Origin of the sequence: Shimia sediminis, assembly GCF_003990645.1 — a bacterium.
Classification (GTDB): domain Bacteria; phylum Pseudomonadota; class Alphaproteobacteria; order Rhodobacterales; family Rhodobacteraceae; genus Shimia; species Shimia sediminis.
Genome location: NZ_RYZK01000013.1, coordinates 1 through 55,678 on the forward strand (window position 1 = coordinate 1; position 55,678 = coordinate 55,678).

General features: G+C 61.4%; 54 protein-coding genes, 2 tRNA genes and 1 pseudogene (1 of these 57 cut by a window edge). 23 read left to right on the forward strand and 34 right to left on the reverse strand.

Annotated elements, in window-relative coordinates; translation table 11 throughout:
- Window positions 1-275: 275 nt before the first annotated feature.
- Complete coding sequence (locus EK369_RS19125; RefSeq protein WP_306461224.1) at window positions 276-3,347, reverse strand: ABC transporter transmembrane domain-containing protein; 3,072 nt, start codon at window positions 3,345-3,347, stop codon at window positions 276-278.
- A gap of 175 nt (window positions 3,348-3,522) precedes the next feature.
- Between EK369_RS19125 and EK369_RS19130 the strand changes: the two genes are divergently transcribed.
- Window positions 3,523-3,909: a DUF3307 domain-containing protein gene (locus EK369_RS19130; RefSeq protein WP_127115880.1), complete on the forward strand. Its 387-nt coding sequence runs from the start codon at window positions 3,523-3,525 to the stop codon at window positions 3,907-3,909.
- Here the strand turns inward: EK369_RS19130 and EK369_RS19135 are convergent.
- From EK369_RS19135 to EK369_RS19150, 4 genes are all read right to left on the reverse strand, one after another.
- On the reverse strand, window positions 3,897-4,715 hold the full coding sequence (locus tag EK369_RS19135; RefSeq protein ID WP_127115881.1) for a MaoC family dehydratase: 819 nt from the start codon (window positions 4,713-4,715) through the stop codon (window positions 3,897-3,899). The genes EK369_RS19130 and EK369_RS19135 overlap by 13 nt on opposite strands.
- Window positions 4,708-5,919: a beta-ketoacyl-[acyl-carrier-protein] synthase family protein gene (locus EK369_RS19140; protein ID WP_206198125.1), complete on the reverse strand. Its 1,212-nt coding sequence runs from the start codon at window positions 5,917-5,919 to the stop codon at window positions 4,708-4,710. Before EK369_RS19140 ends, EK369_RS19135 begins: the two co-directional genes overlap by 8 nt.
- Complete coding sequence (locus EK369_RS19145) at window positions 5,916-6,188, reverse strand: phosphopantetheine-binding protein (protein ID WP_127115882.1); 273 nt, start codon at window positions 6,186-6,188, stop codon at window positions 5,916-5,918. The genes EK369_RS19140 and EK369_RS19145 overlap by 4 nt, the downstream gene beginning before the upstream one ends.
- Window positions 6,189-6,317: 129 nt before the next feature.
- Window positions 6,318-6,710 (reverse strand): rhodanese-like domain-containing protein, encoded by a 393-nt coding sequence (locus EK369_RS19150; protein WP_127115883.1) that lies wholly within the window; start codon window positions 6,708-6,710, stop codon window positions 6,318-6,320.
- A 164-nt stretch (window positions 6,711-6,874) separates the two neighbouring features.
- On the opposite strand from EK369_RS19150, the gene EK369_RS19155 reads away from it, so the two are divergent.
- Window positions 6,875-7,294, forward strand: a complete 420-nt coding sequence (locus tag EK369_RS19155) for a type II toxin-antitoxin system Phd/YefM family antitoxin (RefSeq protein WP_127115884.1) — start codon at window positions 6,875-6,877, stop codon at window positions 7,292-7,294.
- Here EK369_RS19155 and EK369_RS19160 read toward each other — a convergent pair.
- From EK369_RS19160 to lepA, 3 genes are all read right to left on the reverse strand, one after another.
- A complete protein-coding gene (locus EK369_RS19160) occupies window positions 7,291-7,809 on the reverse strand; it encodes a YkgJ family cysteine cluster protein (RefSeq protein WP_127115885.1) in 519 nt (172 codons plus the stop codon). The genes EK369_RS19155 and EK369_RS19160 overlap by 4 nt on opposite strands.
- A 928-nt stretch (window positions 7,810-8,737) precedes the next feature.
- Window positions 8,738-9,505: a LicD family protein gene (locus EK369_RS19165; RefSeq protein WP_235871494.1), complete on the reverse strand. Its 768-nt coding sequence runs from the start codon at window positions 9,503-9,505 to the stop codon at window positions 8,738-8,740.
- 406 nt (window positions 9,506-9,911) lie between these two features.
- Window positions 9,912-11,711, reverse strand: a complete 1,800-nt coding sequence (gene lepA, locus EK369_RS19170) for a translation elongation factor 4 (RefSeq protein ID WP_127115887.1) — start codon at window positions 11,709-11,711, stop codon at window positions 9,912-9,914.
- A 36-nt stretch (window positions 11,712-11,747) separates the two neighbouring features.
- On the opposite strand from lepA, the gene EK369_RS19175 reads away from it, so the two are divergent.
- The 4 genes from EK369_RS19175 to EK369_RS19190 all read left to right on the forward strand — a co-directional run bounded on the left by EK369_RS19175 (window position 11,748) and on the right by EK369_RS19190 (window position 15,958).
- Window positions 11,748-13,232, forward strand: a complete 1,485-nt coding sequence (locus tag EK369_RS19175) for a hypothetical protein (protein WP_127115888.1) — start codon at window positions 11,748-11,750, stop codon at window positions 13,230-13,232.
- A 355-nt stretch (window positions 13,233-13,587) separates the two neighbouring features.
- Window positions 13,588-15,246 (forward strand): adenylate/guanylate cyclase domain-containing protein, encoded by a 1,659-nt coding sequence (locus EK369_RS19180; RefSeq protein ID WP_127115889.1) that lies wholly within the window; start codon window positions 13,588-13,590, stop codon window positions 15,244-15,246.
- Window positions 15,243-15,659, forward strand: coding sequence for a DUF2141 domain-containing protein (locus EK369_RS19185; RefSeq protein ID WP_127115890.1), 417 nt, complete (start codon window positions 15,243-15,245; stop codon window positions 15,657-15,659). The genes EK369_RS19180 and EK369_RS19185 overlap by 4 nt, the downstream gene beginning before the upstream one ends.
- 107 nt (window positions 15,660-15,766) lie before the next feature.
- Entirely contained in the window at window positions 15,767-15,958 is a 192-nt protein-coding gene (locus EK369_RS19190; RefSeq protein ID WP_206198126.1) for a hypothetical protein, read from the forward strand.
- 338 nt (window positions 15,959-16,296) lie between these two features.
- On the opposite strand, the gene arsJ is transcribed toward EK369_RS19190, so the two are convergent.
- The 6 genes from arsJ to EK369_RS19220 form a co-directional block, all read right to left on the reverse strand.
- A complete protein-coding gene (gene arsJ, locus EK369_RS19195) occupies window positions 16,297-17,532 on the reverse strand; it encodes an organoarsenical effux MFS transporter ArsJ (protein ID WP_438672168.1) in 1,236 nt (411 codons plus the stop codon).
- Between the two features lie 12 nt (window positions 17,533-17,544).
- Entirely contained in the window at window positions 17,545-18,546 is a 1,002-nt protein-coding gene (locus EK369_RS19200) for a DUF1036 domain-containing protein (RefSeq protein WP_127115893.1), read from the reverse strand.
- A gap of 23 nt (window positions 18,547-18,569) precedes the next feature.
- On the reverse strand, window positions 18,570-19,580 hold the full coding sequence (locus EK369_RS19205) for an ArsJ-associated glyceraldehyde-3-phosphate dehydrogenase (protein ID WP_127115894.1): 1,011 nt from the start codon (window positions 19,578-19,580) through the stop codon (window positions 18,570-18,572).
- Between the two features lie 12 nt (window positions 19,581-19,592).
- Window positions 19,593-20,645 (reverse strand): ACR3 family arsenite efflux transporter, encoded by a 1,053-nt coding sequence (gene arsB / locus EK369_RS19210; RefSeq protein ID WP_127115895.1) that lies wholly within the window; start codon window positions 20,643-20,645, stop codon window positions 19,593-19,595.
- Window positions 20,642-20,983 carry an ArsR/SmtB family transcription factor gene (locus EK369_RS19215; RefSeq protein ID WP_127115896.1) on the reverse strand — a complete coding sequence of 114 codons (342 nt, stop codon included), beginning with the start codon at window positions 20,981-20,983 and terminating at the stop codon, window positions 20,642-20,644. Before EK369_RS19215 ends, arsB begins: the two co-directional genes overlap by 4 nt.
- Window positions 20,984-21,113: 130 nt before the next feature.
- Complete coding sequence (locus EK369_RS19220) at window positions 21,114-22,019, reverse strand: LysR substrate-binding domain-containing protein (RefSeq protein ID WP_127115897.1); 906 nt, start codon at window positions 22,017-22,019, stop codon at window positions 21,114-21,116.
- 91 nt (window positions 22,020-22,110) lie between these two features.
- Here EK369_RS19220 and EK369_RS19225 point away from each other — a divergent pair, with 91 nt between their 5' ends.
- Window positions 22,111-22,998, forward strand: coding sequence for a TauD/TfdA dioxygenase family protein (locus EK369_RS19225; protein ID WP_127115898.1), 888 nt, complete (start codon window positions 22,111-22,113; stop codon window positions 22,996-22,998).
- A 3-nt stretch (window positions 22,999-23,001) separates the two neighbouring features.
- On the opposite strand, the gene EK369_RS19230 is transcribed toward EK369_RS19225, so the two are convergent.
- A complete protein-coding gene (locus EK369_RS19230) occupies window positions 23,002-23,454 on the reverse strand; it encodes a hypothetical protein (protein ID WP_127115899.1) in 453 nt (150 codons plus the stop codon).
- Between the two features lie 148 nt (window positions 23,455-23,602).
- Between EK369_RS19230 and EK369_RS19235 the strand changes: the two genes are divergently transcribed.
- Entirely contained in the window at window positions 23,603-24,286 is a 684-nt protein-coding gene (locus EK369_RS19235; RefSeq protein ID WP_127115900.1) for a cupin domain-containing protein, read from the forward strand.
- On the opposite strand, the gene EK369_RS19240 is transcribed toward EK369_RS19235, so the two are convergent.
- Window positions 24,283-24,750, reverse strand: coding sequence for an Lrp/AsnC family transcriptional regulator (locus tag EK369_RS19240; protein WP_127115901.1), 468 nt, complete (start codon window positions 24,748-24,750; stop codon window positions 24,283-24,285). The genes EK369_RS19235 and EK369_RS19240 overlap by 4 nt on opposite strands.
- Before the next feature lie 110 nt (window positions 24,751-24,860).
- On the opposite strand from EK369_RS19240, the gene EK369_RS19245 reads away from it, so the two are divergent.
- The gene (locus EK369_RS19245) at window positions 24,861-26,258 is read left to right on the forward strand and encodes an aminotransferase class V-fold PLP-dependent enzyme (RefSeq protein WP_127115902.1); all 1,398 of its coding nucleotides are present in this window, start codon (window positions 24,861-24,863) and stop codon (window positions 26,256-26,258) included.
- Between the two features lie 142 nt (window positions 26,259-26,400).
- Entirely contained in the window at window positions 26,401-28,239 is a 1,839-nt protein-coding gene (locus EK369_RS19250) for a hypothetical protein (RefSeq protein WP_127115903.1), read from the forward strand.
- 2 nt (window positions 28,240-28,241) lie between these two features.
- On the opposite strand, the gene EK369_RS19255 is transcribed toward EK369_RS19250, so the two are convergent.
- Window positions 28,242-28,655: a PaaI family thioesterase gene (locus EK369_RS19255; RefSeq protein WP_127115904.1), complete on the reverse strand. Its 414-nt coding sequence runs from the start codon at window positions 28,653-28,655 to the stop codon at window positions 28,242-28,244.
- A 163-nt stretch (window positions 28,656-28,818) separates the two neighbouring features.
- On the opposite strand from EK369_RS19255, the gene EK369_RS19260 reads away from it, so the two are divergent.
- Window positions 28,819-29,064, forward strand: a complete 246-nt coding sequence (locus tag EK369_RS19260; RefSeq protein ID WP_127115905.1) for a hypothetical protein — start codon at window positions 28,819-28,821, stop codon at window positions 29,062-29,064.
- 70 nt (window positions 29,065-29,134) lie between these two features.
- A complete protein-coding gene (locus EK369_RS19265) occupies window positions 29,135-29,548 on the forward strand; it encodes an ACT domain-containing protein (protein WP_127115906.1) in 414 nt (137 codons plus the stop codon).
- On the opposite strand, the gene EK369_RS19270 is transcribed toward EK369_RS19265, so the two are convergent.
- Window positions 29,516-30,757: an MFS transporter gene (locus EK369_RS19270; protein ID WP_164727051.1), complete on the reverse strand. Its 1,242-nt coding sequence runs from the start codon at window positions 30,755-30,757 to the stop codon at window positions 29,516-29,518. The two genes, EK369_RS19265 and EK369_RS19270, sit on opposite strands and share 33 nt — an antisense overlap.
- A gap of 162 nt (window positions 30,758-30,919) precedes the next feature.
- Between EK369_RS19270 and EK369_RS19275 the strand changes: the two genes are divergently transcribed.
- Window positions 30,920-31,426, forward strand: coding sequence for a GNAT family N-acetyltransferase (locus EK369_RS19275; protein ID WP_127115908.1), 507 nt, complete (start codon window positions 30,920-30,922; stop codon window positions 31,424-31,426).
- A 2-nt stretch (window positions 31,427-31,428) separates the two neighbouring features.
- Here EK369_RS19275 and EK369_RS19280 read toward each other — a convergent pair whose 3' ends face one another.
- From EK369_RS19280 to EK369_RS19305, 6 genes are all read right to left on the reverse strand, one after another.
- The gene (locus EK369_RS19280; protein ID WP_127115909.1) at window positions 31,429-32,214 is read right to left on the reverse strand and encodes an SDR family NAD(P)-dependent oxidoreductase; all 786 of its coding nucleotides are present in this window, start codon (window positions 32,212-32,214) and stop codon (window positions 31,429-31,431) included.
- Entirely contained in the window at window positions 32,207-33,232 is a 1,026-nt protein-coding gene (locus EK369_RS19285; RefSeq protein ID WP_127115910.1) for a phosphotransferase family protein, read from the reverse strand. Before EK369_RS19285 ends, EK369_RS19280 begins: the two co-directional genes overlap by 8 nt.
- An 84-nt stretch (window positions 33,233-33,316) precedes the next feature.
- A complete protein-coding gene (locus EK369_RS19290) occupies window positions 33,317-33,988 on the reverse strand; it encodes a histidine phosphatase family protein (RefSeq protein WP_127115911.1) in 672 nt (223 codons plus the stop codon).
- Window positions 33,985-34,974 (reverse strand): NAD(P)H-dependent flavin oxidoreductase, encoded by a 990-nt coding sequence (locus tag EK369_RS19295; protein ID WP_127115912.1) that lies wholly within the window; start codon window positions 34,972-34,974, stop codon window positions 33,985-33,987. Before EK369_RS19295 ends, EK369_RS19290 begins: the two co-directional genes overlap by 4 nt.
- A 161-nt stretch (window positions 34,975-35,135) precedes the next feature.
- On the reverse strand, window positions 35,136-35,864 hold the full coding sequence (locus EK369_RS19300) for a hypothetical protein (protein ID WP_127115913.1): 729 nt from the start codon (window positions 35,862-35,864) through the stop codon (window positions 35,136-35,138).
- Between the two features lie 85 nt (window positions 35,865-35,949).
- Window positions 35,950-37,575 (reverse strand): long-chain-fatty-acid--CoA ligase, encoded by a 1,626-nt coding sequence (locus tag EK369_RS19305; protein WP_127115914.1) that lies wholly within the window; start codon window positions 37,573-37,575, stop codon window positions 35,950-35,952.
- A gap of 198 nt (window positions 37,576-37,773) precedes the next feature.
- Here EK369_RS19305 and EK369_RS19310 point away from each other — a divergent pair.
- Window positions 37,774-38,689 (forward strand): annotated as a pseudogene (locus tag EK369_RS19310) (pirin family protein).
- Between the two features lie 90 nt (window positions 38,690-38,779).
- On the opposite strand, the gene EK369_RS19315 reads toward EK369_RS19310, so the two are convergent.
- Entirely contained in the window at window positions 38,780-39,367 is a 588-nt protein-coding gene (locus tag EK369_RS19315) for a TetR/AcrR family transcriptional regulator (protein WP_127115915.1), read from the reverse strand.
- A 96-nt stretch (window positions 39,368-39,463) separates the two neighbouring features.
- Between EK369_RS19315 and EK369_RS19320 the strand changes: the two genes are divergently transcribed.
- The 8 genes from EK369_RS19320 to EK369_RS19355 all read left to right on the forward strand — a co-directional run bounded on the left by EK369_RS19320 (window position 39,464) and on the right by EK369_RS19355 (window position 45,203).
- A complete protein-coding gene (locus tag EK369_RS19320) occupies window positions 39,464-39,706 on the forward strand; it encodes a hypothetical protein (RefSeq protein ID WP_127115916.1) in 243 nt (80 codons plus the stop codon).
- A gap of 118 nt (window positions 39,707-39,824) precedes the next feature.
- On the forward strand, window positions 39,825-41,111 hold the full coding sequence (locus EK369_RS19325; protein ID WP_127115917.1) for a homoserine dehydrogenase: 1,287 nt from the start codon (window positions 39,825-39,827) through the stop codon (window positions 41,109-41,111).
- A 72-nt stretch (window positions 41,112-41,183) separates the two neighbouring features.
- Window positions 41,184-42,146, forward strand: a complete 963-nt coding sequence (gene glpX / locus EK369_RS19330; RefSeq protein WP_127115918.1) for a class II fructose-bisphosphatase — start codon at window positions 41,184-41,186, stop codon at window positions 42,144-42,146.
- 3 nt (window positions 42,147-42,149) lie between these two features.
- Window positions 42,150-42,713 carry a cysteine hydrolase family protein gene (locus tag EK369_RS19335; RefSeq protein WP_127115919.1) on the forward strand — a complete coding sequence of 188 codons (564 nt, stop codon included), beginning with the start codon at window positions 42,150-42,152 and terminating at the stop codon, window positions 42,711-42,713.
- Window positions 42,710-44,452 carry a single-stranded-DNA-specific exonuclease RecJ gene (gene recJ, locus EK369_RS19340; protein ID WP_127115920.1) on the forward strand — a complete coding sequence of 581 codons (1,743 nt, stop codon included), beginning with the start codon at window positions 42,710-42,712 and terminating at the stop codon, window positions 44,450-44,452. Before EK369_RS19335 ends, recJ begins: the two co-directional genes overlap by 4 nt.
- A 92-nt stretch (window positions 44,453-44,544) precedes the next feature.
- Complete coding sequence (locus EK369_RS19345) at window positions 44,545-44,913, forward strand: hypothetical protein (protein ID WP_127115921.1); 369 nt, start codon at window positions 44,545-44,547, stop codon at window positions 44,911-44,913.
- Window positions 44,914-45,003: 90 nt separating this feature from the next.
- A tRNA-Glu gene (locus tag EK369_RS19350) sits at window positions 45,004-45,078 on the forward strand.
- Between the two features lie 50 nt (window positions 45,079-45,128).
- Window positions 45,129-45,203: transfer RNA gene (locus EK369_RS19355), tRNA-Glu, on the forward strand.
- A gap of 281 nt (window positions 45,204-45,484) precedes the next feature.
- On the opposite strand, the gene EK369_RS19360 is transcribed toward EK369_RS19355, so the two are convergent.
- From EK369_RS19360 to EK369_RS19375, 4 genes are read right to left on the reverse strand one after another with little or no spacing between them, the layout of a single operon-like run.
- A complete protein-coding gene (locus EK369_RS19360; protein WP_127115922.1) occupies window positions 45,485-46,741 on the reverse strand; it encodes a glycerate kinase type-2 family protein in 1,257 nt (418 codons plus the stop codon).
- Complete coding sequence (locus tag EK369_RS19365) at window positions 46,741-47,052, reverse strand: Dabb family protein (RefSeq protein WP_127115923.1); 312 nt, start codon at window positions 47,050-47,052, stop codon at window positions 46,741-46,743. Before EK369_RS19365 ends, EK369_RS19360 begins: the two co-directional genes overlap by 1 nt.
- Window positions 47,053-47,838 (reverse strand): enoyl-CoA hydratase/isomerase family protein, encoded by a 786-nt coding sequence (locus tag EK369_RS19370; protein WP_127115924.1) that lies wholly within the window; start codon window positions 47,836-47,838, stop codon window positions 47,053-47,055. It lies immediately after the preceding gene.
- Window positions 47,838-49,418, reverse strand: coding sequence for an acyl CoA:acetate/3-ketoacid CoA transferase (locus EK369_RS19375; RefSeq protein ID WP_127115925.1), 1,581 nt, complete (start codon window positions 49,416-49,418; stop codon window positions 47,838-47,840). The genes EK369_RS19370 and EK369_RS19375 overlap by 1 nt, the downstream gene beginning before the upstream one ends.
- 145 nt (window positions 49,419-49,563) lie before the next feature.
- Here EK369_RS19375 and EK369_RS19380 point away from each other — a divergent pair, with 145 nt between their 5' ends.
- On the forward strand, window positions 49,564-50,382 hold the full coding sequence (locus EK369_RS19380) for an aldo/keto reductase (RefSeq protein WP_127115926.1): 819 nt from the start codon (window positions 49,564-49,566) through the stop codon (window positions 50,380-50,382).
- Between the two features lie 111 nt (window positions 50,383-50,493).
- On the opposite strand, the gene EK369_RS19385 is transcribed toward EK369_RS19380, so the two are convergent.
- The 5 genes in view from EK369_RS19385 to EK369_RS19405 are tightly spaced (at most 18 nt apart) and all read right to left on the reverse strand, a layout consistent with a single transcriptional unit that may run on beyond the window.
- Entirely contained in the window at window positions 50,494-52,095 is a 1,602-nt protein-coding gene (locus tag EK369_RS19385; RefSeq protein ID WP_127115927.1) for a GMC family oxidoreductase, read from the reverse strand.
- A gap of 11 nt (window positions 52,096-52,106) precedes the next feature.
- Window positions 52,107-53,609 carry an aldehyde dehydrogenase family protein gene (locus EK369_RS19390; protein WP_127115928.1) on the reverse strand — a complete coding sequence of 501 codons (1,503 nt, stop codon included), beginning with the start codon at window positions 53,607-53,609 and terminating at the stop codon, window positions 52,107-52,109.
- A gap of 18 nt (window positions 53,610-53,627) precedes the next feature.
- Window positions 53,628-54,659: a zinc-dependent alcohol dehydrogenase gene (locus EK369_RS19395; protein WP_164727052.1), complete on the reverse strand. Its 1,032-nt coding sequence runs from the start codon at window positions 54,657-54,659 to the stop codon at window positions 53,628-53,630.
- Entirely contained in the window at window positions 54,656-55,597 is a 942-nt protein-coding gene (locus tag EK369_RS19400; RefSeq protein WP_127115929.1) for an ABC transporter permease, read from the reverse strand. Before EK369_RS19400 ends, EK369_RS19395 begins: the two co-directional genes overlap by 4 nt.
- Window positions 55,598-55,607: 10 nt before the next feature.
- Window positions 55,608-55,678: the 3' end of a sugar ABC transporter ATP-binding protein gene (locus EK369_RS19405; protein WP_127115930.1), read on the reverse strand. It continues 1,441 nt past the right edge of the window; the window shows 71 of its 1,512 coding nt (coding positions 1,442-1,512); its start codon lies off the right edge, out of view; its stop codon occupies window positions 55,608-55,610.

Below are 55,678 nucleotides of genomic sequence, written 5' to 3' on the forward strand. Positions count from 1 at the left end.
GTTGTGCGCCTCAGCGCCGCCGGTGAAGGGGGTTCTAAGGTTTACCCAACATAGCCGCAAGTGCTTTTTTTCGAAAAAATCAAAAAATCTTCACAGAGGCGATTTTCCTTAGAAAAACTGCGATTCTTCGCCTGATTTTCGGGCGATACCCCCTGCCCCGATAGGAAAAACCCCGCCCCGAAACGCTGTTTTTGTGGAATCGGGGCCGATTCAGGCCCGTTTTGCCCCGAGTCGGGGCCACGACTCGGGCGATTCAGCGGCAATTGCTCCGCGAGTCAGGCGTCTTCCGAGTCGTTTTGCTTTTGCGCCTGCACACCGACGTAGCCCGCCAGCACCTGCATGATCTTAAAGGCGGTGCCCGCATCGTTTTCGACCACGGCCAGGAACTCTTCTTCGCCCAGCCGCAGCGCACGCAAATCCGAGCGCACATACATGTCGAGCGACCGCGGCACCTTGCGGATCAGGGCCAGTTCGCCAACCAGCGTACCGGGGCCGGACACGGCCAGCACGGTATGGTCCTTGGGGTCATCGGCCGGCAGCGCCATCTCGGCCTCGCCTTCGAGGATAAGATAGGCGCCATCGGTGCCCGCGTCCCCCTGTCGGAAGACATAAGACCCGGCGGGCGCTTCGAACCATTGGGCACCAAAGGCCAGCAGGCGCAGCTGTTTCCGATCCAGTCCCGAGAACAGGTCCGTCGACACAAGCGCGCGCATCTTCTGACGCAGGTCGGCGCTGGCGGCGTTGTCCTGCGTGCCCTCGCCCTCTTCGCCGCTGTCCTTGATGCGGCCATGCTCGATCTCGATCAGCGTGTCGAACTCTTCCGGTTGCTTGAGGTTGTCCTCGAGGAAGATCAGCACCGCGTCGGGCAGAAGCTCGCGCAGGTTTCGAATGATGCGGCGGTTTTCGTCGCTGTTGTCGCTTCCGAGATAGCCATCCAGGATCAGCACGTCGGGGCGTTTCATCGCCGCGCGGCTGATTGAGAGCGGCCCGGCAAAGGCCGACGGCATCCCCACACCGGCCAGCCCCGTGGGCACGGCAAACAGCAACTCGGCCACCTGTTGTTTCAGGTGCTCTTCTTGCAGCACCTGTTCGACCACCTCGTGCACGGCCTCGCCGCGTCCTGAGGCGTTGGATTGCGTGCCGTAGATCGCGTTCTCCAGCACGCTGAGACCGGGAGCATAGGTGTCTTCGCTCAGCGGTTTGTAGTGATCCGAGACCCAGCCTTCGATTTTGGTCCGCTGTTTGTGGCGCATGTCGAGGATCATGTTTTTCAGATCATCGGTAAAGGCCGGCCCGATCTGCTCGGCAGACACTTCGAAGGGCACCGTCAAGAGAGTGACCTTGTCGTCGCGGTCCAGCACATCAAGAGACTGTTCGCGCACTTTGACGGTCAGACCCACGAGGTCCTCGAAAATATCCGGGTTCAGACCAAGACGGCGGAACAGCGGGTGTTCAACACCATCAACGCCAAAGGTCTGGTTCAGCATTTCGACCACTTCGACCGAGAGCCGCAGCATTCCTTCGGTCAGCCCCAACTCGTCAAGCAGTTCAAGAAAGCTGCCCGCCGAGGTGTTGCGCAGATGCGAGGGGCCATGGCGCGAGGTCGCAAAGAACAGGTTGGCCGAAACCGGCAGCGCCGGGTTGTATTGCTCTGGATCAAAGCGGTAATAGCCGCCGCCCAGCCCTTCGGCATCAAGCGCGGCCTTGATCTTGGGGCGCAGTTCCACGATGCGGCGGGCGAGTTCGGGGTGGTTGTCAGGGTCCATGACCTGATCGAGGCCACGGCGGAACATGGCATTGCCCGACCCCAGCGCGTCCATCAGTTCGACCCACCAGTCGCGCAGGTCTTCTTCGCTGGCCACACCGGCAATGGCGGGATCAACCCAATCGGCGAGGAAGGAATCCTGGCTGTTGCCGCTGCGCAGGCTTTCATTTTCGCGCTGCGCCTCGCGAGAGATGCGATTTTCGGGGATCTCGTGGATATGCAGCGGCGCGTGACGCAGTGGCATCAGGAGGTTTTCGCCATAGGTGCCCTCAAAGACATAAGGCGTGACCTCGGCGTAGCCGATGCGCGCGGCGATCACCATCTGGTGCAGTTCATTGAGATCCCGCCCCCCCATCACCACCTTGCCCGCAGCAGGCAGCACCTCGCGGGTCAGAAGTTCGGCCAGGGCGCGGCGTTCCTCGGTATCTGCGGCGGAAATCCCAACGAGGGCATTGTTGGCAATGGTGACGTTGATGTCCTCGAGCACCGAGTCGCCGTTATGGTCGGTGACGGTCACCTGGCGCAGCTCGATGTCGCCATCAAGATGACCGATCGATTCCGGGGTTCCGTTGAACAGGTCTTCTTCCACCATGCCCTGGGGGTCAAACCGTTCCAGGATCAGATGCCAGCGCAGGGACATGTCCTGCATGCGGTTGTAGTAGTTCAGCAGTTCTTTCCAAGGAGAGGACAGGTCCTTGTAGGCGGCCAGCGCGGCCACCAGTGCCCCCAGCGAGACCTGGCCACGGATCACCAGAAGGCCACCGACCGAGTAGAAAAAGAACGGCGTCAGCTGGCCGATGAAGTTGTTGAGGAACTTCATGAAGAACTTTTTCTTATAGATGGTCAGGCGGATATCAAACAGCGTGCCCAACCGGCGGGTGATCTTGGCCAGGCGATAGCGCCAGCCGGCGTTGACGCGCAGCGTGGCCGCCCCGGTGGCGGTCTCACCAATTTCACCGGCCAGTTCGCGCACCTGTTTGATGCGGTCCTTGTTGTGCAGGTTGATCTGGCGCTGCAGCTTGGGGATGATCCAGGCCTGAAAGGGGATCAGCGCACAGGCGGCAAGGCCAAACCAGACGCTTTGTGCAAAGAGAAAGAACAGGATGGTGGCCATCTGCCCCGCCTGCAGCACCGGCAGGCTGATGGCGTCGCCCATGACGCCGCCCATGGGTTCGGCCTCGGAAGTAATCATCGAGACCATTTCCCCCTGCGACGTACGGCGCAGATAGGGCTGTGGAAACCGCATGATGCGCCCGATCAGCGTATAGCGATAGCGGCGCAACATGCGTTCGGACAGGATGCCCTTCATCGTGTTGATGCGCATCTTGGTCAGGCCATGGGCCACCACCGACATCAGAAAGGCGCCGCAGAGCACCATCAGGTAGGTCACCTGATCCAGTTCGATGTCGAACCAGTCGAGGTAAACATAGGCCTGATCCGCCGAGATCGCGTCATTGATAATGCGCTTGGGCAGTTCCAGCGTCAGGTACAGGAGTGGAAACAGGCTGGTGGTAATGAGCAGCAGGATGAGCTGATCCCGTTTGGAATACTTCCAGATGAAGCTGAAAAGTGAGCGTTCTATGGGACCGTTCCTGTTCTTCTTTTTTGCCCCGAAACCGAGGCGTCACCGCGTCTTTGCGATGCTAACAACCAATTGACGTTGGGATCAAGCACCACAAATGGGTGCAATCGCATTTGCCAGACGTGAAATCGAGAGCTAAGGTTTCATATAAGGATTGTTATGAGGCCAGGGGTGTATGGATCTGACAGTTAAGATTTTGGTGCTGGTTGGACTGTTGCAGGTCAAACACCTGCTGGCGGATTTCTATTTCCAGACACTGTGGATGCTGACCGGACGGGACCAGTACCTGCACCTGGGCCGGACGGCACATGCCGGGTTGCATTCGATCCTGTCGGTGATTGTCTTTGCCCTGTTCGGCACGCCAGCGACCTGGCTGTTGATCCTGTTTGTTCTCGAATTCGTCATCCACTTTCACGTCGACTTTTGGAAGGCGCGGGAAAACGTGGTCAAGGAACTGACCCCCACGGACGCCAAGTTCTGGCGGGCCATGGGGTTGGATCAGTGCATTCACCACCTGACCAACCTGTTCATGGTCTGGCTTTGGGTGGCCTACGTCGCCTGATCGGGCGGCGCCATCTCAAGATCGGCAATCGCGGCGATGATCCTGTCGGCGCGCAGGACAAAGACCCGCACGGTCTTGGCACGCCCGCCATCATCCATGGCGCGGGTCAGGACCCCATACTCCAGCACCTCTCCGATGGCGACCGGGGCCATGAAGCGCAGTTTCATCTGACGCAGCACGACCGTCGGCAGGGTTGCGGTCAAAACCGGCTCGATCACCCCGGCGACAAACATGCCCGGCACCACCGCCCCCGGCAGCCCGACGGCCCGGGCCGCGGCATCGCTGACGTGGATCGGATTGGGATCGCGCGCCAGGCTGAGGTAGGCCGCAACCGCCGCGCGGTCAAAGGGCTGTGACTGTCGCCATATGACGTCGCCCTTGTCCATATGCGGCGGAAACTGGCTGCCTTTGAAGCGGGCCATTTCCTCTGGCGTCACCGAGCGCAGGCGGGTCTGCATCTGGCCACGCGGGGTCTGATCCCCGTCGATCAGGGCAAAGTCGAAAACGCGCGCCATCCCCTTTTCGTTCAAGGCGGCCTGAATGGTCAGAGGGGTTTCGGGGGAAAGACCCGTAACCCGTTGAAAATTTTGGCTTTCATGCACCATTCCCATGCCATGGGACGGTGTCATGAGGGCGGCGTATTCGGCAAGAGCGGGATGTCCCAGCAACAGCGCGGGCGCAATCGCGGGGGGCAGTTGCCCGAGGGACCCCGTGTCAGCCATCCCCACAAGGCAGGTCGCCAAGGCGGCGGTTTCCGCGGCGGGCAACCCGGTCGGGATGGACACCGTGCCGGGAAGGTCAGCCATCAAAGCGGGCAAAGATCAGCGAGGCATTGATCCCGCCAAAGGCCAGCGAGTTCGACATCACCGCCCCGGTGTCAATCGGGCGCGCGGTGTTGGCAACGGGGTCCAGGTTCACCTTGGGGTCGACCTCGTTGAAATTGATCGTGGGCGGTGCCATCTGGTGGCGCAGGGCTTTGATCGTCACCACCGCCTCGATCGCGCCAGCAGCCCCAAGGGCATGGCCGTGGATGGGCTTGGTCGACGAAACTTCGACGCCGTCCAGAGTATCGCCAAACACAGCGCGCAGGGCGCCAACCTCGGTCACGTCGTTGGCGACGGTGCCGGTGCCGTGGGCGTTGACATAGCCAACCGCCGATGGGTCAAGCCCGGCGTCTTGCAGTGCCAGGGTCATACAGGCCGAGGCGCGCTGCGGGTCGGGGCGCAACAGATCGCCGGCATCCGAGTTGGTGCCATAGCCAACCACCTCGCACAGGATTTCGGCGCCGCGGGCCCGGGCACTTTCCAGCGTCTCCATCACAAGGATCCCGGCCCCCTCGCCCAGGGTCATGCCGTTGCGATCCTTGGAAAAGGGGCGGTTCTTGTCCGCGGTCATCACCCGCAGCAGCTCCCAGACGCGGAAAACCCCGCCCACCAGACAGGCCTCGGAGCCGCCCGCGAGACAGCGCTGCATCGCGCCGGATTTCAGCATTTGATAAGCCAAACCAATGGCTTGGCTGCCTGACGAACAGGCGGTCGAGGGCGTATAGATCGGCCCCGTGGCGCCGAATTCCATCGACACCCAAGAGGCCGAAGCGTTCATCATGATCTTGGGCACGGCCATGGGATCAAGGCGCATCTTGCGGTCAACGGCAAAGGTGAAATAGTTGTCGTCCAGGGTCTTGGCACCGCCAAAACCAGACCCCACAACCACCCCGCAGGCATCGCCAAAATCACCCTCACCCAAACCGGCCTGGGCCACCGCCTGTTCTGCCGCGGTGACCGCGTAGACCGCAACCGGGTCACGCATGCGGTGCTTCAGCGCTTCGGAAAGGTCGCTAAGTGTTTGATCTGAAAGGGATGCGGCGGTTCCGACGCGTTGGTTTTCGATAGCCGGAAAATCCACCGGGCGCACGCCCGAGTCGCCGTTGACAGCGCCGGACCACAGCGCCGGGACGCCCAGCCCACAGGCCGAGACGGCGCCCATGCCTGTCACGACGACACGATTCACGCTTGGGCTTCTTTCTGGTGCTCTTCGATTTTGGTCTGCGCCAGCGTCAGCAAATCCTGCACGGTTTCGACATCCGTCAGCTCGTTATCGACCGAGATATAGACCCCGTACTCTTCCTCTAAGGCCATGAGAATCATAACAAAATCCGCCGATTGGATGTCCAGATCCTCGAGCCTGCTTTCGGGCTTGATCTCGGAGAGATCGACCATGCCCTCGCGCGCCACAAGCTCAAGCAGTTCCTGGGATAGATCGGTTTTTTCGCTCGCCATACTGTCCTCGTCAAAAGATGCAACGTGCCGCTGCGCGGTTTGTTTTCCCAAGTCTAAAAGGCATCGCCGAAAGATGCCAGTGCCAACCTCTGCAAAGCAGAGTAACCCCGTGGGATCGTTGGCTTTATCCTACATGCCGGGATCAACAGGCTCGGACGATGGGCCGCCAGCCTCTTTCCAGTCCTTGAACCCGCCAAGGTTATAGACCTCGGCATATCCCATATCTTTCAACAGCTTACCGGCCAGCGCCGCGCGCCCTCCGCTGGCGCAATGCAGGATCACCGGGCGATCGAACTGCAATTCGGCGTCGTGAAACGGGGTTGCCGGATCGGCACGGAATTCCAGCATGCCACGCGGCACATGGTGGCTGCCGTTGGCGCGCCCGTGCAGTTCCAGTTCGGGGGCATCACGGATGTCGAGCAGCAACGCGCCCTCGGCCATCTTGGCCATGGCATCTTTGGTCGAGATTTTTGGGACGACGGCTTGGGCAGCTTCCAAAAGCTGGGCGGCGGTGACGGGCATCGGGGTCTCCTGTTGCGTTGGTTTTGACGCAGGTTAGGCGGCGTATGTCCGGATGAAAAGAGGCTTTGGCAAATGAGGGGCCGCACGGTGCAAAAGGGGCGATTTAACCATGTTGTACAACATTTTTTCCACCGTTTAACCAAGTTGTACAACATGGAGATTTCATGAAACTGACGATTCACCAGGCCAGATCCTGCCTCGGCAGGTTGTGCACCCAGGTCCAGGACCCGCGCGAGATTGTTGTCCTGACACGCTATCAACATCCGGTCGCCGCGCTGGTCTCGGTCGCCGAGTTGCGGCGGCTTTTGAACCTGCAGGAGACCGAGGAGTTGGGGCCGCGCCATCCCTTGAGCGGGCGGCGCGGCGGATCGCAGCTGCCGGGCTTTGTGCCGGGGGTGGATGGCACCCCGGTGACCCCGGCCGAAGCGGCGCAGCAGATGCAGGAGATCCAGATGACCCGCAAGGCCGAGCGCGAGGTGCTGGCCGCGGGCGGGTTGGCGCCGGTGGAAGGCGGAGAGTTGCAGGTCCGCCAGAGATGGTTGCGGCCAGTCGGATGGCTGGCCCGGATGTGGCGCGACCGCTAGGTGCCGCCCCTGAATTTGGAGAGCAGATGCTTGCGCACCAGACGGTCATACCGGTCGCGCTGAATGAGCGCGCGCGAGGCGGCAAATTCGTTGACTTGGTCAGCGGCGTCCTTGCGCATGGCCTTCAGACGCCGGAACACCTGTCCGATACGGGGGGCAGCGTCCTCTTGTGCCGGCTGACCCATGGCCTGTGCCGCCAGAGTCAGGGCGCTTGTCTGCGCGGTCTTGATCTCGGCAATGATCTGCACCGCCGTGTCCTCGGCGATCTCATCCGCCTCGACCCGTTTGGAAAGCTTGCAGTGGAACGTGCGACAGGTTCTGGGGCGGAGATCATAGACGGTGCATCCCCCATCCGCCGCAAGACAGGAACACGGTTGGCGCATGCGCAGATTGCCGTCGCGCAGGAAGATATCGACGTCATCGGGCAACAGCGCCTGTTCGGCTTCGCTCACCGGGACGCGGGAGAACAATGAACCGTTGCAGCAGAGGTTACAGGTCACGCACAAGTTGGACATGCCAGGCACCCTAGCGCGAGAGGCCGGGTTTGACAGGGAAAATGCGGGAGGCCGGCCCGGTTTTTGGTCACAGATGTTGTGGTGAATACACAACAGGCCACAGAATCCGGCGTGCGGGCCAATATTTAGTTGATATGATCATGACCCGCCGCTAGCACCGAGATCACAGGTGCATAGACGCGGTATGCAAGACTGACGTACGGGGCTGATCTGCGGGTAGGCAGGTCGGCCCCGACTCATTTCTTTGGCAGGCTCGGTCTGGCAGGCTGGGTCTGGCAGGCAGGTGGCGGGCGCAAAAGAAAGAGGCCCGCAAAACGGGCCGTGAGTGGTTCACCATCAGGATATGGAAGAAGACGTCAGGTGCGCAGACGCGGTCTTTGCAATGTGACACCTGAGGCGAGCCCCGGGCCACGATCCTGACGTCTTCCATGAACAGCTGCCTCAGATGACACAACCGTCCGGTTTGCCGCGACCCTTGCGGGCCGTTGCTGCGGGATCCGTTGCTGTCGCCGACCGAAGTCTGCCACCGCAGCGTTCCCCCCTAACCGACCTGTGGCAGGGCCCCTTGCAGGGCTTGTCTATGGTCGGTCCACGCGAGGGCTTTTACACTGCCTTCCCTGCTAACCCGTTGAAGGTCTTAGCAATTTCGGCCAGCGTCCCGGTTCCGTCAATGCGCGGACAGTTCGGTGTAACCTATCCCGTCCCCGCTCAGGTCCCAGAAGACCTTTCGCGTCCCGCGCCGGGTTCGGGTAGAACCCCTTGCGTTGAACTCAGGTTGGTCCCAGAGAGGGCATTCTGGCAAGGAAAAAATCCCGAAATTTCGACATTTCTTGTGGGTAAGTTATTGGGATCGCATGGGGATTTCCTGTGGATAACTTTGGAAACTGATGCGGGCAGAAGGGGTTGCAGGCCGTGCTGCTGTGCGGCGTCAGAGCGGGCGGGTTTTGGCGGTCACCGGGCGCACCGAGGCCATGGCGCGGGCGACTCGGGCCAATTCCGGCACTGTCCAGGGCTGGGTCCGGTAGTCTCCACCGTTCAGGCAGCGCTGGCCCTCTTCGAGGTTGAAGGCGCAGGAAAGCAGATCGCGCAGCCGCCCGGTGCACTGAAACAACGCCTGGTGGCTGAAGTGGTGGTGCCAATGGGCGGTGGGCTGGCGCCAGTCGGGACCGTAGCAGGCAACGAGGTCACGTTCGGGATGCTGCGGGACCGACAGGGTGAGGCCATCAAAGTCGCGCCGGGTGACGCCGGAAAACGGCACGCGGTAGGTCAACACGCAGCGCGGGTACTTGGCCATGTGATAGATGCAATGCTCTGGCAGGATGTCGATCCCGAGCATGTCCAGAGCGATGCCATCCTTGTGCAGCGACATATTGGTCGGCTGCCCGTTGGTCCAGTGGCGGTGGGTCAGCGCAAAGCCTGCCTGCTGAAAGGCGGCGATCAGCCTATCCGTCAGGCATTTTCGGTCAAAACGGATGTCGATGTCATTGTCACCGTTGATAAAACTGCCTTGGCGGACAAACCCCAAAAGCGTGCCGTCCGCGATGCAATGCACCACGTTGAGACGGTCGAACACCGCAGTCATCTCGGCCAGCACGGCGCGGGCGGTTTTGGCCCGTGTGCCGGGATAGACGAGGCCCAGCTGATGCATCGGCACGGGCCAATGGCTTTTGCGGATGATGCCGTTATCAAGAACCATCCGCACCCGGTGGGGGCGTCTGATGGGCGATGAATTGGCAAAATCGAACATAGCGGGGTGGCGGGTTTTATCTGAAAAGATGCAATTCTCAGGTATCTTTTGGCGTGAAATCTCATGCACTCTAGGCCGGGACAACGACTCGGGCAATGGCGCGGGGTGCGGCTCTTTCGCTCTGGAAGAGCGGGGTTGGGACGTTGCGGGCAGAGGCAATGCGTCGCGCGTGACAGGCCGGGCTATGGGTGGCACACACCCGGATCACCCTGTGATCCGGATCGCGCCCGACCCCGCCCCCAGGGCGGGCGCGGTCCTCGCGAAGGGGGCAAAAAAAGCCGCCCGAGTGGGGCGGCTTTGGGATTTGCTCGGGGCGTACCGGGCTGAAGCCCGGTCTACGGGTTGGTCGATGGGGTCAGCTGTCCATCTTCAACGCCGAGATAAACGCCTCTTGCGGGATGTCCACCTTGCCGAACTGGCGCATCTTTTTCTTACCGGCTTTCTGCTTGTCCAGCAGTTTCCGTTTCCGCGTGGCGTCGCCGCCATAGCATTTGGCGGTCACGTCTTTGCGTAGGGCGCTGAGGGTTTCGCGGGCGATGACCTTGCCGCCGATGGCCGCCTGGATCGGGATTTTGAACATGTGGCGCGGGATCAGGTCTTTGAGCTTTTCGCACATCGCCCGGCCGCGCATTTCGGCGCGGTCGCGGTGTACCATCATCGAGAGCGCGTCGACGGGTTCATCGTTCACCAGCACGGACATCTTGACGAGGTTATCCTCGCGGTAGTCTTCCATCTGGTAGTCAAAGGACGCGTAACCTTTTGTTACCGATTTCAGGCGATCATAGAAGTCGAACACAACTTCGTTGAGCGGGAGGTCATACACCACCATCGCGCGGCTGCCGGCATAGGTCAGGTCCATCTGGATGCCGCGGCGGTCCTGGCAGAGTTTCAGCACGTCGCCGAGGTAGTCGTCGGGCACAAGGATGGTCGCCTTGATGCGCGGTTCAGAGATATAGTCGACCTTGGACATGTCGGGCATGTCGGCGGGGTTGTGCAGGTCGATCTTTTCACCGTCTTTCATGTAGACGTGATAGATCACGCTGGGCGCCGTGGTGATGAGTTCGATGTTATACTCACGCTCGATGCGGTCGCGGATCACCTCGAGGTGCAGGAGACCCAGGAAGCCGCAGCGGAAGCCAAAGCCAAGTGCGGCAGAGGTTTCCATTTCGAAGGAGAAGCTGGCGTCATTGAGGGCGAGTTTGTCGATGGCCTCGCGCAGGTCTTCGAATTCGGCCGAGTCCACGGGGAAGAGGCCACAGAAGACCACCGGTTGCGCGGGCTTAAAGCCGGGCAGCGCCACCTCGGTGCCGTTGCGGTCATTGGTGATGGTGTCGCCGACGCGGGTATCCCGCACCTGTTTGATCGAGGCGGTGAGAAAGCCGATCTCGCCCGGGACAAGCTGGTCGATCATCTGCATTTCCGGGCGGAAGACGCCGACGCGGTCGACGCTGTGCAGCGTGCCGTTCGACATGAACTTGACCCGCTGGCCCTTTTTCAGGGTGCCGTCCATGATGCGGACAAGCACGATCACGCCGAGGTAGGCGTCGTACCAGGAATCCACGAGCATCGCCTTGAGCGGCGCGTCTATGTTGCCTTTTGGCGCGGGCAGGTGTTTGACGATGGCTTCCAGCGTCTCATGGATGCCCTGCCCGGTCTTGGCCGAAACCTGAATGGCGCCGGTGGCGTCGATGCCGATAACGTCCTCGATCTGTTCGGCCACGCGGTCACAGTCAGAGGCGGGCAGGTCGATCTTGTTCAGGACCGGCACGATCTCGTGGTCGGCGTCGATGGCCTGATAGACGTTCGCCAGCGTCTGCGCCTCGACCCCTTGGGTGCTATCGACAACCAGAAGCGAGCCTTCGACCGCACGCATGGAGCGGGAGACCTCATAGGCGAAATCGACGTGACCGGGGGTGTCGATGAGGTTCAGCACATAGGTGTCGCCGTCGTCCGCCGTGTAGTCGATGCGGACGGTGTTGGCCTTGATCGTGATGCCGCGCTCGCGCTCGATATCCATGCTATCGAGCAGCTGTTCCTTCATGTCACGATCCTTGACCGTGCCCGTCTCTTGGATGAGGCGGTCAGCAAGGGTGGATTTCCCGTGGTCGATATGTGCGACGATGGAGAAATTGCGGATTTTATTCAGGTCGGTCATGGTTGCGGGATATGGAGTGGAAATTGGTAATCGTCAATGGTTTCAGCAAAGCTGAGCGAACTAGATAGCTCAAAGAGTTTCGAACAGGCTGTTAATCGGCTAGGTTGGTTCAATACATATGCCAGACAAGTATTGCTGTGCCGATATATGTTGCGACAGTTGTCTTCTCTGAATCCTGACGACGACTGGATGGGGCCCAATCACGAAAGCCAAATGCTACTTGCACTTAGGTTGGCTATAACTGTTCTGTCTGGCGTCAATAGAACGAAACGAATTTACAGTGCTCCGTACACACCTAGCAACCGACCCGAAACACACTACTTGAAGTTTTACCGCTCTGATCCGATTTTTGAATTATCGTTTGCTAGCGGAGCGCCAGAGTTCGCATTTCATGATGGCGCAGGCTCTGGCCTTGGCTTTGACCACGGCGATACGGATGTTTTTGAGGATAGATTGTTTTCCCACGAAGTTTTAGAGGTGGGTAAAGGAGTTTCTCTCTCTAACAAGGAGATTGCGGATCAACGTTCAATTGCTCTGAGCAAAATGCCTTTATGGAGAGATTTTCAATCTTCCGAAATGTCTGCCAACATAGAAACACTTGAGCTGTATGAACGAGAAAGCCCGAGAGTTTGGCGGTTTTGGTTGGAATGGTACACCAGTCTAGTCAACGGCGTTCGCATGGATCGCGACATTCTGAATAGGGTGGCTCTGATCCCTGACGAAGACTGGGACCAAGGCCCAAAGCACATCGCCCAGTGCATCGAAGACATTCGCGCCAATTATCTGGCTGAGAAAACACCTGTCGCAGAAACCGTTGAATTTGATGACGATAAAGGCAAGTTTCACGCGACTCCTCTCCTCTTTGAGAAACCTGACCTAATCGGTGCCACCCTCTCTCAGGTGCAGGACGCAATTGAAGATGTGCTTGCGACCCCAGCAAATGGCCTTCATGACAACAGCCTTGAAATCCGCAAGCTTCGCAGGACGTTCGAGCGCTACGGGAACGACCCACAGCAAATCGAGATGGGGTTTGTCAGTGTTCAAAAGGGGCTGACACGGCAGTTGCTAAGTGATGAGCTGCCCGCAAGCGAGGAAAACCTTGCTCTGAGGGACGCTCTGGAAGAAGGCGCGCGGGCTATTCGGGCGACGCATCCGGTGGTTGCGGAAAACAGAAAAATTCTGAACGAACAGGCCATTCGAGAATTGCCGGAGGGGGCGAAAGAACAACTTGAAGAAGCGCTTCCAATCTTGGTGGCAATTTCTGATGAAAATCTTGCCGATGACTGGCAGTACGACATCCCACAGCTCATCAACGATGCCACGACGCCTTTGCCAAGTGGGGCATCACCGCTGCCAGGTGCGGATGAGACAACACGGATTTTCAGTCGGGCTGCGAAAATGAGCCTCTTGATGAAGTCTGCCAAAATTGTCCATGCGATTGACAACGGGGCCGCTTACAAGGCCACTGCGATTGCGTTGTTGTTGAAAGAACTGGTGACTTTAGGGTTGAAGCTTTTGTAGCGCGAATTGACGCCTAGGAAGTATTGGCGGGCTGAAGCCCGTCCTACGGATTGGTCTTTCACCCCGGATCGCAATGCGATCCGGTTCGCGCCCGACCCCGCCCCCCAGGGCGGGCGCGAATTTCGGAACTTGGCTACAATTCGCGTCCCGGGTGAGTGGGGCGATGGTATCGTGCGGCTGCATGGCCCACCCTCGGTGCCGGGCGCGAACGGTTTGATCCTGGGCAAGTGCGCGCGGTGTGATGGCGCTGGATCGGGCCCTTGTCAGGATTTCTTTCCCCTGCCCTCTTGAACCTGCGTTAGGGGATTGCGAGATTCTGGACTAGGCTTGACTGCATAGCGCGACTGGATTTGAGATGAACCGCCGATTGACCATTCTGATGTGTGCCGACCTTGTGGGGTATTCTGCGCTGATGGGGCAGGACGAGGCGCTGGCGGTGCGCTCGGTCCGGGAATTGAAGAAGAAACTTTTGGAGCCGGTGGCCGCGAACCATGGCGGTGAGGTGCTCAAGCGCATGGGCGACGGGTGGATTCTGTCCTTTCCCGGCGTGGAAGCCGCGCTGAACTGTGCCGAAGAGGTGCAGACGGGGCTGGCGGATCATGACGTGATCAAGCTGCGCATCGGCTGTCATATTGGTGAGATTGTCGAGGACGAGGATGATTTCTACGGCAATGGCGTCAATATCGCGCAACGGATCGAGACCGAGGCGCCTCCGGGTGGGTTGATGTTCTCGGAAGACCTGTTTCGGCAGCTGTCAGAGACGCGGCAGGACGAGTTGAGCGATGCGGGCGTGTTCAAGCTGAAGAATATCGCAACCCCGATGCGGCTGTATCAGTGGCGCCCGGCGAACCTGACGACGGCGCCGGACGCAGGCGCCCTGCCCTCGATCGGGTTCGAGGCCTTTGGCTTTGCGCCAAGTGATGCAGAGACCGAGGCGCTGGCGATGGACCTGCACGAGGGCATCGTGAAGGATTCGCTGAAACGCACCGGGGTTACCACGATTGACGTGAGCGATGATCCGGTGACGCCGACGGTGTTTCTGGTGCGGGGGCGGATGCGGGTGGCGCGGGATCGCGGGCGGTTCACCCTGACGCTGCTGTTGCGCGAGGACATGAGCACGCTTTGGTCGGGCACCTATGAGGGTGATGCCAGTGATCCTTTCGGGTTCTGCGATGACGTGGTGGCCCGCGCCGAGGCCGACATTCGCATTCAGACCATTCAGCATGACGGTGACCGGCTGTCGCATCTGAGCGATGATCGCCTGAGCGTTTCGGAACTGCGGGCGCGGGCGGCGCATTTGTTTTTCAAGCAGACGCTAAGCGATTGGGAAAAGGGGCTTGCCGCGCTGGATCGTGCGGTGGCGCTGTCGCCGGATGACGGCATGGCGCTGGCAATGCGGGCGCAGCAGCGGGTCAACTGGTGCGCCGCGCGGCATCAGGCGGTGTCGGATGAGATGGTGGAAGAGCTGGGCCGGGATCTGGACCACGCGGTGGAAGATCTGCCCGGGAGCGATTTTGTCTATTGGGCGCGCGGGGCGTTCAAACTGCAGTTTCTCGGTGATCTCGACGCGGCGCGGTTTGACCAGCAGCGCTGTCGCGAGGTCAATCCGAACTTTATCGGGGTGACCGAACTCGAAGCGCATATGGCGCTGCGCGAGGGGCGGTTTGACGACGCACTGGAGGCGTTTTCGGCCTATAAGGTGATTGGCTCGGATGATCCGTTCAAGGTGACGCGGCTCAGCCTGACGGCGCGCATTTATCTGTGTGCGGGCGATCACGCCGCGGCGTTGAAGGCGGCGACCGAGGCGGCCTATCTCGCGCCGCAGAACCGGGGCATCCAGCTGTTGAAGGCGCTGGTCTGTCGCGAAGCGGGGGACGAGGCCGGATTGGCGGCGGCCCGCAGGGCGGCGGGGGCGTTGGACAAGGGCATCTCGATCCACACACCGCGCGTGCCCTTGCCGGATGCCTATGACTGGATCAACGCGGCCGTGCACCCCGAGGCAGACCCTGTATGAGCCTGCGGGCATTGGCCATGGGCCTGGTGTTTCTGGTGCCGGGGCTGGCCATGGCCGAGGGCCTGTCGCTGAGCGTCGAGGGTCTGCGCAATGGCAAGGGCAAGATCGTGGCGATCGTCTTTGACGACGCCCGCGCCTATGATGCCTTTGATTACATGAATGCGGTGGATTACGCCGAGATTCCGGCGCGCAAGGGCCGGGTGACGCATCATTTCAAAGGCCTGACCAAGGGGCCTTATGCGGTCATCCTGTTCCACGATGAAAACAATGATGACGACCTGAACTATACCGCAACGGCGCTGTTAGAGGGGCTGGGGGCAAGCGGCGCGCCGGGGCCCGCGGATGAGCCGAGCTTTCAAGAGGCCTCGGTCTGGCCGGGGCCGGTGGCGGTGCGGGGGCATTACGACCAATGATGCGTCGATCGGCCCATGCGACGGGGCGGGCACGGTGCCCCAGGTCTCGGGGCAACGAGAGGGTGTAACATAGTCAAATGGGTTCGCTGCGGATTGGTTTTGATGCTGTGTGCAGGCGCGGCAGGGGCGCAGGCGCGTTTGGCGCGACCAGGTCGGATGATGTCTCGGGCGACACAATGGGGCGCGGCGCGTCCTATCTGATCGCCAAGCGCGACAGCGTTTCAGTGTTCGGCTCGTACATCGACAACAGTTTCGGCACGCGCGACGCGGTCGGGATCAGCTATTCCCGCGAGGTCTGACAGCACAGTGGCGGCCCCCTGCGCTAGGTGGGGGTGGCGGGGTGATCCCCGCCCCTCGTCAGCGTGTATTCAGGCAAAGAAGCTGATCAACGAAGAGTTGTATTGCCAGCCGAGGTACGAGATAATCCCCAAGCCTAAGCCGGGACGAACAACGCTGTGAAAACGATCTATGTAATCTTCGTCTTTTTGCTCGCCGGGTATCTCGCAGGCGCTGTTAAGGACAGCGTGGGGACCCATTTGCTTGAATGGTGGGCTGTGACTTATTGCGCCGTGCTCTTGGCCGGTGCGATTTTGGGCGACCTCTTACGCAAGAGCAGACCGAAAGAGTGACCGCTGCCCTACCCTTTCAGCCGTTGGGCCGCCAAGGTCGACAGCCCCGCCATCACCGCGGCGGTGAAGAGGCAGAGGGGGAGGCCTCCGGCCTGATAGGAGAGGCCCGAGAGCAGGGTTCCGAGCAGGCGGCCTGCGGCGTTGGACATGTAGTAGAAGCCGACGTCCATGGTGACCCGCTCGCCCGTGGTGAAGGCGAGGATCAGGTAGGAGTGCACCGAGGAGTTCACCGCAAAGACAAAGCCAAAGACCAAGAGGCCCGCGACGAGGATCGCGGTGAGGTTGGGCAGGTTTAGCCAGATCGCGAGGGACAGGGCCAGTGGGATCAGCGTGAGGATGGCGACCCATGTGACGGCCTTGTGCACAATCTGGGGCGTGGTGCTGGTTTTGGCCTTGAGCAATTGCGGCGCCAATCCCTGCACAATGCCATAGAGGATGATCCAAAGCGCCATGAAGCTGCCAATCAGGAAGAAGGCGGCGCGGTTGCTCTCTTCCGAGCCATCGGACAGGACAGCGTAGAAATAGATCGGGATGCCGACCACGAACCAGACGTCGCGCGCACCGAACAGGAACATGCGGGCCAGTGACAGGCGGTTGACGTTGGGGTCCTTGGAAAAGACCTGAGAGAACTTGGCGGATTTTTTGCCCTGCGGCAGACCCGTCGGCATGAAGGCGACGACGCCGATCAGGATCACGGCCAGCACCGCCGCCATGACCCAGACCGAGGTGGTAAAGCCCCAGAGCCCCAGCAGCACCGCCCCCAGAAGAAAGCCAAACCCTTTGACGGCGTTCTTGGAGCCGGTGAGGATAGCAACCCATTTGAACAGCGCGCCTTCGCCCGTTGGGGCCAGGATCTTGACGGTGGATTTGGCGGACATCTTAGCCAAGTCCTTGGCAATGCCCGAAAGCCCCTGCACGCACATCACGAAGATGACCGACCCGGTCAGGCCCCATGCCGGGTCAAGCTGGGCCAGGGCGATCAGGGCCACGATCTGGAGGCCAAGACCGGCGTAGAGCGTCGAGGTCAGGCCAAAGCGTGCCGCGAGCCAGCCTGCCGAGAGGTTGGTGACCACGCCCATGACCTCGTAAAGCAGGAACAGATAGGCCAGCTGCACCGGCGAAAAGCCCAGCGTGTGAAAGTGCAACAGCACCAGCATCCTGAGCGCGCCATCGGTGAGCATGAAGGCCCAGTAGGCGGCGGTCACCGTGGCATAGGCGGCGAGGCCGGTGGGCTTGGCAGTCATTGTCATGAGAGGTCAATGAACCTTTTCAAAGCGCAGAGTGTTCATCACGCCTGCGGGGGCCAGTTCGAGGGTGCGTCCGGCGTTCAGCACCACCATGCAGCGGTCTTCGGCCTGTGCGTTGTTGTACATGGTTTTGAGCGTGAAGGCGGGGCCGAAATCAGCGGTCGGGGGGCACTCATCTGCATAGAACATGGCTGACATGTCGGTGGGGGTGAGATCATAGAGTTCCTCAAACACGCCGCCATAGATCACCACCTGATAAGACGGGTCATCCAGTGAGCGCCACATGCCCTGCATAGCCGCGCGCAGGTCGGCGTAAGGGTCATCGCCATGGGTCTCATAAGACCGCACGGTGATGTCGGCGGTGTTGCCTTCGTAAGAGATCATATCGCCCGAGATGGTGATGGGCTGGTTGAGGCCCAGTTCGACCAGTTCCTCAATCATCCACGGCGGTGTGGGGTCTGCGGAATAGGCGATGTAGCGGAAACCCTCGGCGTGGACCTCGCAGGCCACTGTGACGTCATGGAAATCGCAGTGGCTGAGGATGCCGCTGATGGTGAAGGGTTCGCCGTGCGTGCCGGGTGGGGCGATCTCGTCGAGATGGCTTTGCGAGAGGGTTTCTGCCCCTTCCGCGGTCAGGTTAAGGGTAAAGCTCTTGGCCTCGCCGGTGTCGATCTGGCGAAACTCAGCGCGGTCATAGCCCTGCGCTTCGCAGTCCTCGTCACCAACGATGGTGAAGGCCGCTTTGGTGGTGCAGAAATAGTAATTTTCGCCGGGCCAGGCATAGACTGGCGAGGTCACACGGTAGTAGTAATAGCGGTTTTTCAGGTCCTCGCCCTCGACCACGGAGCAGTCATAAGGCGGGATGTTCCACCAACCCTCGGACGTCCAGTCACCCGAAGCCTTGTAGCCAAGGGCAAAGCTGACCTTGGTGTCGGTTTCATTACAGACCACAAGTTCGGCCTGCGCGGGCAGGCCAAACAGGGTGGCAATGACAAAAACGGTGCGGAACATGGGCGCTCCTTTTCAGGAAAATCTTACAGCGATGCCACCACCATACGCGTGACATCCGCCAGCCGCCAAGCGTAGCCCCATTCGTTGTCGTACCAAGCATAGACCTTGACGTGGCGCTTGTTGACCACGCGGGTCGACAGCGCGTCAACGATGCTGGAGCGGTCGTCGTTGGTGTAATCGGTCGAGACCAGAGGGCGGGTCTCGTAGCCCAGGATGCCGTCGAGCGGGCCGTTTGCGGCCTCTTCAAACAGCGCGTTGACCTCTTCGGCGGTGGTGTCACGGGAGACATCGAACACGATATCCGTCAGGGACGCATTCAGGAGCGGCACGCGCACGGCGTGGCCGTCGATGCGGCCCGCGAGTTCGGGGAAAATCTGGATGATCGCCTTGGCCGAGCCGGTGGTGGTGGGGATCAGGGAGTTCAGTGCAGACCGCGCGCGACGCGGGTCCTTGTGCACCTTGTCGACGATGACTTGCGTGTTGGTGACGTCGTGGATGGTGGTAAAGGACGCCTGTTCGATGCCGAGGTGGTCGTTGATGACCTGCACAACCGGCGCGATGCAGTTGGTGGTGCAGGAGGCCGCGGTGATGACCTTGTGGGTGGCGGCATCATAGATGTCGTGGTTCACGCCGTAGACGATATTGGCGGCATCGTCTTCTTTCACAGGTGCCGAGACCACAACCTTTTGCACGCCCGCGTCGAAATAGGGTTGCAGTTTGGCGTTGGTCTTGAAGGCGCCGGTGCAATCGACCACGAGGTCGACGCCAAGCTCTTGCAAGGGCAGGTCCGCGAGGTTGCGGGTGGTCGTGAACCGCATCTGGTGGCCGTCGATGGTGATGCTGTCTGCGTCGTGGGCAAAGTCGGCGCGCCAGCGGCCGTGCACGGTGTCGAACTCGAGAAGATGGGCGTGCAGCTCTGCGTCGCCTTCACCGTCGTTCAAGAGGACGATCTCGGCATCAAGCCCAAGGTCAAAGAAGCTGCGGATCACCAGCTTGCCCATGCGGCCAAGCCCGTTGATGGCGATTTTGGTCATAAGTGTATTCCTTTAGGAGGGAAACCAACCGCGGGTGCGGTTGGCAAAAGCGACAAGCGAGAGCATGACCGGCACTTCGACCAGAACGCCGACGACGGTGGCAAGGGCCGCGCCCGAGCCAAGCCCAAAGAGCGAGATGGCGACGGCCACGGCCAGTTCAAAAAAGTTCGAGGTGCCGATCATGGCGCAGGGGGCGGCGACGTTGAAGGGGACCTTCCAGAGGCGTGCCCAGCCATAGGCGACGGCGAAGATGCCGTAGGACTGGATCAACAGCGGGATGGCGATGAGGACAATCACCAGGGGGCGGTCCAGAATGACCTGCCCCTGAAAGCCGAACAGCAGGACAACGGTGACCAGAAGGCCGGTGATCGAGAAAGGAGCGATGCGGGCCTTGAAGGCCTGTACGGCGGCCACGCCCCCCTGTTTCACCAGCCGGTTGCGGGTGATGAGGCCTGCAAGCAAGGGCAAAAGCACGTAGAGCACGACCGAGAGGATCAGTGTCTCCCACGGGACCACGATGTCGGTCACACCCAGCAGAAAGGCGACGATGGGAGCAAAGGCAAAGACCATGATGACGTCATTCACGCTGACCTGCACGAGGGTATAGGTGGGGTCTCCGCGCGTGAGGTTGGACCAGACAAAGACCATCGCCGTGCAGGGCGCAGCCCCCAAGAGGATCACGCCGGCCAGATAGGCTTGCGCGTCGTCGGCAGGGATCAGCCCGGCAAAGACATAGTTGAAGAACAAAACGCCAAGGGCGGCCATGGTAAAGGGTTTCACCAGCCAGTTCACCACCAGAGTGATGACAATGCCCTTGGGACGGTCGCCGATATGGGAGAGCGAGGCAAAATCCACCCCCACCATCATCGGATAGACCATGGCCCAGATCAGCACGGCGACGGGCAGGTTGACCGAGGCCAGTTCCATGGCGGCCAATGTGCCAAAGAGGCCCGGCATGAGATTGCCGAGGATCAGCCCGGCGACAATCGCCAGCGCCACCCAGAGCGACAGCCAGCGTTCAAAGGTGCCAAGGCCTGCCTCGGCTTTTGTGGGTGCGTCGGTCATGAGCAGGCCCTTTCCGTGGTGAGAGAGTCGATCAGCGGGTTGCAAAGCTCAGGCCGCCCGCCGCAGCAGTCGTTGAGCAGAAAGGCAAGCAACCCCTGCAGGCCATCGGTGTTGGCGAAATAGCGGATGGTGCGCCCCTCGCGCCGGTTGCTGACAAGCTGGGCGTTCAGGAGCACCGAAAGATTTGCGCTGAGGGTGTTCTGGCGCACGTCGAGCCGGTCGGCGATGTCACCGGCGGCCAGTCCGGTCTCCCCGGCCTCGATCAAGAGCCGAAAGGCATCCAGCCGGGTGGGCTGGCTGAGGGCGGAAAAGGCGGTGAGGGCGTCTGATTTATCCATACTTCATGAATTATGGAAATATAAGGTGAGTCGCAAGCACATCTGTGACGCGTTTCAGTGAAGATTTTGTGACGCCGGGGGTGTCGATGGCTTGGGTAGGTCGGACAAGATTGTCCGACCTACGGGGGGGTCAGGGTGCGGGCGGGGTTCGGATGACCTCGGCACGGAACCAATTCAGGATTGCCTGCACGGTCTCGGGCGCGGTGCTGTTGGGGCGGTATTCAAGCGAATAGGCGTCATCGCGGTAGTGCATGGGCGCACCGACGCGGATCAGGCGGCCCTGGGCGATCTGGTCGGCAACAAGGTGGTGCCAGCCCAGCGCCACGCCTTCGCCGTCCATCGCGGCCTGGATCATGAAATGGTAGTTCGAGTAGCGGTAGGCGTCGGTGACATCCGGCATGGTCTGGCCGGTGTGGGCGAACCAGCGCTCCCAGCCGACAAACTCGTTGTCGCGTTCTTCAAAGTGCAAAAGGTCGGCGGCGGTGAGCGTGTCGCCCCTGCCCTGCCACGACGGCGCGGCGACGGGGTAGACGACCTCGTCAAACAGGCTGAGGCTGGGCCATTCGGTCCACCCGCGCGAGCGCCAGTTGACCACCATGTCGACATCGTCAAGGGCGACGTCTTCGAGCCAGTAAGAGACCACGAGGTGTATGGGTGTCTCGCCCGCAGCGCGTCGAAGGTCCGAAAACCGCGGCAGCAGCCAGCCATGGGCAAAGGAAAAGCTGCAGGCCAGTGTCAGGCCCTGACGGCGCGGCCCCTGGGCCACCTTGCGATAGGCCGTGTCGATGTGGCTGAGGCCAAGGTCGATCGCCCCGGCGAGGGCCGCGCCCTCGGCTGTCAGGGTCAGGCGATTGTGGTCACGCGTGAACAGCGGCTGGCCGAGCGCCTCTTCGAGATTGGCGATGTGGCGGCTGACACTGGGTTGGCTGATGCCCAGCTCACCGCCCGCGCGGGTAAAGCTGCCAAGGCGGGCGGCGGCCTCGAAAACAGGCAGGGCGGTCAGGTGGAGCTGGATGCGGCGGAATCGGGAGGGCATAGCCTGATGCTATGCAGTGGATAGGAAATTGGCAAGTTTACCGGGAAATTTTGCCTGCTAGGATCAGCCCAAACACATGAGGAACGCGACAATGACCACCATCAAGACCACCCCGCTGACAGAGAGCTTTGGCGTGATCGTTCACGATCTCGACCTGGCGGATGTCACAGAAGATCACCTGTTTCCTGAGCTGCGCGCGCTGTTCGAAGAGCATTCGGCGCTGTTGATCAAGGGGCAGGATCTGCCCGGTGACGTGCACCTGCGGCTGGCCAAGATGTTTGGCCCGGTGGAGGACCGCCTGTCGGATGAGCGCGAAGAGGGTTACAAGGAAGAGGTGCGGCCGGTGTCGAATGTGACCGACAGCGGCGGGCTGACCGGCGAGATGGACATGCACACGATGCATCTGATCGCCAATCAGCAATGGCATATCGACAGCACGTTCATTCCGACCCCGTCGCTGATCAACATCCTGACCGCCAAAGTGCCCACCGATGAGGGCGGCGAGACCGAGCTGGCGTCAACCCGGGCGGCCTTTGCGGCCCTGCCTGCAGCACGGCAGGAGGAGCTGCGGGGCATGAGGTTCTGGCACAAGTATTCCCACAGCCGCGAACGGATTTCACCCGAGCTGGCCAAGCATCCGATGTTTCACAAGTGGCCGCCGCAGTGCTGGCCGGCGGTCTGGGCGAACCCGGTGAACGGCAAGGAGGGCATCTTTGTGGCCAGCCACGTATATCAGATCGACGGCATGAGCCCGCAAGAGAGCCAGCCGATCATTGACGATCTGGTGGCGCATTGCACGCAGGCCGCGTTCACCTATTCCCACAAGTGGGAAAAGGGCGACGTGCTGATGTGGGATCAGCGCGCGACGTTGCACCGGGGCATGCCGTGGGATCTGTCCAAACCCCGGCATCTGGACAGTGTCTGCGTGTCGATGACCGATGCGGACGGGCTGGCGGCGGCGCGGGCGGCGGTGGCGTAACGGTTAGGAGCCGTTCTTGGCGATGCATGCGATCCATTGCATCGTCACATCACTGGCACCGGTGGGCAGGGTCCAGACCTTGGCCATTGGGGTGACAAGCGTGCCCGCCGTGTTTTCAGCCAGTTTCGCGACGATGGTTGTCCATTTTTCTTCCTCCGGAAAGCTGAACATCGTGATCTCATTCATCTGCTGCATTTCAAAGCCATAGTTCTGACCGTCATATTGCGCCCCTGCCCAGCCTTTGAAGTCAGGCGCAAGCGACCAGCTGGTGTCGGTCAGGATCACGGCGACGGCCTTGTCATCCGCCCAGATCAGAAACCCGTGGTTTTCTTCTTCATACGCGAGAGAGCAGATCAGGCCGGGGGCATGTGCGTTTTCTTCTTCGAAATACAGCCAATCTGCATGGGCGGGCGCGGCGACCAGCCAGGCAGCGATCAAAGGGGAAAGGCGTTTCAATGGGGCCTCCGAACAATGCATAAACGATGCGTCCCTTTTAGCACGAAACGCGTCGCGGCAAAACGTGCCCGGTGTCAGAGGGTGCGCAGTGCCGACTTGATCGTCAGCCAGCGCGCCTTAGGTTGAGCACAAAGACAGGAGCGCGCAGATGCGGATCAATGCAGATTTTTCCGAACGGGTGGTCATTCGCCCGGACGAACATGACTGGGTGAAATCCCCGGCCAACGGGGTGGAGCGCATGATGCTGGACCGCATTGGCGAAGAAGTGGCGCGGGCCACGACATTGGTGCGCTTTGCGCCGGGGTCGTATTTTGACGCGCATACCCATGGGGGCGGCGAAGAGTTTTTTGTGCTCGAAGGCGTGTTCTCGGATGAGACCGGCGATTACCCGGCGGGCACCTATGTGCGCAATCCGATCGGCACGGCGCATAAACCGCATACCGAGGGGGGCTGTACCATCTTTGTCAAGCTGCATCAGTTTGATGCGGAGGATCAGGCGCAGTTCCATGTCGATACGCGGACGGCGGCCTTTGGGCCGGGGGTGCATCCGGGCCTGAGCGTCCTGCCGCTGCACAGCGTGGCGGGGGAAAACGTGGCGCTGGTGCGCTGGGCGCCGGGCACAGAGTTCACGCGGCATCGCCATTGGGGCGGCGAGGAGATCCTGGTGCTGGAGGGCCGGTTTCAGGATGAGCATGGCGAGTATCCGGCGGGCACATGGATCCGCAGCCCGCATATGTCAGAGCATACGCCGTTCTCGGAAGAGGGTTGTCTGATCTATGTGAAGACCGGGCATTTGACGCCGGACGTGGTGGCCGCGGAACCTGCCGCCTAGCCGTAGACGTCCAGCGGCCGGTCTTCGAGCATGGTCTCCATCGAGAAAAAGCCGGTGACGGTTTCCAGTTCGATCCCGGTGGTGAGCTGTTTATAGGTCTTGTCGTAGCCGGACATGCCACGGGTCACCACCTTGAGCATATAGTCCCAATCGCCGCCGATGCGGTGCATTTCAACCACCTGCGGGATGCGGGAGACATGGGCGCGAAAGGCCTCGATCCATTCGTCCGAATGGGTGCGGGTGCGCACCATGACAAAGACCGTGAGATCAAGCCCGAGCTTTTTGGCGCTGACCCGGCGATGCACGCCCAAGAGCACGCCATCCTCTTCCAGCCGTTTCAGCCGCCGCCAGAGCGCGTTTTGCGAGAGCCCGACGCGGTCGGCCAGCTCGCGCTGTGAGAGCGCGCCGTGTTTTTGCGAGACCTCCAGAATGCGGAGGTCAATATGATCGAATTTTTCTGCCATATCAGATCAAATGACACAAAATTACTGAACAGGCAATGAAATCTAACCAACATGACCCATGGAAACCACCCTATCTTTGAGGCATCACAATTCACGCGAACAGGTGTCCCATGTCGACTTCTCTTACTCCTCTGGCCCGTTTTGAAGCGGATTTACGCGGTTTACCCAACCCGGTGGCGGCGCTGAAAGAGGGGCAGATCGGCAAGGACGCCACCTTTGATACGGCCTATGGGCGGCAAAAGATGATTTATGCCGACTATATCGCCTCGGGGCGGCCATTGCGGCAGATCGAAGAGTTCGTGATGAACGACGTGCTGCCGTTTTACGCCAACAGCCACACGGTCGACAGCTATTGCGGCGCGGCGATGACGGGCCTGCGGGCCGAGGCGCGCGAGGTGATTGCGACGAAATGCGGTGGATCGACCGAGGATCACGCGGTGATCTTTTCCGGCTCGGGCGCGACTTCGGCGCTCAATCAGCTGGTGCATCTTTTGGGGCTGCGCGATGCGCTGGCGCGCGGAAAGAAAGCCTATGTCATCATGGGGCCCTATGAGCATCATTCGAACATCCTGCCGTGGCGCGAAAGCGGGGCAGAGGTGATCGAGATTGAAGAGGCCCCGACAGGTGGGCCGGACATGACGCAGCTGGCAACCGCGCTGGCCCTGTGCACGGCGCAGGGGCTGACGGTGGCGGCGTTTTCCGCGGCCTCGAACGTGACCGGCATTTGCAGCGACGTCGCGGCGATCACCAAGATGGTCAAGGGCTATGGCGCGGCGATGGTCTGGGACTATGCGGGCGGTGGCCCCTACCTGTCGATCGACCTGTCCTGCGGCGCGGATGCGGTGGCCCTGTCGCCGCATAAGTTCATCGGTGGCCCCGGCGCCAGCGGCGTGCTGATCGTACGCCGTGACGCGGTGCGGGTCGACACGCCGAGCCGTCCGGGCGGCGGCACGGTGGCCTTTGTGAACGGCACCCGCCACGATTATGTCGCCTGTATCGAGCAGCGCGAAGAGGGTGGCACACCCAACGTGATTGGCGACATCCGCGCGGCGCTGTCGCTGATTGTGAAAGACGTGATCGGGCAGGACTATATCCAGGCCCGCAATGCCGGGAACACGGAGCGGGCCTTTGCCGCCTGGGGGGATGTTCCCGGCATCGAAATCCTGGCCGCAGAGCGCAGAGAGCGCCTGCCGTTCCTGTCCTTTGTGCCGCATTATGCGGATGGCACGCGGATGGATTACCGCGCCTTTACCCGCGCCCTGTCGGATCGCTATGGCATTCAGGCGCGGGGCGGATGTTCCTGTGCGGGGCCTTATGTGCACCGGCTGATGGAGATTGACGACGCCTGGTCGGAAGAGATCAGGGCCGACATTCTGGCGGGTGACACCAAGTCCAAACCGGGCTTTGTGCGGCTGAACCTCAGCTACCTGATGGACGACGAGGTGATTGATGTCATCCTTGATGCCGTGCGCGCGCTGGTTGACGGCCAGATTGCTGATGCCGCCTGATCCATGCCACGCGTAGGTCGGACAAGATTGTCCGACCTACCTGTCGCGCTTTTTCGTGGATAAACGCGCAAAGATCGGCTTTCCTGAGACTGCTGCCCATTTCGGCGGTTTTCATTGTGTTTTTCAGGAGCCGGTTTTCTTAATGCTTTTGCGTCTTCTTGCCTGTGTCCTTGCGGGTGGTCTGTCGATTTCTTCCGCCACCGCCGCCGATTTCAGCTTTGTGGATGGTCAGGCCGATCCCCCGGTCGAAGGCAACTGGATACGCGACCATTGCAACATGCGCATGACCGGCGAGGTTGTCGCCGGGGACACGGAACGGTTTGAGGCGCTGCTGGCGAAACATGCCAACCAGGTGGTTTCTGACCCCGTGGTTCACGGCAATCCCCGTATCGTGACGCTGTGTCTGAACAGCCCGGGCGGGTCATTGGCAGAGGCGGTCAAATTGGCCGAAGCCATTCGTAAGGACCGACCCTTTCCACGCCACAAAGGCATTCCCTTTGTCGCGACGCGGCTGGAAGCTGGTGCGACCTGTGAGAGCGCCTGCGCCATCGTTTTTATGGCCGGCGCGTCGGGTGCACTCGTGGATCCCCCTACCCCGAACAGGTCTATGCATCCCACGGCGCGGTTGGGCTTTCACGCGCCTGCGCTGACCGTGGGCGGCGGCAACTACACGCAAAGACATGTGAACACCGCGTTTGACATCTCGATCCAGTCGATTGCCGCGATCCTGAGGGTGCTGCATGTCGGAGAAGATGAGACGGGCAAATCTTATGGTGGCAACGCGCGGTGGATCGAAGCGTCATTGCTCGAGGCGATGCTGCGCACGCCTGCCAGCAGCATGCGTTATGTGGACACCGTGGATGACGCGGGGCGCTGGGATATTCCGGTTTCTCCAATTCGTGGCAAAGCTTTTGACCATGACTCGTTATTGACCGCTTGCCTGAATGAGCTGGCCTGGCAAAACCAGCGCCCCGCTGGCGGCATCGGTTTTGACGATGGCCTGTCCCCTACGGAAAGAGACGTTCCGGAGGGGGGACATATCCTCAGGCGCGTGTTCTTTGCGATTGACGAGTTTACCGGTCATTACTGCGAAATCACGGTCCATCGCACTGGCTTTTTGCGCATCGACGCTGATCCCGACCTGAGCATCGATGTCCCGGGCCACTTTATGACCGAGGCCGACAGGGCGCGGCGCGATTTGCTGCCAGCGACCGGACAAACCCTGTGGCTCTACGACCCGCAGACCCGTCTGGCCGCCTTGGCCCCGGCAGGCGAGGCGCAGGCGGCGTCCGCGCCCCAAGACGCAGCATCCACCGCAAACGGCTGGGCTCCCCGCTATGGCGGCGACAAGGTGACGCTGTGGGATCACAACGGCTCGCAGATGGCATGGGAGAGCAAAGGCAGCCAGCGGTGGATCTGGTATTACGCGCCGCGCGCGGGTCTGGCGGGCAGTGGCGTGGTGAGCGGCACGCTGTTGTTCGAAGGAGAGATGCGCAATGGCGAATTGCGGGGGACGGCGCGGCGGTTCTCAAAAAAATGTGGCGACAACGTCTATTCGGTCAAAGGACGGGCACAGGGCACACGGGTTGTGCTGAAGGGCCTGTACTGGGGGCGCGACAAGGCCTGTAAGTCCACGCTGAAACAAAAGCCCGACACGTTGACCTTTGATTTCATCTCGACCGGGCCAGAGGCCGACCCCACGCCGGATGGCAGCGCGCCCACCGGGCGGGTGCAGGTCACCGGCGTGCGCACGGGGCTGAACATGCGCGCAGCCCCCAATGGCAAAGCGGCCAAGGTGGACGAGGTGCCCGCCGGACAGGGCGGTATCACGCTGTTGTCCTGTCTGCCCGCGATTGATGCGGCGGCCTGGGCCGGGGCCTCGGGGGCGGGCAAGCGGCGGTTGCTGGCAGGGAGCTGGTGCAGCCTGTCTTATCGCGGGCGCACCGGGTTCGTGTCGGGCAAGTACCTTGCCCCTGAGTGAAATCAGAGCGTCGTCTTGCGGTATTTGAAGGCACCGGAGCCACGGGCGATGACCTCGCCGGTTTCATCCGCGATGACGCCTTCGGCAAAAAAGGTCGAGGCCCCGCCGCCGACCTTGTGACCTTTGGCAATCAGCAGCCTGCCCTTGGGACGGCTGAGAAAGTTCGTGGTGAGCGACAGGGTCAGCGCCAGACGTTTGTGGCCGGGATCGCCGGTAAAGCTGCCGGCGTAGCCCATGACCGTATCCAGCAGCGTGGCATAGACACCGCCATGCGGGAGCCCTGCGCGATTGGCGTGGTAGTGCTCGATCTGCAACTCGAGACGCGCGTGGTCCTCGCCCCAATGGGTCAGGTGAAATCCGAGATGGCGCTGCAGCGCATAGGGCGTCTCGTCGAGGCGGGGATCAAGGGGCGTCATTTCCATATCCCTTGTTTAGCGCGGCTGGCGGGGCCTGCCTATCCTCAAATCACCTTGGCACAAATTAACAAACTTCTGTCGGCGGAAAACATGCAGATTAAGGGGGTCGAGACCATCTTGAGGGCATAGAAGAACAAACCCCAGCCCAAAAGGACCCGATCCCATGATGACCAAGACCCTCGCCGTCGCCACCGCCTTTGTCTGCTCTGCCAGCCTCGCCATGGCGGCGCTGCCCAGCCAGGCGCCCACAACCTCTGCAACAACCGCCACAGTCGAAAGCTATGATGTCGCTGGCACCAATGGCATGGACCGCCGTCAGGACCGCCGCGACACCCGTCAGGACTGTCGTCAGGACAACGGCGCGGTGGGCAAGGACAAGCGCAACTGCAAACAGGGCGCACGTGGATGATGTGCAGCGCTTGCTGCCCCTGTCAAAGCCTGCAATGCTCCCAGCCATTGAATTGGCGGGAGCATTTCGCATGGGACAGGTGGCACACAGCGCGCAGGAGATGATCTCGGGCATGACACCCGAGGTGAGGCCCGGCATGTTTGTGTTTGCCTCGCTGACGGACAAGGGCCAGATTGCGCGGCTGAGCGCGGCGGCGCTGGGGACATTTCAAGAGGCCGAAGGCCTGTCGCTGTTGGTGCCGGTCGAGGTGGCCCGCGCCGAGGGGCTGGCGGTGGACCAGCCGATGCGGCAGATCACGCTGAACGTCTATTCTTCACTGGAAGGGGTTGGGCTGACCGCGGCTGTGGCGACGGTTTTGGCCGAGGCCGGGATCGCCTGTAACATGGTGGCGGCACATCACCACGATCACGCCTTTGTGCCAGCGGCGCGGGCCGAGGAGGCGTTGGCGTTGCTACTGGCGTTGCAGGGGGCGGCGCAGGAGTAGCCAGAGGGCAGCCACGAGCACCAGGGCGGCATTGAGCATGAAAGCGGGGCTGAAATCCGAGACCTCAGTCACAAACCCCACCCCGATCACTGCCAATGCGCCGATGGTGCGTGACAGCATGAAACTGTTGCCCAGAACCCGGCTGCGCAGGTGCTCCGGCGTGCGGTTCTGCAGGATGACGTTGTTGCCCGCGAGGACGTAGGTGGTGGCGACGCCGATCAGGTAGAGGCAGGCCAGCGCGGCCCAGCCCTGAAAGGCCATCGCCTGCATCGCCCAGAAAAACCCGATGGTGCCCAGCGCCAAGAGCGCCATGACGCGCGGCGTGCTGCGCGCAAGCCCCGCATCGCTGTTGCGGTGGGCATGGCGCAGCGAGGCGGTGATGCTGCCCATCATGAAACTGGCGGTCAGATAGGTGAAGTTATGGGCCGCAAAGAGGTCAAAGCGGTCGTTGATACCCGGCATCAGGCTGATCAGCGGGCGTTGCAGCATGGCGGCCCCAAGGATCAGGATGATCGCACGCGACACGGTGGGGTTGGTGAAAAACGTGCTCATACCTTCGAGGATGTCGCGCAGCAACTCGGTTGGTTCGCGGGCCTCGCGCGCCGGTTCGGGGCCGAGCGTGACGCGGGCGAGGCAGGCGAGGTAGACCACTGTACCGAGCGCATTGGCGGCAAAGGCCAGGGGTGCAATGCCAAGGCCATAGGAAAACACATAGGCCGCCAGCACAGGGCCGACGATATAGGACCCATTGGTGACGGTGATGTTGAGACTAACCGCCGCCGAGAGGTTCTCGGGGCGCACCAGGCGGTTGATCATGCCAAAAAACGCGGGCTGGCTGAAGCCGATCAACGCGCCTTCGAGGAAGACAAAGGCGCATAGGCTCCAGGGGGTCAAAAGCCCGGCCCAGGCGGTGGCGGCTAGGGCCAGACCGGTAAAGACCTGAATCCAGAGGATCCCCTTGAGCAGGCGAAACCGGTTGCCCCGGTCGGCGATGGCGGCGGCCCATGGGGTGACCAGCACCCCCGGAAAGAGATCGCAGAAAAACACGAAACCGACCCAGGCGGCGGACTGTGTGACCTCCCACATCCACCAGCCCACGGCCAGAAGCGTGACCCAGTAGAGCGTATACGAAAAGCCGAAGCCGCCCAGAAACAGCCGGTAGCTGGGTTCGCTCAGGGCGCCAAAGCGGCGGGGGGCGTGATCGGGCATTTGCGCGCTGTGGTCCCTGTTGGGCATTGGGGGCTCAGGCGCAACCTGTCACTGTTTGGCGGGATTACAAAGGAAATTGTTGCGCCTCTGGACGTTGGAGGAATTGCGCGGAAATGAAGGGCATGTAGACTGTGTGACGGCCCCACCCACCAGGAGATCGCAATGCTCAGGATCATCGAGGCGACCACCCCCGCCCAGTTCGATACGGTGCGCGCTATGTGCTGGGAGTACCGTGATTTCCTCATGGGGATGGGGGCCGACTTTGTGGAGATCATCGAGCTGTTCTATGCCAAGCCCGACTATGAGGCGCTGTTGCAGGATCTTGAAATCAAGCACGCACGCCCCGGCGGCACCGTCAAGCTGGCGCTGCACGAGGACACGCCCGTGGGCTGTGGCATGTCCCATTCGCTGGAACCCGGCGTGGCCGAGATCAAACGGGTCTACATCCGTGAAGACGCACGGGGGCTGGGGGCCGGGCGTACCCTGATGGAGGCGCTCGTTGAGCAACTCCGTGCAGACGGGTTCACGCGCATTCTCATGGACACCGGCCTCCCCCAGGTTGCGGCGCAAAAGCTCTATCTTTCGATGGGATTTCGCCAACGCGGTCCCTATACAGAGATGCCGCCGATCACTGACGGCAAGATGATGTTCTTCGAGATGGACCTTTAGCGTCAGATCGCCGTCAGCCCGCCATCCAGCGCGAGGCTTTGTCCGGTCATAAAGGAATTCTCGGGCGCACAGGCCCAGAGCATCGCCTGAACGATCTCTTCCGGCTGCGCGACACGTCCCATCGGAATGCGCGAGGTAATGCTGCCCAGCGCCTGTTCCCGGCTGGCTCCGCTGCGCGCGCCGACCTGCTGGGCCATTTCCTCGACCATGGGTGTGATGGCAAAGGACGGGCACAGCGCGTTCACGCGGATGTTCTTGCGGGCGTATTCATCCGCGGCGGCCTTGGTCAGCCCCACAACCGCGTGCTTGGCGGCGGAATAGGCCGACAGATGCCCCGAGCCGACCAATCCGGCGGCCGAGGCCACGTTGAGGATCACGCCCCGCCCGGCTTTCAGCATATGTGGCAGTTGCTGTTGCATGCAGAGAAACACACCGCGCGCGTTGACCGCATAGTTCTGGTCAAACTGTTCGACCGGCAGCAGGTGCAGAGGGGCAAGATCATGGCCGATCCCGGCGTTGTTGATGCCGACGTTGAGCGTGCCAAAGGCGGCGGCGATATTGGCGACATGCTGGCTGACCTGCTCGGCGTTCGAGACGTCGACCACATCGGCAACAACCTCGACCCCCGCACTGCGCAAGGCGTCGGCCACGGCGGCCAGACCATCGGCAGACACATCCGAAAGCCCGAGTTTCGCGCCTTCGGCGGCAAAACGCTCGGCGGCCAGTTTGCCAAAGCCCCCGGCGGCCCCGGTGATCATCACCACCTGATCCTGAAAACGTTTATCCATGTTTTGCGGCCTCCAGACCTGCATTGGCAAACAGCGGCACATAGGTGCCCATCTTGGCGGCGCGCTCGGGGTCCGAGGCGTTGCCATCAAGCCCGCGCTTTTTCACACCCTGGATGATCGCCGCCATGCGGAAGAAACAAAAGGCCAGGTAAAAGCCAAAGCGCTCGATCCCCGGCAGGCCCATACGGGCGCAATACGCGCCGATGAACGCGCGGTCCGTGGGAATGCCCAGCGCGGCACGATCCACGCCCTGCAGGCCACGCCCCGAGCCACCGGGCGGCATCTGCCACTGCATGATCACGGCGGCGAGGTCGGCATAGGGATGACCGATGGTGGACAGCTCCCAGTCCAGAACCGCAATGCACTCGGTGCCATCCGGCGCAAACAGCAGGTTGTCGAGGCGATAATCCCCATGCACCAGCGTGCGCTTGCCGTCGTCCTCGGGCATGTTGGCTTCGAGCCAGTCAATAAGCTGATCCATGGCCGGGACAGGCTCGGTTTCCGAGGCGCGATACTGCTTAGTCCAGCGCCCCACCTGCCGTTCGAAATAGTTGCCCTCGGGGCCATAATCCGACAGCCCCACCGCGTCAATGTCGACCGAGTGGATCGCGGCCAGCACCCTGTTCATCTGGTCAAAGACGGCGGCGCGGTCTTCGTTGGACAGGCCCTCAAGCCGCGGATCATCAAAGTTGCGCCCGTCCACCCGCTGCATCACGTAGAACATCGAGCCGATCACATCGTCATCTTCACACAGCACATGCATTCCAGCCACAGGCACATCCGAGCCTGCCAGCGCCTTTTGCACGCGAAACTCGCGGTCAACGGCATGGGCGGATTTCAACAGCACCCCCGGCGGTTTGCGGCGCAAGACATAGCGCCCCGAAGGCGATGTCAGGGCAAAGGTCGGGTTCGACTGCCCCCCGGCAAATTTCTCGGCCTCAAGCGGCCCCTCGAACCCCGGCATGTTCCCGGTCAGCCACGTGGCAACCGCCTCGGTATCCAGTTTTGTCGCGTCCATTCCGCTCTCCCCAAACGTCCTGTCTTCATTTCGCCAAAAATACTCCCGCCGGAGGCGTCCCGACCGGGCCACCCGCGCAGACAGTCAAGAGTAGGTCAGCATCTCGTCTGCGTTCTCTGCCGTGATATGCGGCGTCTCGTTGAATCCGTGCAGGTAGGGCGCATTCGATGTTAGCAGAATGCGCGCCACGGCGCAGTTCTTGACCTGCAATTGCAGGGTAATCATCTGGTCGGCGGGGGCCGAGACCACATCCGCCACGGTCATGCCAATCGCCCCGCCCGAACTGACCGCCAGCGCCACCGCCGAGCCGTTCCCGGCAATCGCCGCACGGGCGGCACGCACGCGGGCGAGGAAATCGGCAAACGCCTCGGGCGGGCCGTCGATCTCGCCGCGCTGCCATTCCAGTACCGTGTCGCGCAGGGCGCGGAAATGCGTGCGCCGGTCCGAGTTCAGCGTGTCGGGGCGGTCATCCCGCCCCTTGTAGCGCGCATCCAGCAGACCGTGGAAATCGAACTCGTTCAGGCCCGGCAACACGGTGGGCGTGCGTGAAAGCCCCATGCCCTCGGCAATGCCTTCCCAGGTCTGGCGGTGGCGTTTCTGCGAGCCGATGAAGATCGCGCCGGGGTCGACGCCCTGTTGCAACAGCGACCGGCCCAGCGCCACCGACTGACGGTGGCCCAGCTCGGACAGGTTGTCGTAATCCGCTGCACCAAAGGACGCCTGTGCATGGCGGATCAGGTGCAGCATGGTGGTCATGCAAGGCGGTCCTGCAAGCGGGCATAGGCGGCGTGGTATTCGCGCTCGATCCGGTTGACGATCTCAGCTGCGGGCGCAACCTCTTTGACAGCACCAATGCCCTGGCCCGATCCCCAGATGGTTTTCCAGGCCTTTGGTTTCTCGCGTTTGTCGCCAAAACTCATGGTGGAGACATCGCCTTCGGGCAGGTTGTCGGGGTCCATGCCCGCGTTTTCGACCGAGCCGCGCAGATAGTTGCCGGAAACGCCGGTGAAGAGCGAAGAATACACGATGTCATCGGCGCCGGAGGCGACGATCATGTCCTTGTAACCCTGTTGCGCGTTGGCCTCTTCCGTCGCAATGAACGGCGAGCCGATATAGCCGAGGTCCGCGCCCATGGCGAGCGCCGCCAGAAGCGAGTCGCCGGTGGCAATCGCGCCGGACAGCAGAAGCGGGCCGTCGAACCATTCGCGGATTTCCGAGATCAGCGCCAGCGGCGATTGCGGGCCGGCGTGGCCACCGGCGCCTGCGGCCACGGCGATCAGGCCATCGGCCCCCTTTTCAATCGCCTTCTTGGCAAACTTGTTGTTGATGATGTCGTGCAGCGCAATGCCACCGGCGGCATGTGCGGCCTCGTTCACTTCGACCCGCGCGCCAAGCGAGGTGATCCAGATCGGCACCTCGTGCTGGACGCAAATCTCGATGTCACGATCAAGCCGCGTGTTGGAGCGGTGCACGATCTGGTTCACCGCATAAGGCGCCGCAGGTGTGTCGGGGTTGGCCTGATTGTGGCGGTCCAGCTCTTCCTTGATCTCGGTCAGCCATGTGTCCAGGAGCGGATGCTCGCCTTCGCCTTCGCGGGCATTCAGCGCCGGAAAGCTGCCGATCACGCCCGCCTTGCACTGGGCGATGACCAGCGCGGGCACCGAAATGATGAACAGGGGCGAGGCTACGGCGGGAATACGCAGGCCTTGAAGTTGTTTTGGCAGATGGCTGTCGCCGGGCATGGGGATCTCCTGATATCACACATACCCGACGGTATGTTTTTTGGCGCGAGGTGCAAGTCTTCGTCGCCACGACATTGCGTCACTTGGCCCTTTGTCCAATCTCCACAACCGAAATCGGTCCGCAAGAACCGGCGTTTTGCGGACCCTGTGGCCCCCTGCCCTTAGTCCTTGGTCGGAGTGGGAGGAGGAGCCAGCAGCATGAAGCCCGTGGCCGAGATAAAGCCCACCATGGCCCATACCGCGATCCAGGCGCCGGGGCTCTTGCCGCTCATGTCGACATAGTGCGCCAGCCCCATCTGGGACGAAAAGAACACCCAGCCCGAGACGATCATCGCCACGCCGTACTCTTCCATACGCCCCAGCAGGCGCATCAGCGCGGCGACGCTGAGAAAGATGATCACCGCGTTGTGGGCAGCCGTGCCCGCCGCGGTGTGCTGGTGGTGATTGAGAAACACCAGCGAAGCCACGGTCACGCCAACGATAAAGTGGATGGTGGGCGGGGTTTCCGCGCCATATTTCTTCAGAACGACAAGGCCGGAGATCCCAAGCGCGAGGATCATGCCCATGATCGACACGTGTTCGGATTCAGCATGCCCCGCCCCATCAAAGACGCCCAGCGGCGGGTGCATGATGAAGGTATCCGCCAGGATGTAGCCCGCTCCCGCCACGATGGCGAGCCAGGCCTCTTTGGTGCCAAGCGCCACGACGCCTTTGCGTTCAAAGATCGCAACGGCCCCCATGGCAACAAGGAAGATTGACGGGAAATAATGTCCGTAAAACTGGTTAACAACATTTCTGGGCCGGTGCTCGACCAGCCAATCCCAGATAAATGGCGCCAACGCCAGCTGGGCCAGTGCAAAGATGATCAGCAGTGTCCGTTTCGAAGTCATGTGTCCCCCTCTCCGCGCGCGTTCTGGTCTGGCGCGTTCATTCATGACACGGCGGAGAGGAGTGTCTGTCAATCTTTTTGAGACCTCACCCGGAGGCAGGCAACACGTGATCCATGTACTTTTTGCGCAGGGTCAGTTTGGACACCTTGCCCGTGGCGGTCAGCGGCAATTCATCTTCGAACACCACGTCGTCGGGCAATTGCCACTTGGCAAAATGTTCTTCCAGGAGCGCCATCAGCTCGGACACCTCGGGTTTGCCCTCGGGGGAGGGCACCACGATCAGAAGCGGGCGTTCGTCCCACTTGGGATGCGGCACGGCGATCACGGCGCAATTGGCCACCCTGGGGTGGGCCATCACGGTGTTTTCCAGATCGAGCGAGCTGATCCATTCACCGCCCGATTTGATCAGGTCCTTGGCGCGGTCGGTGATGGTGAGATAGCCGTCACCATCAATGGTGGCGACATCGCCGGTGCCAAACCAGCCCTCGGCGTCAAAGGCTGTGGCATTGGCCTCGTCATTCTTGAAATAGCCCGAGGTGATGGCATTGCCGCGCACATAAAGCTCGCCCGCGGCCTCGCCATCGTGGGGCAGCCGGGTGCCGTCTTCGTCCACGATCTTGAGGTCCACGCCGAAAATGCGCCGTCCCTGTTTGCTCTTGATCTCGATCTTCTTATCCATCGAGACATCCGCGAGGTGAGCCGGGAGATTGCCCTGGGTGCCCACGGGGCTCATCTCGGTCATGCCCCAGGCGTGGCAGACGTTGACGCCGCGCTCTTCAAAGTCGCGGATCATGCTGGCCGGTGCGGCAGAGCCGCCGACCACCATGTCGCCAAAGCCAGTAGGCAAGCGCCCCTGATTGGCAATCTCGCCCTGCAGGCCCAGCCAGACCGTGGGCACGCCCCAGGCCGAGAAGACCTCTTCATTATCCATCAGCCTGAAAATGCTTTCGCCGTCCAATGCCCCGCCGGGGAAGATCAGCGAGGCCCCTGTCAGGGGCGCGGCATAGGGCAGACCCCAGGCGTTGACATGGAACAACGGCACCACGGGCAGGATTTTCTTGCCTGGCTGCAAGGCAGAGGGCAGCGACAGCCCGACCATCATCGCGTGCAGAACCGTCGAGCGATGGGTGTAGAGCGTGCCCTTGGGATTGCCGGTGGTGCCCGAGGTGTAGCACAGCCCCACGGCGGTCTCTTCCGGGAGTTCCGGCCAGTCGTAGGACTCGGGGTGACCGTCGAGCAGCTCTTCGTAGCACAGGTAGTCGCCGTCGGGCATATGGGCGCGGTCGGTCATGACGACCACTTTCAACCCCTTGGGCCAGTGATCGCGCAAGGCGGCAACAATCGGAACAAAAGTGAGGTCCACAAACAGCATCGTGTCCTCGGCATGGGTCACGATATAGGTCATCTGCTCGGCCGAGAGGCGCGGGTTGATGGTGTGGCACACAGAGCCGATACCCGCGATGGCATAATAAAGCTCAAAATGGCGGTAGCCGTTCCAGGCCAGCGTGGCGATGCGGTCCCCCGGATTGGCGCCCTGAGCCTTGAGACCATGCGCCAGCTGCGCCACGCGGCGGGCACTGTCGGCATAGGTATAGCGGTGCAGATCGCCCTCGGTTCGTACCGAGACGATTTCCCCCGTGGGGTGTGTGTCTGCAGCAAATGTCAGAATATCCGCCACATTCAACGGACGCATCATCATAGACCCCAGCATATCTGGCCCTCCCAAGCCGTGATGTTTCTTTGTTAACAAAGACTAGGGCAGACGCCGCGACACGCAACGGAAATTTTTCAGACTTCCGCTGCGTCGCGGGATGTGGGCGGGTGCACAGGCACCGTTCAGCGGCGAACAGTGTGGTGGATTGCCGGGGGGCGCCTGCCGCCCTAAGTGCTATAGGAAAGGAGACACATCATGTCGATCAGACCTGTTCTCGAAACCCGCAAGGCCCAACCCACCATGGAGGGCGCAGGCGTGCACCTGCACCGCGCCTTTGGGTTTCGCGATCCCGATGAGCTGGACCCGTTCCTGATGATGGACCATTTCCGCAATGATGATCCGGCCAAGTATCAGGCTGGCTTTCCATGGCACCCGCATCGCGGCATTGAGACCATCACCTATGTCTTGTCCGGAGCGGTGGAGCATCAGGATTCGCTGGGCAATACCGGTAATCTTGGCGCAGGCGATGTGCAATGGATGACTGCCGGGTCAGGCATTCTGCATCAGGAGATGCCCAGCCCGGATGCGCAGGGCGTCAACCACGGCTTTCAGCTATGGGCCAACCTGCCGCGTGACCTGAAGATGACCGATCCGCGCTATCAGGATGTGACCGCGGGAGACATTCCCGAGATCATTGACGATGACGGCACGCGGGTGCGCATCGTGATCGGGTCATTCTGGGGCAAGACCGGTCCTGTCGACGGCATTGCGGCAGACCCGATGTTCCTGGACATCACGGTGCCTGCGGGGGTGAAAAAGACCTTTCCGGTCGACACCTACCGGCGGGCCTTTGCCTATGTGTTTGAAGGTGCAGGTGCCTTTGCCGATGCCAGCCAGCCAGCCGACCGGCGTGTTGCTGGAAAAGGAAGTTGCCGGGGAAGAGGTGAATATCCGCGACATGTCCGGTGACCGCACGCTGGTGCGGTTCGGGACCGGCGATGAGGTCACGGTGCAGGCCGGCGAACAGGGCCTGCGGTTTCTGTTGATCTCGGGCCAGCCTATTCAGGAGCCCGTAGCCTGGCACGGGCCGATTGTGATGAACACGCAGGCCGAGCTGCGGCAGGCCTTTGCCGACCTCAGGAACGGGACGTTCATCAAACCGGCGCATTGAGCTGAAAGCATGTGGAGGGGCGCTGCCCCTCTGCCCCAAGGGGCATTCACCCCGGGATATTTTCGGCCAAAAGAAGCAAGGACGTTGGCGTCAGGCTGCCACTGTCTTGCGCACCATGTCCCAGTAGACCTGTTCGACTTGGTCGAGCGACAGGCGGCCGCCCTCGCGGAACCAGGTGTTGACGCCGGTCAGCATGGCGATCACGGCCAGGGTGGCGATCTTGGTGTCCGGCACGGCAAAGCTGCCCTCGGCCTGGCCGTCCTGCAAGATGCCTTCGAGGGTATCTTCGTACTGGCGGCGCAGGCCTTCGATCACCGCGAAGTTCCCGGGCGTCAGGTTGCGCAGCTCCATGTAGGCGATGAACACCTCGTCGGGGCGCGCCGAGTGAAAGCGGATGTGGAAGCGGGTAAAGGCCTCGAGACGTTCCATGGCGCTGCCGCTGGCGGGCTGATCCGCGCGGGCCTCCATCAGGTCGCGCATGTGGGTTTGCATCAGGTCGAACAACAGGCTTTGCTTGTCCGGGGTGTAGTTGTAGAGCGCCCCGGCCTGCACGCCGACCTCTTTGGCGATCTGGCGCATCGAGACGGCGGCAAAGCCGTGGCGCGCGAACAACGTCAGCGCCGCGCTGCGCACGCGCGGGCCAGTGATGTCGGAATGGGAGCCGGTGGTTCTTGCCATGGGGAGAGGTTAACTGAACAGGCGTTCTTATAAAACCCCCGCTTGCCGTTTTCACAGGCTTGGGGCAAAAAGGGGCAGTTCTGCTGGATCGCCCTTATGAAGCTTGCCCCGATTGCCCTGATCTGCCTGTTGATTGCCGCCTGCACCCCGTTTCCCGAGGTGGATGAGGCGGCGCGCGCGGATGTCTCGACGGCCAAGTTTCCCAAGGTGGTGCCGATGGAAGACATCATCGACCCGCCAGAGGCGCGGCTGGATGAAAACAGCGAGGCGCATCTGGAGGGGCGGATTTCCGGCCTGAAACGGCGCGCAAAGACGCTGGAAGCCCTGACACTGGAATAATACGTCCCATGAGGCCCGGCATTGGCGGTTTGTGACAGGCCAATGTTCAAGCCACGTTGCACAGTCAGGTGTTAGTCGGTACATGGCAGGTGAATCTGCAACTCATGAGGAAGTGACGATGACCAGCCCCTTGCGTCTTGGCATTGCCGGATTGGGCACCGTTGGTGTCGGTGTCGTAAAAATTGTGCGTCAAAAGGCAAACCTTTTGGCCATGCGCACAGGACGCCCGGTTGTCATCACCGCCGTCTCGGCCCGCTCGCGCGACAAGGATCGCGGCGTGAACCTGTCGGATTACGCCTGGGAGGACGATCCCGTCGCCCTGGCCAGGCGCAATGACGTGGACGTGTTTGTCGAGCTGATGGGGGGCGACGAAGGCCCCGCCAAGGACTCGGTCGAAGCGGCGATTGCGGCTGGCAAGGACGTGGTCACAGCCAACAAGGCGCTGTTGGCGCACCATGGGCAGGCATTGGCCGAAGCCGCCGAAGCCAAGGGCGCTGTCCTGCGCTTTGAGGCGGCTGTCGCGGGTGGCATCCCGGTCATCAAGTCCCTGACCGAGGGTCTGGCCGGAAACGAAATCACCCGCGTCATGGGCGTGATGAACGGCACCTGCAACTATATCCTGACCCGGATGCAGGACGCTGGCCTGCCCTATGAAGAGGTTTTTGCCGAAGCCGATGCACTGGGCTATCTCGAAGCTGACCCCAATCTTGACGTGGGCGGCATTGATGCAGGCCACAAGCTGTCGCTGTTGTCCGCGATTGCCTTTGGCACGCAGGTTGATTTTGACGGGGTTGAGCTGGAAGGCATTCAGCGCATCTCGATCGAAGACATCCACCAGGCCGAAGACCTTGGCTACAAGATCAAGCTTCTGGGCGTTGCGCAGATGACCGGTCGTGGCCTTGAACAGCGCATGAGCCCCTGCCTTGTGCCCGCAGACAGCCCGCTTGGCCAGCTCAAGGGCGGCACCAACATGGTGGTGATCGAAGGCGACGCCGTGGAACAGGTGGTTCTGCGCGGTCCCGGTGCGGGCGAAGGCCCCACCGCCAGCGCCGTCATGGGCGACGTTCTGGACATTGCCCGTGGCCTGCGGATTTCGACCTTTGGCGTGCCCGCCGCGGAGCTTGTCACCGCCAAGGCAGCGCAATCGAATTCGCCCGCGCCTTACTACCTGCACCTCACGCTCGAGGACAAACCCGGCGCGCTGGCCAAGATTGCCGCCGTGCTGGGTGACAATGGCATCAGCATCGACCGTATGCGCCAGACCCGCCACACCGACACCAACGCGCCTGTGTTGATCGTGACCCATAAAATCCAGCGTGCCGCGCTGGACTCGGCCGTCGCCGCCATGCGCGAGACCGGGGTGATGGTGAACGATCCCGTGGCCCTGCGCATCGAATCCGTCTGAACAGGTTCTTGTGCAGAGCCGCGCGCGCGACTAAACCAGATTTCAACCAACTATTCTTCTGAGGACCTCTCAATGTCTCCCAAAGCCGAATTTCATGATCGTATGCTGTCTCTGGGCCTTGCCCGCGTGGCAGAGCAGGCCGCACTGGCCTCGGCCCATTGGGTTGGCCGTGGCGACGAGAAGGCCGCCGACCAGGCCGCCGTCAATGCCATGCGCGAACAGTTGAACCTTTTGGAGATTGCGGGCGTCGTGGTGATCGGCGAAGGCGAACGGGACGAAGCACCGATGCTTTACATCGGTGAAGAGGTCGGCACCGGCGAAGGCCCGGGCGTTGACATCGCGCTGGACCCGCTGGAAGGCACCACGCTGACCGCCAAGGACATGCCCAACGCCCTGACCGTGATTGCCATGGGCCCGCGCGGCTCGATGCTGCACGCACCGGACGTCTACATGGACAAGCTGGCGGTTGGTCCCGGCTATCCGACCGATGTTGTCTCGCTCGACATGTCGCCGAAAGAACGGGTTGAGGCGCTGGCCGCGGCCAAAGGTTGCAAGACCGAAGACATCACCGTCTGCATCCTCGAACGTCCCCGCCACGCCGACATAATCGCCGAAGTGCGCGCCACGGGTGCCTCGATCCGGCTGATCACCGATGGTGACGTCGCGGGCGTCATGCACTGCGCCGAGGCCGACGTGACCGGTATCGACATGTACATGGGTCAGGGTGGCGCGCCTGAGGGTGTGCTGGCAGCCTCGGCCCTGAAATGCATGGGCGGTCAGATCTGGGGTCGCCTGTTGTTCCGCAACGACGATGAACGTGGCCGCGCCGCCAAGGCGGGCATCACCGACCTCAACCGCATCTATGCGCGTGACGAGATGGTGACACAGGACGTGATCTTTGCCGCCACCGGCGTCACCAGCGGGTCGCTGGTTGAAGGCATCAAGACCGAACCCGGCTGGGCCACCACCGAAACCCTGCTGATGCGTTCGAAATCCGGCTCGGTGCGGCGCATGACCTACCGCACCCCGGTCTGAGTTTTGACGCGCGCGCTGATCCTGATTGATATCCAGGAGGGGATGGATAGCCCCCTCTGGGGCGCGCGTAACAACCCGGATGCAGAAAACAACGCGGCCCGCCTGTTGGCCGCGTTTCGTGTTTCTGGCGCGCCGCTGGTGCATATCCAGCACTTTTCAACTCGGTCGACCAGCCCCCTGCACCCGGATCAGGGTGGCAATGCGATCAAGGGCATCGTGGCCCCGCGCGAGGGTGAGACGGTGTTTGGCAAAGGCACCAACTCGGCCTTTATCGGCACGCCACTGGAGGCGCATCTGCGCGATCTTGGCGTCACGGGGGTGGTGATTGCCGGTCTCTCTACGCCGCAGTGTATCTCGACCTCGGTGCGCATGGCGGCGAACCTTGGCTTTGACACATGGCTTGCCCATGATGCCTGTGCGGCGTTCGAGACCCATGCAGCCTATGGCTGGAACCCGGACGCCCCCCGGATGACCGCGCAACACATCCACGACAGCGAGGTTTCGATCCTGCATGGCGAATTCTGTCAGGCCATGACCACAGACGCGATACTTGGGGCGCTGGCATGAGTGATTTTCTCGGTGTCACAACCTCGATCACAGGGCGCCGCTGGCTGGGTCCCTCGATCGAGATCAACCGCGCGGCAGACTTGCTGGCGCAGGAGACCACCCTGCCCCCGGCGCTGTGTCAGGTGCTGGCGCGCCGGGGTGTCAGCCCGCAGGATGCCGCGTCGTTTCTGGAGCCGAAGCTGGCCGACTTGCTGCCTGATCCGCGCAGCATTCGCGACATGGAAAAAGCCGCCACGCGGTTTCTGAAAGCCGTGCACACGCGAGAAAAGATCGCAGTCTTTGCCGATTATGACGTTGATGGCGGCAGCTCTGCCGCGCTGCTGATCACATGGCTGCGCGCCATGGGACTGGAGGCGACGCTGTATGTTCCGGACCGCATCGACGAAGGCTATGGCCCGAACGACGCGGCAATGGCGTCGCTCGCCGCCCAGCATGACCTTATCATCTGTGTTGATTGCGGCACGCTGAGCCACGGGCCGATTGCCGCCGCCAAGGGCGCAGATGTGATCGTGCTGGATCACCACCTTGGTGGGGAAACTCTTCCCGATGCGCTGGCCGTGGTGAACCCAAACCGTCAGGACGAAACGGGTGAGCTGGCGCATCTCTGCGCTGCTTCGGTGGTGTTCCTGATGCTGGTCGAGGCCAATCGGCAGATGCGCGAAGAGGGTGCCAAGGGGCCGGACCTCATGGCGCTGCTGGATCTCGTGGCGCTGGCGACGGTCGCCGATGTTGCCCCGCTGATCGGCGTCAACCGCGCGCTGGTGCGACAGGGGCTGCGGGTGATGGCGCGCCGTGAACGTCCCGGCATTGTCGCGCTGGCCGATGTTGCGCGCATGGATTCTACGCCCAACAGTTACCACCTTGGGTTTCTGCTTGGGCCCCGTGTCAACGCCGGTGGGCGCATCGGCAAGGCCGACCTTGGCGCGCGTCTGTTGAGCACCGACAATCCACACGAAGCCTCGGCGATGGCGGAACGGCTGGATCAGCTGAACACCGAACGCCGCGATGTCGAAGCTGCCGTGCGCGCGGCGGCCATGGAGCAGGCCGAAGATCGTGGGTTTGACGCGCCGCTTGTCTGGGCGGCGGGCGAAGGCTGGCACCCCGGCGTCGTCGGCATCGTTGCCAGCCGCCTGAAAGAGGCCACCAACCGTCCGGCCATCGTGATCGGACTGGACGGCGACGAAGGCAAAGGCTCGGGTCGGTCGATCAGCGGCGTTGATCTGGGCGCGTCGATCCAGAGGCTTGCCGCAGAGGGGCTGTTGCTCAAGGGCGGCGGGCACAAGATGGCCGCCGGTCTGACCGTGGCGCGCGACCAGCTGGAACCAGCCATGGCCCGGCTGACGGAATTACTGGCCAAACAGGGTGCGGGCGATGCCGGGCCTGCCGACCTGAAGCTTGATGGCATGCTGATGCCACAGGCCGCGACGCCCGAGCTGATTGCAGACATCGACAAGGCAGGCCCGTTTGGCGCCGGGGCCCCTGCCCCGCGCTTTGCCTTTCCCGAGGTCGAGATCCGCTTTGCCAAGCGGGTTGGCGACAGCCATTTGAAAGTGGCCTTTGGCGACTCGTCAGGCGCGCGCCTCGACGCGATCTCATTTGGTGCCTACGACACAGCCCTGGGCCCACGTCTTGAACAGCACGGCGGCGCACGGTTTCATCTGGCGGGGCGGCTGGAGATCAATTCCTGGGGCGGACGGCAATCGGTGCAGCTGCGCCTTGAGGATGCAGCAGAAGCCTGATCCCGCCTGCGTCCATGGGGCGCTTTGATCTTGTGGCCAAGTTGGCGTCTTGTGGACCGGCGCGCGAAACAACCCCTGACGGGAGAGCCACCGTGACCAAGATCAGATTCGCAGCCAGTTTCGCCATTTTCTTTGGAGGCCTCACACTCCTGACCGGCGGCAGCACGCTGTTTGCCGGATTGGACATGGGGGCGGTTGTGCCCTTTGTGCTGTGGTTCAATTTCCTGGCCGGTTTTGCCTATGTGCTGGCGGGCATCGGCCTGATCCTTGCGCGTCCATGGGCGGTTTGGCTGGCTGCGGGAATCGCCGTGACCACGGCGTTGGTGGCTCTGGGGTTTGCGGTGCATGTTCTGCAGGGCAAACCGTTTGAGGTGCGCACGGTTGGCGCGCTGATCCTGCGTTGCGGAGTTTGGGTCTGGATCACCCTTGTAGCGCGGGGTGCACAGCGGTCTGTGACGTGATCGACCAACTCCCAAAAAAAGCCCAAAACGCCAAATTTCCGCTTGCGCCCGATGGGCGCTTTGCCTAAATACCGCCTCACGCTTCGGCACGGCCCGTTCGTCTATCGGTTAGGACGCCAGGTTTTCAACCTGGAAAGAGGGGTTCGATTCCCCTACGGGCTGCCACCGAAGCATATTCCGAACAATCGGAAACATCAGAACCATTTGGTTCACGTGGCCCGTTCGTCTATCGGTTAGGACGCCAGGTTTTCAACCTGGAAAGAGGGGTTCGATTCCCCTACGGGCTGCCACTTTTCTTGAAAAACAACTGACCGGCCATGGGTCCGCAACGCGTTGTGGACAGGTCAGAGACCTGGCATTTCGGGAAAGACATCCACGGTGCCGGGGCAAGATGCTGCGGCGGAACTGGACTTCTCAGGTCGCGGGTCGACAAGGTGCTGCACGCCCGTATTGTACAAGAAGGCCTGGAACAGAGCCGCGTCAAAAGGTGCTGTTTTCGACTGAAACTCACACACTCCGACGGGCACGCGGCAAGAACACTGCCCTTTGACAAGCGGCAGCGATCTTGCGGTTATCTTACAAGTATCGCCCTGAAATCATTTACATTTGTTCCTGTTGGGCCCGGTGAAAACAAGTCACCGATGCTTGCAAAGGCGCTGTAAGCGTCGTTGTTGTCGAGATCCGCCATGGGATCGCGCCCGGCATCGCGCAAACGCGCGCTGCTCGACGCGTCGACAAAGGCGCCAGCGTTGTCTTCTGAGCCGTCAATGCCATCAGTATCCGCGGCGAGGGCATCCACCCCTGCCACGCCCTCCAGCCCCTGCGCCAGAGACAAGAGAAACTCGGTGTTTCGCCCCCCCCTGCCATGTCCCCGAAGCGTGACGGTTGTTTCGCCTCCGGACAGGATCACAACCGGCTTTTGAAACGGGCGGTCACGCCGGGCCACCTGGCGCGCAATGGCGGCATGAACCTGCGCGACGTCCCGGGCTTCGCCCTCGATGGCATCGGACAGGATCACCGCCGGAACGCCCTGTGTCTCGGCCAACCGGGCGGCGGCATCCAGCGAGATTGAGGCCGATGCGATGACGTGGACCTCGTGTGCGGAAAACTGCGCGTCGTCCGGCACTGGCGCGGTGGCGGCAGGCGTTTGCAGATGCCGGAGAACTTTGGCAGGCAGGTCGATGCGATGGCTTTCTGCCAGTTTCAGCGCCTGACGTCGCGTGACCGGGTCGGGGATGGTCGGCCCCGAGGCCACCTGTGCCGGGTCGTCGCCGGGAACATCCGAGACAACCAGCGACACAACCCGCGCAGGATGAGCGGCAGCGGCCAGTCTGCCGCCCTTGATGCCGCTGACGTGTTTTCTAATCGCGTTCATCACCGAGATCGGGGCACCCGACGCCAGCAGGGCCTGATTCAAGGCCTGTTCATCGCCAAGTTCCAATCCCTTGGGCGGGGACGGCAACAGTGAAGACCCTCCGCCGCAGATCAGCGCCACAACCAGATCGTCCGGCCCGAGGTTTGATACAGCCGCGATCAGCGCCTCGCTGGCGGCCAGCCCCGCGGTGTCGGGCACAGGGTGCGCGGCTTCGAGCACGCGAATGGATGTGCAGGGTGCGCCGTAGCCATAGCGCGTCACCACCACACCCGACAGCGGGCCGTCCCACAGTGTCTCAAAGGCCTGCGCCAACTGTGCCGCGCCCTTGCCCGCCCCGATCACCACCGTCCGCCCCTTGGGCGGCGTTGGAAGATAGGGCTTGAGTGCTATCGCGGGGTCGGCAGCGTCAATCGCCGCCTGAAACAGCGACGTCAGAAAGGCGCGCGGCTGCATTAGAGTTCAATGTCGCACACAAAGACCCCGTCTGCGCCACCCTCGAGCTTGGCCACGATACGCCCGCCAATCTCCTGATGTTTTGGATCGTCGAGATAGACGTCGCGGACCGAAGTATCGCGAAAGTCAAACCAGAACATGTCGTTGAAATCCCGCACCAAGGGCAGTTCGACCGAGACATTCCTGCGGCTCTGAAAGTCCAGAATGCCGCCAATGTGATCGCCAAGCCCGGCAAGATCCTTGTAAAGCGCAGCCTTGTCGGCGTCGGTGACGTCCTTTGCAAAGCGCAAGTGCACGAGATGGCGTAACATTCATGTCTCCTTATTTGAGTTTGACCAGTAGTCCGGTTTTTCCCGCGCCCTGAAAGAGGCAAGCCCGTGATTGAGGTGAGGATGCGCCGCGGCGATCTGGCCTGCCAGGGCTTCCAGAACGCGTTCCCTCTCTTCCCCCTCGGCCGCGTTGATCAGCATTTTCGTAAGCTCCGTCGCCGCCGGACCGCGGTGGCGGAGGGTGCGCGCCAGAGTGCGGGCCGTGTCCAGTCCGGTTCCGGTTTCGGCAACCTTGTCGACCAGCCCCAAGGCAGCGGCATCCTGAGCGCTGAACACATCGCCAAACAGTGCCATGCGGCGTACCAGCTGTGCACCAAAGCGGCGCACCGCACGTTGCGTACCGGACCAGCCCGGAATGATGCCCAATGCGGGTTCTGGCTGACCTATTCGAATATGCGCTTCGGCAATCCTGTAGTCGGCACAGGCAGCGAGTTCCAGGCCGCCGCCAAAGACATCGCCATCCAAGACCGCAATCACCGGCTGTCGCAGGCGCGCAAGGCAATCCAGCGCCAGGTGGCCGTCGCGGATCCAGTGACGCGCAAACTGTTCGGGCGCGTGCGACGCCCAGGCATTAATGTCGCCACCTGCGCAAAAGGCGCGCCCCTCGCCACGCAGGATAACCACATGGGCGTCGGGCGTGCGTTCAATCTCGCGGCACCTGAGTTGAAGTGTATCCAGCATCTCTGCTGTCAGGGCATTCAGACGTTCGGGGCGGTTGATGGTCAGACAAGCAATGCCATCGTCAATGTGCAATAGAAGGTCAGACATCAGCCCCTGGCCAGTTCCAGCCCCATCGGCACCGGCTGAAACAGCGAGATGTCCATCACTTGCAGGTCATCGGCGACCGCGAGCCGAGTGGCGGCCTGATCCAAAACGTCCCGCTGGAGATCAATCCCCGGCGCAATTTCGGTGACGGTCAGCCCCTGTGGCAACAGCCTGATCACGCAGCGTTCGGTCACATAGGTGACGTCCTGCCCCTGACTTTGGGCACGCTTGCCGGAAAAGGAAATCTGGTCAACCTCTTCCACAAACTTCGCGATCTTGCCTTCCTTGTGAATGACAAGCTTGCCATCTTCTATGCTCATCTTGGCACCGGCATTGAAGTTTCCGGAAAAGACGATCTTGCGTGCACGGGTGGTGATATCGACAAATCCCCCCGCCCCTGCCGTCCGGTGCGGGGTGGCTGACAGGCGCGACACGTTGACCGACCCGAACCTGTCGACCTCGAGGAAGGACAGCAGCGAGGCGTCAAACCCCCCGGCCTGGAAATAGCAAAACTGATGCGGTGACGGGACGAATGCCTCGGCATTGGCAGAGCAGCCAAACTTGAAATCCAACAGGGGCACGCCACCCACGGCGCCCTGTTCGATCATCCATGTGACAGAGCCATGCAGACCCTCTTCGACCAGAATGCGCGGCACATTGGCCGAGATGCCAAAGCCGATATTCACCGCCCAGCCATCTTTGAGTTCGGTCGCAACACGGCGGGCAATCACCTTGCCGATGTTGAAATCGACCGCCCGGAAGCTGGAAATTGGCCGGGTAAGCTCGCCAGAGATCGCGGGATCATACTCGGTCGCCGTGGTCTGGAGCTGATCCGGCGCTTCGACGATGGCATCCACCAGAATGCCCGGCACATGCACGTCATGTGGGCGGATGCTGCCAGCTGCGGCAACCCGTTTGGCCTGTGCAATCACCACACCGCCATTGTTGCGGGCCGCGAGGGCCATTTCCATGGCGCCCAGATAGGCACCTTCGTGTTCAAAACTGAGATTGCCTTTTTCATCGGCCGTGGTGGCGCGGATGATGGCCACGTTCGGTGCAAGCGCCTTGAAATAAAGCCACTCTTCCCCCTCGAACTGCATGCGTTTCACGATCGGTTCCGCACGGGCGGCCTCGTTCATGGCGCAGCCTTCGATTTCGGGGTCCACAAAGGTTTCCATTCCAACTTTGGTCAGGACGCCGGGACGTTTGGCCGCTGCTTCACGCAGCATGTCAAAGATAATGCCTGAGGGCACGTTATAGGCCCGCAACTGGTTTGCGGTGACCATTTGCCAGACCAGAGGGGGCTCCTGATTGCTGGGGCCAGAAGGGTATGACCCTCCAATGATGCGCGACAAGAGACCGGGACGCGCGATGTGATCGACACCCTTGGTGCCGAACATATCACCGGCGGCAATGGGGTGGATCGTGGTCAGCTCCTTTGGCGACGCCTCTTCGGTAAACCGCTGGCCGATTCCCTGGAGCACCGCGTCAGGACAGCACAGTCCGCTCGATGAATTCACCGCCACAATGGCCCCGTCGGGGATGAGGTCTGCCGCGTCGCGGGCTGTCATTTGCTTGGTCATGGAATCCCCACGAAGTAACTAACCGGTTATGTAGAATATGCATGGGTCATGCCATAAATCAACCGCAATTCAGTGGTTGTTTGGATTGACCTCAAAAATAGTAACCACTAAGTTACTTAAGTCAGTGAAATCAGGGAGAGCACCGATGAACATCTACTATCAGGGGACCAACCAGCGTACTTTCGGTACATTTCCACTCACCGGTGATGAGCTGCGTGAGTCGATGAGAATCGCCGCCGAAGTGGGATATCGCTCGTTTGACACTGCGCAGATGTACGAAAATGAGGCCGAGACCGGCGACGCGCTGGCCCAGCTCGGGATAGCCCGGGACGATCTGTGTGTCACAACCAAGGTGCACCCGGACAACTTTTCCGAGGCGGCGTTTTTGCCATCGGTCGAAGAAAGCCTGAAGAAGCTCAGGCTGGACTATGTTGATGTGCTGCTGCTGCACTGGCCCCCGATTGGCGGAGACATCGCCCTGTCCCTGCAGCTGCTGGAGAAAGCTCACGCAGCGGGTTTGACCCGCAACATCGGCGTGTCGAACTACACGGCCCAGATGATGCGTGACGCGGTCAAGATCACGGAAGCACCGATTGTCACCAACCAGGTCGAATTTCACCCGCTGCTCAATCAGGACATCCTCTTGCAGGCCGCATCAGAAACCGGCATCCCGCTGTCGTCATACTGTTCCGTGGCACGGGGTGAGGTCTTTAAGCATCCGATTTTTGCAGAGATCGGCAATGGCTATGGCAAGACGGCAGCCCAGGTTGTTCTGCGCTGGATCCTGCAAAAGGGCGTCTCGATCAACACGATGTCGACCAAGCGCGCCAACATACAGGCAAATTTCGACGTTATGGATTTCACCCTGTCCAGCATCGACATGGACCGCATCGATGCCATGACCAAAACAGGCTATAGAATTGTCGGTGAGGACCTGGTGCCCTGGGCACCCAAGTGGGACTGATCTGATCTTGAAACACCTCTGACGGGGCGGCCTGCGGGTCGCCCCATTTCGTTTTGCGAACAAAAAAACGGCGACCCGCAGGCCGCCGAACAGTTGGGGAGGTGTCTTGGATCAGTGGTTGCCGCGGATCATGTCCGAGGCCTTTTCCGCCATCATGATTGTGGGAGCATTGGTGTTGGAGCCGATCAGGCTGGGCATGGCCGAGCTGTCGCAAATCCGCAGGCCTTCGATCCCGTGCACCCGCATCTGCGGGTCGACCACGGCCATCTCATCCACGCCCATCTTGCAGGTACATGTGGGGTGATAGGATGTGCGCCCGAACTGACGCGCGTAGGCCTCGTAATCCGACTGGGTTTTCACCGAGTCATCCGGGAAGTGGATCTTGCGAATGTACTTCTGCAGGCTGGGCTGCGAGAAAACCTCGCGGCTGATCCTGATCCCTTCGACCGAAGTCTTCAGGTCATCCGGGTGCCCCAGAAAATTCGGATCCACAATGGGCAAATCGCCAACCTTGTTCGAGCGCAGCCTGACCGATCCACGTGCCTTGGGACGCAACGTGTAAGAGTTCAGCGTTATGCCCGAAGAGCCCTTGGGCACGCTTGGCACCCCGGCTTCGGCACCCGCCCCGGCGAGGAAGTGGAATTGCAGATCCGGCACCTCCGCCGTCTTGTCACCATACCAAAAGGCACCGCCTTCAACCACGTTTGAGGTCACCGGACCCGATTTGAACAGGTAATATTGGGCACCCGCCCAGATCATCCAGTGCGGCTTGCCGTATTTGTCGAGACTGTCGTGCCCGTTCAACTCGGCCACGATGTCGATACCGAAATGGTCGTTCAGGTTTTCACCCACGCCGGGCAGATCATGCAGCACATCAATGCCATGCTCAGTCAGATGCGCCGCCGGGCCAATACCGGAGAGCATCATCAGTTTTGGCGTGCCAATTGCGCCGCTGGTGACAAGCACCTCTTGATCGGCGCGCACCTGTTGCAGCGTGCCCTTGCGATCATACTCGACACCCACGGCGCGGGTTCCCTCGAACAGGATACGATGCGCCTGACAGCCGGTTTCCACTGTCAGGTTGGGGCGGTTCATCACCGGTTTCAGGTAACCCACCGCTGCCGAGCAGCGTTTGGCGTTCCTGGTCGTGGTCTGGTAAACACCAGACCCTTCTTGCCGGGGGCCGTTGAAATCCGGGTTATAGGGGATGCCTGCTTCCTGACAGGACCGGACAAACGCCCGGGTCATCGGCTGCGGGTCGGGGATATTTGAAACTCCGAGCGGCCCTTCGGTGCCATGCCAATCCCCGGCGAGGATGCTGTTGCCTTCGGAGCGCACAAAGTACTTCTGAATATCCTTGAAGGACCAGCCTTCGCAGCCTTCTTCGCTGGCCCAGCGGTCGTAGTCCACAGGATTGCCGCGCGTGAACACTTCGGCATTGATCGAGCTGCCGCCGCCAATCACCCGCGCCTGGGCATAGGGGATTTCCCTGTTGTTGGCGTTTTTCTGCGGTGCCGTTGTCAGGCCCCAGGTGTGCGGGCCATCGGTCATCTTGGCAAAGCCGACCGGCATGTGGATGAGCGGATGGCTGTCCTTGCCGCCCGCCTCCAGCAACAGGACACGCGCGGCGCTGTTTTCCGTCAGCCGATTGGCCAGCACACACCCCGCCGAACCGCCGCCGACGATGACATAATCATACCCGCGCTCACCCATGATCTTCTCCGTTATTCCACCCAATGGGCGCGTTTGCCGATCTCGATATGGATCGATTTGACCTGCGTATATTCCTCGACACCCTGCATACCTGCTTCACGCCCCCAGCCAGAAGCCTTGAACCCGCCAATCGGCAATTCCGGACCGCCGGCCAAGGTGGTGTTCACCCAGAACCGACCCGCCTGAACACGGCGCGATACGGTCAGTGCGGTATCAAGGTTCTTGCTCCAGACACTCGCAGCCAATCCGTATTCGGTGTCATTGGCAATCTCGATGGCTTCATCAAGCGTGTCAAACGGGATCACCACGATCACGGGTCCAAATATCTCTTCGCGAGCCACGGCCATGTCATTGGTTACATTGGTGAACACGGTTGGTTCGATGTACTGGCCGCCTGCGATATCCAGAACACCGCCGCCGGTGACCAGCGTTGCGCCCTCTTCCTGCCCCTTGGCGATGTAGGACAGGATTGTGCGGTTCTGGGCATCCGTAGTGATGGCCCCGGCCTGGGTTGTCTCGTCCAGCGGATCGCCCACGCGCACCTTGCGCAGCTTTTCGACGACCATGTCGGCAAACTTGTCTGCCACCGAGCGTTCCACCAGCAGACGCGAGCCCGACACACAGCACTGACCGGTGTTGAAGGCGATGCCGAATGCCACGCCGTCTGCCGCATCCTCAAGGTCGGCATCGGCGAACACGATCTGTGGATTCTTTCCGCCGAGCTCAAGACCCAGCTTTTTGAAGTTAGACTTGCCGGTGGCCTCCACCACCGCGCGGCCGACGTTGGTCGATCCGGTAAAGGACAGCATGTCCACATCCATATGTTCCGCCATTTTCTGGCCGATGCTGCTGCCGGAGCCTGTCACCACATTGAACACACCGTCGGGCAGGCCTGCCTCACTCATGATCTCGGCCAGCAACAGCGTCGTGGCGCTTGTCACTTCCGAAGGTTTGGCCACAAGCGAGCAACCCGAGGCGAGGATATAGGGCACCCGCTCGCAGAGGATCAGGAATGGGAAGTTCCACGGCGTAATCAAACCAACCACGCCCACGGGTTCGCGCGTCACAACACCAAAGGCGCCATCGCCGCTGTTGTTGTAGCTGTCCCCATGCAGCGACCGGGCCAGTCCGGCGGCAAATTCGAACATGCCGACACAGCCGCCAACTTCGCCACGCGCCTGCGCAATGGGCTTGCCGTTTTCAAGCGTTTCCCAATAGGCAATCTCGTCCGTACGGGCCCGGATCAGCTCGGCTGTTTTCAACAACACCGCAGCGCGGTCTGCTCCTGAGAGGCCACACCATCGGCGGTCGTTGAAAGCCGCCCGCGCCGAGGCCACAGCCGCATCCAGGTCGTCTGTCGTACAACGTGGGATACGCGTCACTGCCACACCATGCCCGGGCGAGGCTCGTTCGAAAACGTCGCGGTCCCCGGCCTCGACCCATTTTCCGTCCAGGAAAAACCCGAACTCACGTGGCTCTGATGGCAGGCTCAGGATGGCTGAGGCTTTGTCCATGGCTTCGATCTCACTTCTTTACATCACGATTTGGGTTTTGAGGTCTTGCGGCCGGTCGGCAAAGCTGTCGAAGGCCCGTTGGATATCGGCCAACGGATAACTTGCACCGGTGAACAGGGTTGTGTCGATCCGCCCATGTGTCAGCAGCGTCAGCGCATCGTGCATGTCCTGCCCCATACCCGCGACGGACCCCTTGATCGAGTTTTCCTGTAGGATGGTCCTGAGGATATCCAGCGGCAGGGTTTCGCCAGCGCCGGTGATGCCAAAGGCGGCAACATGGCCCCCCTTGCGGATCAGTTCACAGGCCTGTTCGTAGAGCGCAGGCAATCCAACGCTTTCGATCACCACGTCGGCGCCACGCCCCTGCGTATGGGCCAGTACGGTTTCCTTCAGCTTGGCCGGGTCAGTCACGCCCACGTCCGCGCCAGCCGCCAGCGCCATCTCAATGCGCTCTTCCGACAAGTCGGCCACGATGATCGGTGCCGCACCGATGGTGCGCAGCAACTGCACGTGCAGATTGCCAATTGGACCGGCCCCCAGCACCACAACCGATTGCCCAAAGGTGATGTTGGCCTTGCGCGCGCAGCGCACCACACAGGCCAGCGGCTCGGTCAGGGCCAGCACCTCGGGGGCAACATCCGCCGGCGCAGGAATAACCAGACGGGCAGGCACCGAGATGTATTCGGCAAATGCGCCGTCCATGGTGATGCCCATCTGCTGCATGTCCGGGCAGTTCAGGATTTCGTTACGACGACACCAAAAGCAGGTGCCGCAGCCAATGTTCATGTCCACGACCACCGGCTCACCAATTCGCAATCCGTCGACATCGGCGCCCAGTGCGGCAATCGTTCCGGTAAACTCGTGCCCCGGGATCATCGGCAGGTTCTCTGCCGCGTAGTTACCGTGAAAGATATGCATGTCGGTGCCACAGATCCCCACCCGGGAGATCCGGATCAGCGCCTCACCCCGACCCGGTTCAGGCCGCGCAATCTCGCGCAGCGCAAACTTACCCGGTGCAATCAGAACCGCAGCCTGCATGGTCGGGGTCATTTGACCACCCTCAACTTGGTACGATCAATGGTCAGGGCAATGGCCGCAATCAGAACCAGACCAAAGACCATCTGCTGCTTGGTGGCGTCGATCTCGAAGTACAGCATCGAGGACCGGATCACGGCCACGATCAAGGTCCCGATCAGCGTGTTGATCACGCCCCCGACACCGCCGGTCAGAGGCGTTCCCCCCACCAGCACCGCAACGATCGCGGGCAACAGGAAGCCATTGGCAAGTGTCGGAGACCCGCCACTCAGCTTGACCGAGAACAAGAGACCCGCAATCGCCGCCAACAGCCCAGAGAGCGCAAAAGCCATGATTTTGATACGGGTCACGTTCAGGCCAGAAGCCACAGCGGCGGGTTCTCCGGCACCCACGGCCTTGAGCGCGCGGCCAAAGGTCGTTCGGGATTGCAGGAAATAGGTCGCCAACACCAGGAAAGCACCGATGAATATCTCATGCGGAATACCCGCGGTGTTGCCGGTCATCCAGCCAAACGTGTTGTCACGCAAGGTGGCGTCCATGAACAACGCCCGCTGGCCGGACAGCCATTGCGCCGTCGAAAAGGCGATACCGCCAATGGCCAGCGTAGAGATAAACGACGGCACAAAGAGCTTTGTCGTGACATAGCCCGACAGCCCTCCCAGCACAAAGCCGGCCAGGATACAGATCAGCGCCGTGCCGACGCCATAGGTTGGCAGGGCAATGGTGGCAACCACCGTCGTCATATTGGCCACGGACTGGGCGGACAGGTCGATCCCCCCGATGTAAATGGCAAAGGTCATGCCCAGGGCCATGATGAACAGCGGCACGATATCCGCCGCCATGGCGATCAGGTTCTGCGGGCGCAAGAAGTTCGCGTCAGCAATGCCCACAATCACAACCAAAGCCAGTAGCGTGATCCAGGGCAGATGCGGTTTGATACGTTCAAAATCCATAAACTCAGCCTCAGATCATGTGGTGGACAAGGTCAAACAAGCTCGGCTTGTTGCCCGGTTCGCAGGCGAACTGCTTCTGGG

Excerpts from the sequence above, each read along its gene's own strand:
- EK369_RS19130 (WP_127115880.1), top strand. The coding sequence starts at position 3,523 with ATGGATCTGACAGTTAAGATTTTGGTGCTGGTTGGACTGTTGCAGGTC.
- EK369_RS19135 (WP_127115881.1), bottom strand. The coding sequence starts at position 4,715 with ATGGCTGACCTTCCCGGCACGGTGTCCATCCCGACCGGGTTGCCCGCC.
- EK369_RS19145 (WP_127115882.1), bottom strand. The coding sequence starts at position 6,188 with ATGGCGAGCGAAAAAACCGATCTATCCCAGGAACTGCTTGAGCTTGTG.
- EK369_RS19150 (WP_127115883.1), bottom strand. The coding sequence starts at position 6,710 with ATGCCCGTCACCGCCGCCCAGCTTTTGGAAGCTGCCCAAGCCGTCGTC.
- EK369_RS19155 (WP_127115884.1), top strand. The coding sequence starts at position 6,875 with ATGAAACTGACGATTCACCAGGCCAGATCCTGCCTCGGCAGGTTGTGC.
- EK369_RS19160 (WP_127115885.1), bottom strand. The coding sequence starts at position 7,809 with ATGTCCAACTTGTGCGTGACCTGTAACCTCTGCTGCAACGGTTCATTG.
- EK369_RS19165 (WP_235871494.1), bottom strand. The coding sequence starts at position 9,505 with ATGGTTCTTGATAACGGCATCATCCGCAAAAGCCATTGGCCCGTGCCG.
- lepA (WP_127115887.1), bottom strand. The coding sequence starts at position 11,711 with ATGACCGACCTGAATAAAATCCGCAATTTCTCCATCGTCGCACATATC.
- EK369_RS19175 (WP_127115888.1), top strand. The coding sequence starts at position 11,748 with ATGGTTTCAGCAAAGCTGAGCGAACTAGATAGCTCAAAGAGTTTCGAA.
- EK369_RS19180 (WP_127115889.1), top strand. The coding sequence starts at position 13,588 with ATGAACCGCCGATTGACCATTCTGATGTGTGCCGACCTTGTGGGGTAT.
- EK369_RS19185 (WP_127115890.1), top strand. The coding sequence starts at position 15,243 with ATGAGCCTGCGGGCATTGGCCATGGGCCTGGTGTTTCTGGTGCCGGGG.
- arsJ (WP_438672168.1), bottom strand. The coding sequence starts at position 17,532 with ATGACTGCCAAGCCCACCGGCCTCGCCGCCTATGCCACGGTGACCGCC.
- EK369_RS19200 (WP_127115893.1), bottom strand. The coding sequence starts at position 18,546 with ATGTTCCGCACCGTTTTTGTCATTGCCACCCTGTTTGGCCTGCCCGCG.
- EK369_RS19205 (WP_127115894.1), bottom strand. The coding sequence starts at position 19,580 with ATGACCAAAATCGCCATCAACGGGCTTGGCCGCATGGGCAAGCTGGTG.
- arsB (WP_127115895.1), bottom strand. The coding sequence starts at position 20,645 with ATGACCGACGCACCCACAAAAGCCGAGGCAGGCCTTGGCACCTTTGAA.
- EK369_RS19215 (WP_127115896.1), bottom strand. The coding sequence starts at position 20,983 with ATGGATAAATCAGACGCCCTCACCGCCTTTTCCGCCCTCAGCCAGCCC.
- EK369_RS19220 (WP_127115897.1), bottom strand. The coding sequence starts at position 22,019 with ATGCCCTCCCGATTCCGCCGCATCCAGCTCCACCTGACCGCCCTGCCT.
- EK369_RS19225 (WP_127115898.1), top strand. The coding sequence starts at position 22,111 with ATGACCACCATCAAGACCACCCCGCTGACAGAGAGCTTTGGCGTGATC.
- EK369_RS19235 (WP_127115900.1), top strand. The coding sequence starts at position 23,603 with ATGCGGATCAATGCAGATTTTTCCGAACGGGTGGTCATTCGCCCGGAC.
- EK369_RS19240 (WP_127115901.1), bottom strand. The coding sequence starts at position 24,750 with ATGGCAGAAAAATTCGATCATATTGACCTCCGCATTCTGGAGGTCTCG.
- EK369_RS19245 (WP_127115902.1), top strand. The coding sequence starts at position 24,861 with ATGTCGACTTCTCTTACTCCTCTGGCCCGTTTTGAAGCGGATTTACGC.
- EK369_RS19250 (WP_127115903.1), top strand. The coding sequence starts at position 26,401 with ATGCTTTTGCGTCTTCTTGCCTGTGTCCTTGCGGGTGGTCTGTCGATT.
- EK369_RS19255 (WP_127115904.1), bottom strand. The coding sequence starts at position 28,655 with ATGACGCCCCTTGATCCCCGCCTCGACGAGACGCCCTATGCGCTGCAG.
- EK369_RS19260 (WP_127115905.1), top strand. The coding sequence starts at position 28,819 with ATGATGACCAAGACCCTCGCCGTCGCCACCGCCTTTGTCTGCTCTGCC.
- EK369_RS19265 (WP_127115906.1), top strand. The coding sequence starts at position 29,135 with ATGGGACAGGTGGCACACAGCGCGCAGGAGATGATCTCGGGCATGACA.
- EK369_RS19270 (WP_164727051.1), bottom strand. The coding sequence starts at position 30,757 with ATGCCCGATCACGCCCCCCGCCGCTTTGGCGCCCTGAGCGAACCCAGC.
- EK369_RS19275 (WP_127115908.1), top strand. The coding sequence starts at position 30,920 with ATGCTCAGGATCATCGAGGCGACCACCCCCGCCCAGTTCGATACGGTG.
- EK369_RS19280 (WP_127115909.1), bottom strand. The coding sequence starts at position 32,214 with ATGGATAAACGTTTTCAGGATCAGGTGGTGATGATCACCGGGGCCGCC.
- EK369_RS19285 (WP_127115910.1), bottom strand. The coding sequence starts at position 33,232 with ATGGACGCGACAAAACTGGATACCGAGGCGGTTGCCACGTGGCTGACC.
- EK369_RS19290 (WP_127115911.1), bottom strand. The coding sequence starts at position 33,988 with ATGACCACCATGCTGCACCTGATCCGCCATGCACAGGCGTCCTTTGGT.
- EK369_RS19295 (WP_127115912.1), bottom strand. The coding sequence starts at position 34,974 with ATGCCCGGCGACAGCCATCTGCCAAAACAACTTCAAGGCCTGCGTATT.
- EK369_RS19300 (WP_127115913.1), bottom strand. The coding sequence starts at position 35,864 with ATGACTTCGAAACGGACACTGCTGATCATCTTTGCACTGGCCCAGCTG.
- EK369_RS19305 (WP_127115914.1), bottom strand. The coding sequence starts at position 37,575 with ATGCTGGGGTCTATGATGATGCGTCCGTTGAATGTGGCGGATATTCTG.
- EK369_RS19315 (WP_127115915.1), bottom strand. The coding sequence starts at position 39,367 with ATGGCAAGAACCACCGGCTCCCATTCCGACATCACTGGCCCGCGCGTG.
- EK369_RS19320 (WP_127115916.1), top strand. The coding sequence starts at position 39,464 with ATGAAGCTTGCCCCGATTGCCCTGATCTGCCTGTTGATTGCCGCCTGC.
- EK369_RS19325 (WP_127115917.1), top strand. The coding sequence starts at position 39,825 with ATGACCAGCCCCTTGCGTCTTGGCATTGCCGGATTGGGCACCGTTGGT.
- glpX (WP_127115918.1), top strand. The coding sequence starts at position 41,184 with ATGTCTCCCAAAGCCGAATTTCATGATCGTATGCTGTCTCTGGGCCTT.
- recJ (WP_127115920.1), top strand. The coding sequence starts at position 42,710 with ATGAGTGATTTTCTCGGTGTCACAACCTCGATCACAGGGCGCCGCTGG.
- EK369_RS19360 (WP_127115922.1), bottom strand. The coding sequence starts at position 46,741 with ATGCAGCCGCGCGCCTTTCTGACGTCGCTGTTTCAGGCGGCGATTGAC.
- EK369_RS19365 (WP_127115923.1), bottom strand. The coding sequence starts at position 47,052 with ATGTTACGCCATCTCGTGCACTTGCGCTTTGCAAAGGACGTCACCGAC.
- EK369_RS19370 (WP_127115924.1), bottom strand. The coding sequence starts at position 47,838 with ATGTCTGACCTTCTATTGCACATTGACGATGGCATTGCTTGTCTGACC.
- EK369_RS19375 (WP_127115925.1), bottom strand. The coding sequence starts at position 49,418 with ATGACCAAGCAAATGACAGCCCGCGACGCGGCAGACCTCATCCCCGAC.
- EK369_RS19380 (WP_127115926.1), top strand. The coding sequence starts at position 49,564 with ATGAACATCTACTATCAGGGGACCAACCAGCGTACTTTCGGTACATTT.
- EK369_RS19385 (WP_127115927.1), bottom strand. The coding sequence starts at position 52,095 with ATGGGTGAGCGCGGGTATGATTATGTCATCGTCGGCGGCGGTTCGGCG.
- EK369_RS19390 (WP_127115928.1), bottom strand. The coding sequence starts at position 53,609 with ATGGACAAAGCCTCAGCCATCCTGAGCCTGCCATCAGAGCCACGTGAG.
- EK369_RS19395 (WP_164727052.1), bottom strand. The coding sequence starts at position 54,659 with ATGACCCCGACCATGCAGGCTGCGGTTCTGATTGCACCGGGTAAGTTT.
- EK369_RS19400 (WP_127115929.1), bottom strand. The coding sequence starts at position 55,597 with ATGGATTTTGAACGTATCAAACCGCATCTGCCCTGGATCACGCTACTG.